The following is a 57,671-nucleotide window of genomic DNA, read 5'->3' on the forward strand; positions in this document are numbered from 1 at the left end:
TGGCTGCCTTGATGGGGTCGAGGGTGATCGTGGAGGCGACGGTGTTGTTGTCGGCGGGTGCGACCGTGACCTCTTGGGTGGTGGTGGATCCGGTGACGCCGTCCCGGCCGGAGAAGGTGGCGGTGATGGTGTGCTTGCCGTCGGTTTGGGCGTACCAGATCCTGGTGGCGGTGCCGTCGGCCTCGACCTTTGTGCTACCGAGGATCTCGTTGCCGTCCTTGAATTCGACGGTGCCGCCCGCTGCTGCGGGAGTGATCTTCGCGGTCAGCGTGTACTCGTTGCTGTTGGGTGCCGCGGTGATGGGGTCGAGGGTGATCGTGGAGGTCGGTTCGGAGGGTTTGGTGGTGGTTGGTTCGGTGGGCTTGGTGGTGGTGGTGGTTGGTTCGGTCGTCTTGGTTGGTTCGGTGGGGCGAGTCGGGTCGGATGAGCCGGATGAGCCGAGTGCCGGTGGTTCGGGGGAGTCGAGTGCCGGTCCCTTCGCCACGCGTACGAAGTTGAGGAAGTCGGGCAGTTGCAGGCCCTGACCCCCGGCGGTGTCCTTGACTTCCAGCGCGATGTCGTTGGCGGCGGGGTCGATCACGGTGCCGTTGACAAGACCGGCCAGCGGTGCGGGGAGCTGCTGGATCCAGGTGTCGAGCTGGTCGTGCAGGTCGGACAGGGTGCGTTCGCTGCGCGTCTGGTCCTTGACGTGGTAGCCGGCGGCCTCGACGGCGGTGCGGGCGGCGGCCTTGTCGGGTCCGTCGGTGAGGCCGACCAGCGGGGTGCCGGCCTCGTCGAGCCAGGCGCCGGAGAAGGCGGCGGGGAACTTGCCGCGCAGCGTCTCGGCGAACGTCGCCAGTTCCTGCCCGGTCTGGGCCCTCTCGAGGTACTGGTCGGGGCTGAGTCCGAGATCGCGCTGGATGGCGGCCACCATGTCCGCGGGCAGCGCGGGTGCCGGCGCGGCGGGTTCGGCCTGCGCGAGGGCCACGCACGGCGCGACCAGAAGCAGTGCCGCAGTACCGATCATCGCGGCACGGCGGGCGCGTGTACTACGCATGGGGACCTTTCGGATTGAGCGTTGCGGGTATGACCAGGCGCTGGGGCCGGGTCAGCGCCAGAGACGGTATTGGTAATGATTGCCATTGACTACCGAAAATTGATGGGATGAATATTGGGCTCGACGGGCGTGCGTCGGCGGCCCGGACCTGCGGGGCTGGCGCTGGCCATCCCCAGGGCCATTGGTGCTGTTCAGCTCTGCTCCGCGCCGACTTGTAGTGGGTAGACCTTTGCTGCCGTCGCGAGGTCACCGCAATGAGGAGGGTGGCCGAACGCAGTCGCTGTTCCGGCAGGTCGGAGCGCAGCGTTCTGGGCCGACCGAGTCGCGGTCGGCGAAGCGGGCCTGATCGCCCGCATATCAGCCGGTGGGGCCGGTGGATGACCGATAAGTGCCAGCAGGGACAATCGCTGCCACCAACAAGCGGCGTGCCATCGACCGCGACCTGGTGAGGAAGGAATCCCTGGTGGGCGCTGTAACCCCCGCACGACGGACCGAGACGGCCCGCGAAGTCGCTGAGCGGCTCGGCATCTCACCGCGCACGGTGCGCAACATCATGGCCGAGCCTCGGGCCGAGTTCGAGGCACGTGCCGCCGAGCGCCGCCGCCGGGTGCTGGAGCTGCGCGCCGAGGGCCTCAAGCTGCGTGAGATCGCGAACGAGGTGGGCATGACGGTCGGCGGTGTGGGCACCATCCTGCACCGCGCCTACAACGCCGAAGCCGCCCGACCCGCCACCTGACCCGACCAAGACACCTCGGCCGCGCCCGTTCGTGGCCGGCGTCGGCACGGTGCGCTGGCCGCCGTTTATGAAGTAGAGGGCCCGCGCACGCTTGATGGCGTGCGGTACCCGGGTCCAACCAAGTACAAGCCCCTTGCCGCGACCAAGAGTTGCGGCAAGGGGCTTGCAGTCCGTTTTCAGTTCACGCGTTGCGACGATCCCTAGAATCCGCCGGTACCGGGGGTGCGGATCTCGGAACTAACTATGGACGACTCAACCGATGTTCCTCGACAGGTCGGGAATCATGCGGTTGACCTGGTCCTCCCAGTTCTTCCAGTTGTGGACTCCCGTTGCTGGGTAGTCGTAGTGGGCGTTGCCTGCGCCGATGGTGCCCATCCGGACCTCGAACGCGCGGGTGTTGGCCAGTGCCAACGCCTCCAACGGGACGGCCTGCACGACGCCGAGGGCATCGCTGACGTCGCCGGGGCCGGGGAGTCCGCTGCCGGAAGCGATCCACAACCGGGTGTTGTTCGCCTTCAGCATCGGCGCGAAGACGAACGGATCCATCCGCAGCCACTGCGGCCCCCACGGCGGCGCCATCGCGTCGATGTTGAAGCCGCCTGCCGAGACCATCGCGACGCGAAGTGCCTCGCGCATGCCGGGCGCCGAGTTGTTGAGGAAGCCGGAGTACGACCCGGCGAAGCTGAACTGCCGCGGGTAGTAGGCGGCGAGCGTCAGTGCGGCGCTGCCACCCATCGACAGGCCGAACACACCGTTGCGGGTGGATCTGAACCCCTCCCGCTCGGCAAGCGCGCGCGGCAGCTGTTGGGTCAGGAAGGTCTCCCACCTATAGGTGTTGGCCTTGCCGTCGACGTCGGCCGCGGCATCCGAGCTGCCCAGCCCCGAAGACCCGTTGGAGCTGCCGGTGGATGACCCGAGATCGCCAGGACCCCAGGTGCTCGGCGCGTTCCAGTCCGCGTAGAAGCTGGACTCCCCGCCGACCGGCATCACGACGTTGATGTTGGCGGCGGTCAGCGCGCGCGCGACGTTGGTCTCGATCTCCCAGCCGTTGAGATCGTTGCGGGCGCGCATCCCGTCGAGCGCGTACACCACACGGTTCCTGTTGCCGTCCGCGGCACGGAAGATGCGCGACTTGATCCCGCCCATGTCGGACTCGACCCAGAAGTCGTACCCGAAGTTCGGGTCGAACGCCGCGTTGGCTGTGCCAACCGGACCTGCTACCGACACCCCGAGCGGTAGCAGCATCGCCAACGACACCAGCATCGAGCGTTTGAGCCTCGAGACGGCCCTCCCACCCCTGAGACGTCTGACTCGCATTCTGTTATTGCCTTTCGTCGGTGCGGCCGAGGATGGCCGCCGTTCACGGGCATCTGACACCATAACGCTGTATCGGTGCAGGAGGCGCCCAAAACGTCGCCGGGGGAGGCACGTGTCCACGCGAAATGGGCGCGACACGGGGGATTCCCGTGCCGCGCCCGCCTCGTGACGTGGTGTTTCTCTGGCTAGACGCTCGCGACGCCCGGCGCGAGGAAGCGCTTGCCGTTGACTGCCTCCGAGGTGCCGGTCCGGTCCAGGTACGGCGTGATGCCGCCGTTCCAGAAGCCGAAGCCGCCACCGAGGATCAGGCAGAGGTCGATGTCCTCGGCCGCCGCGACGACACCCTCGTCGAGCATGATCGCGATCTCCTCGGCGAACGCGCGACGCGTGCGCTCGAGGACCTCTTCGGCGGTGGACGCCTTGTCGCCCTGGGGCCACAGCGCGGCGACCTCGGGATCGACGACCTGGCCCTCGGGGCCGTAGGTCCACACGCCGGGCTTGCGGGCCTCCACCAGCGCCTCGAGCCCGGGCGAGCTCTTGAAGCGCGCCGGGTACGCGGCCTGCAGGGTCTCGCCGGTGTGCAGCGCGACCGCGGGGCCGACGAGCGCCAGCAGCGTGAAGGGGCTCATCGGCATGCCCAGCTCGCCGACCGCGTTGTCCGCGACGTCGAACGGGGTGCCCTCGTCCACGGCGGTCATGACCTCACCGAGGGTGCGGGTGACCAGGCGGTTGAAGACGAACCCGGCCTTGTCACCGCACAGCACTGCCGACTTCTTCAGCGACTTGGCGGTCGCGAAAGCCGTTGCCAGCGTTGCGTCGTCGGTCTTGTCACCCTTGATGATCTCGAGCAGCGGCAGCACCGCGACGGGGTTGAAGAAGTGGAATCCGACGACCCGCTCGGGGTGCTTGAGCTCGGACGCCATGTCGGTGATCGACAGCGACGAGGTGTTGGTCGCGAGGATCGTCTCGGGGGCGATGAACTCCTCGAGCTCGGCGAAGATCTTCTTCTTCAGGTCGAGGTTCTCGAAGACGGCCTCGATGACGAAGTCGGTCTTGGCGAACGCGGACTTGTCCAGCGAGCCGGAGACGAGCGCCTTGAGGCGGTTGGCCGCGTCGGCGGACAGCCGGCCCTTGCCCTGCAGCTTGTCGATCTCGGTGTGGACGTAGCCGACACCCTTGTCGATGCGCTCCTGGTCGATGTCGGTGAGGATCACCGGGACCTTGAGCTGACGCACGAACAGCAGCGCGAGCTGGCTGGCCATCAGGCCTGCGCCGATGATGCCGACGCCGGTCACCTTGCGCGCCAACGACTTGTCCGGCGCGCCCGCGGGACGCTTGGCCCGCTTGTTCACCAGGTCGAAGGCGTACAGGCCCGCGCGCAGCTCGTCGGCCATCAGTAGGTCGGCGAGCGCCTCGTCCTCGGCGGCGAAGCCGGCGTCGAGCGAGGCCGGATCGGTGAGGTCGGTGGTGCGGGCCAGTTCGAGCAGCTCGATGGCCCGGACCGCGCCAGGCGCGTTGTTCTTCGTCTTGCCCGCGACGAGGGCCTTCGCCCTTGCGATGGCGTCGTCCCAGCCCTGGCCGCGGTCGATCTCCGGGCGGGCCGGGGTGATCTCGCCCGCGAGGACCTGCGCGGCCCAGGCGAGGGACTGCTCGATGAAGTCGGCGGAACCGAACACCGCGTCGACGACGCCGAGCTCGAGGGCCTTCTTCGGGTTGATGACCCGGCCGTTGTTGAGCGGGTTCTCGAGGACGAGGGTGACCGCCTTGTCGGCGCCGATCAGGTTCGGCAGCAGCTGCGTGCCGCCCCAACCGGGGACCAGGCCGAGCATGGTCTCGGGCAGGCCGAGCGCGCCCGCGCTCTCGGATGCGGTGCGGTAGTGGCTGTGCAGCGCGACCTCGAGGCCGCCGCCGAGCGCGACGCCGTTGACGAAGGCGAAGGTCGGGACGGTGGACTCACGCAGGCGACGGAACACCTTGTGGCCCAGGCGGCCCAGCTCGATGCCCTGCTCGCGGCTGGTGATGGACGGCACGCCCTTGAGGTCCGCGCCCGCGGCGAAGATGAACGGCTTGCCGGTGATGGCGATCGCCGCGGGGTTCGCGGCGAAGGCCTCGTCGAGCGCGGCGTCGAGCGCGGTGAGTCCGCCGGGGCCGAAGGACGACGGCTTGGTGTGGTCGAAGCCGTTGTCGAGGGTGATCAGGGCGACCTGACCGTCGATCCCGGGCACGGACACGAGCTTGGTGTACGCGTTCGTCACGACCTCGTCGGCGAATGCGGTTGCGATTTCAGACATGGTTACTTGGCTCCGTCGAAGTTCGGGTTCTCCCAGATCACGGTTCCGCCCATGCCGAGACCGATGCACATGCTGGTCAGGCCGTAGCGGACGTCGGGACGCTGGGCGAACTGGCGGGAGAGCTGCGTCATCAGACGCACTCCCGAGGAGGCGAGGGGGTGGCCGCAGGCGATGGCGCCGCCCCACGGGTTGACGCGCGGGTCGTCGTCGGCGATGCCGTAGTGCTCGAGGAAGGCGATGACCTGGACCGCGAATGCCTCGTTGAGCTCGAAGAGGCCGATGTCCTCGATCTTCAATCCGGTACGGGCCAGCAGCTTCTCGGTGGCCGGGACCGGTCCGTAGCCCATCACGGCCGGGTCGACGCCCTGGTACGCGAAGCCGACCATGCGCATGCCGATCGGCAGGCCGAGCTCGATGGCGGTGTCCTCGCCCGCGAGGATCGCGGCAGTGGCGCCGTCGTTCAGGCCGGCCGCGTTGCCCGCGGTGATCCGGCCCGCGGGACGGAACGGGGTCTTGAGGCCCGCGAGGTCCTCGACGGTGGTGCCGGGGCGCGGCGGCTCGTCCTCGGTGGCGAGGCCCCAGCCTGCGGCCGAGCGGGTGGCGACGGGCACCAGGGTGTCGGCGATGTGGCCGGCCTCCTTTGCCGCCTGGTACTTGGCCTGCGACGCGACGGCGTAGGCGTCGGTGCGCTCCTTGGTGATGGTCGGGAACCGGTCGTGCAGGTTCTCGGCGGTGTTGCCCATCACCAGCGCGCTCTGATCGACCAGGCGGTCGGCCAGGAAGCGCGGGTTGGGGTCGGCACCCTCGCCCATCGGGTGACGGCCCATGTGCTCGACGCCGCCCGCGATGACGACGTCGTACTGGCCGAAGCCGATGCCGGACGCGGTGGTGGTCACGGCGGTCATCGCGCCCGCGCACATGCGGTCGATGGCGAAGCCGGGGACGGTCTCCGGCAGGCCGGCGAGGATTCCGGCGGTGCGGCCGATGGTCAGGCCCTGATCGCCGGTCTGCGTGGTCGCGGCGATGGCGACCTCGTCGATACGGGCGGGGTCGAGCTGCGGGTTGCGGCGGAGCAGTTCGCGGATGGCCTTGACGACGAGGTCGTCGGCACGGGTCTCCGCGTACATGCCCTTCGGTCCGGCCTTGCCGAACGGGGTACGGATGCCGTCGACGAAGACGACGCTGCGCTGTGATGCGGGAGCAGCCACGCTGGATTCCTCCTGGCTGGAGTGGACGAACGGCCGGACACGACGTCCGGCCCGTCCACTCTAGCGCGTATTACTCACCGGTAACATGGGTGGGTGCCGTGCGCAGCGCCTCCGCGAGCAGGGGGGCCGTCAGCTCGCGCTGCCACTGCCTTGCGCCGCCTGCCGTCAGGGTCTGGTCGATCTCGGCGGTCACCTGCGCTGGGTCCCCTGGGTGACCGGCGGGATCGAAGTCCCAGCACAGGCGCCGGACGAGCTCGGGGGTGAGCAAGTTCTCCACCGGGACCTTCACCCGCTCCGAGAGTCCGGTGATGGCCGTGCGGGCCGCCGCCAGCCGCTCGGCGGCCTCGGGGTTGCGGCGGGACCAGCGGTTGATCGGCGGCGGACCGGTGAACGGCTGCGTCACAGGGGGCAGTTCCTCGGGCGAGAGTGCCCTCGCCCGTTCGAGTGCCTGCATCCACAGTGCCGAGGACCGGCGTTGACGCGGTCCGCCGAACACCGGCAGCGACCGCAACGCGTCGACGGACCTGGGGTCGGCGGACGCCGCAGCGACGATCGCCGAGTCGGGCAGCACCCGCCCTGGCGCGACGTCACGCTTGCGGGCCAACTCGTCCCGCGCGGTCCACAGTTCGCGGACCGCGGCCAGCTGGCGCGGGGACTTGAGGGAGTGGATCTGCGACGTGCGCCGCCAGCGGTCGGGCTTGGGCTTCGGCGGGCCTGCGAGCCGCACGTGCTCGAATTCCTGCGCGGCCCAATCGGTCTTGCCCTGGGACTCGAGGTCCTCGGCGACGGCGTCGCGCAGTTCGAGGAGCACCTCGACGTCGAGGGCCGCGTAGTTCAGCCAGGTTTCGGGCAGCGGGCGGTTGGACCAGTCGTCGGCGCCGTGCCCCTTCTTCAGCTCGAAGCCGAGCTTGCGCTCGACGATCGCGGCAAGGCCGACCCGCTCGTATCCGGCCAGCCGGCCCGCCAGCTCGGTGTCGTAGAGGGCGGCTGGTCGCATGCCGAGCTCGTCGAGGCCGGGAAGATCCTGATCGGCCGAGTGCAGCACCCACTCGAGCGGGTTGATCACCTCGGCGAGCGGGGCCAGTTCGCCCGCGATCGGGATGGGGTCGACCAGGACGGTGCCCGCCCCCGCCCGCCGGAACTGCAGCAGGTAGGCGCGGTTCGAGTACCGGAAGCCGGAGGCGCGCTCGGCGTCGACCGCGAGCGGGCCGGTGCCCCCGGCGAGCCGGTCGACGGCCGCCGCCAGCAACCGGGTCGAGTCGACGAGCTCGGGGAGCCCGCCTGCGGGGGTCAGGAGCGGCACTGCGGTGCGCTCGGGGGCCTGGTCGCTGGCATCGGACATGAACAATGACCTTACGGCGCGTACCCGGCGGTTCCGCAGATGCCGGTGCGCGTCACGTCCTGGCAGGCGTGGCCTTGCGCTTGCGGGTCTTGGCGCGGGCGGCCTTGACCATCTCCTCGAGGGCGGGCGCGAAGGCGTCGGCAAGGTCCCACAGCTCGGGGGCGAGCTCCGGGCAGGACACCAGGCCGACGTTTAACTTGCCGTCGAGCGACATCACCGTGGCGTTGAGTCCGGCGCCGTGGAAGATCGGGCCGAGCGGGAACATCGCCGCGATGCGCGCGCCGAGGAAGTACAGGGTGACCGGCGGGCCGGGGACGTTGGAGCACACCAGGTTGTGCACCACCGGATGGCGTTCGGCCAGCTTGAGCGAGGAGTAGACCCGCATTGCCGGGCCGAAGGCCGCGGGCGCCGCGAACTGGGACCAGTCCTGGAGCAGGCTGGCGCCGAGCGAGGCGTTGTGCGACTTCACCATCGTGTTGTGCGCGTTGGCCTCGGTGAGCCGGGTGACCGGGTCGCCGATCTGGGTGCCCAGCTGGGTGAACATTCCCGAGATCTGGTTGGTCCCCGGTCGATCGGAGGTCTCGTGCACCGACACCGGGACCATCGCGACCAGCGAGGTCTCGGGCAGCTCGTCGCGGTCGGACAGGTAGCGGCGCAGCGCGCCGCCGACCATCGCGAGCACCACGTCGTTGACCTTGACGTCGAAGGCGTCCTTGACCAGCTTGACCTTCGCGAGGTCGAGCTGCGCGTAGGCGATATTGCGATGGCCCGTCAGCGACCCGTTGAGGGAGGTCCTCGGCGCGGTGAAGGGGGCAGGCATCGCCTCGCCGCGCCTGGCGCGGGTGATCCACTTCGGCAGCAGCGCGATCCCGCTCGGCAGGGCCTTGGCCAGCTGGAGCGGACGGCTGACGAAACCGAGCAGGCCGCTGACCGCGAGATCGAGGGTGTCCGCGTCGCCCGCTGAGCGCTGGTCTGGGTCGACCTCCGGTCGTGGCGCGTCGGGGGTCAGCCCGCACAGCTGCGCCATCATGCTCGCCCCTGTGACCCCGTCCACGTTCGCGTGATGCATCTTCGACATGATCGCGACGGTGCCGTCCGCAGAGCCCTCGATGACCCACATCTCCCACAGCGGGATGGTGCGGTCCATCTGCTGGCCCGCGAGGTGGCCGCACAGCTCGGCGATCTCCTCGCGGCCGCCGGGGCCGGGTACCGCGATCCGGTGCACGTGCCGGTCGATGTCGAATCCGGGGTCGTCGACCCAGACCGGGTGGTCGAGGTTCAGCACGGAGTCGTGCAGCTTTCTGCGGAAGGAGGGTATGCCCGCGACGCGCGCAGCCAGCTCCGTCTTGAAGGTTCCGAAGTCGTATCCGCCCGGGACCGTCGAGACGTCGAGGACGATCAGTCCGCAGACGTGCAGGAGTTGGGTGGGGGTTTCGAGATAGAGGAACGTTGAATCCAGACCGCTCAGTCTCTCCATGTCCCAACTTTAGAGCGCTTCTAATATTGAATCGGGTGAACGGAGAAGCCCGCTCCGGGCACAGGGGTGAAAGAGGTCACATGACACGAGGTTTCCTGATCCGGCAGGCGGTCAATGCGGCGCTGACGGCCAACGCGCTGCGGCCCGTCCCCGGCATGTGGGCATCCGTACCCGCCTTCTTTGCCGGCTGGCTGACATCGGAACTGGCACCGCAGCAACTCGGGGCGACGGTCCTCGACGCGGGTGTCCACCTGGCTCGCCACGGCGCGTCAACGCGCAGCGATCGGCTGGGTCTGGCGCTCGCGGCGGCGTCTGCAGCTGGCCTGACGGCGGCGATGGTCTCGTCCCGCCGCGCGGGCCAGGAGATGGCGGATGCACTGCGCGAGATCGGCGTCGACGATCCCGGTGCGGGCAGTCCCATCGACTGGCGCTCGAGCAGCAGGCCGTTCCGGATGCGCCGCGACGATGTCGCCAGGGTCAGCAACCTCGAGTACGCGCCGGGCGGCGCCCGGTTCCGCGTCGACGTCTATCACCACCGCGACCTGCCGCCGAATGCGCCGATGCTGCTGCAGATCCACGGCGGCGGCTGGGTGATCGGCAGCAAGGACCATCAGGGCCTGCCCCTGATGGTGGAGCTGGCCTCGCGTGGGTGGGTGTGCGCGGCGGTGAACTATCCGCTCTCGCCGCGCGCCAGCTGGCCCGCCCACCTCATCGCGCTCAAGCAGGCCGTCGCCTGGTTGCGGACGAACGGCGAACAATACGGCGGTGACCCCGACTTCCTCGCCGTCACCGGCGGCTCGGCGGGTGGGCACCTGGCCGCGATGGTCGCGCTGACCGCCAACGACCCCGGGCTCCAGCCCGGTTTCGAGGACGTCGACACCTCGGTGTCGGCCTGCGTGCCGATGTACGGGGCGTACGACTTCGCCGCGGAGACGGGGATCAAGCAGGTTCGCGCCCGGGTCGAGTCCAGGATCAGCGAGATGGTGCTCGGCAAGGGTGCACGGTTCCCCGAGGACTACCTGGCCGCGTCGCCGCTGGCGAAGCTGCGCGCCGATGCACCGCCGTTCCTCGTGGTACACGGCACGCACGACTCCCTCCTGCCGGTGACCGAGGCAAGGGAGTTCGTGTCGAGGCTGCGGGCGATCTCGACGAGCCCGGTCGCCTACGCGGAACTGCGCGGCGCGCAGCACGCCTTCGACATCTTCCACTCGATTCGGAGCGATCAGGTGATCCGCGCGATCGCGGCGTTCCTCGAGTCGGTCCGGGCGGGTAAGTCCTCCGGCGAGGAGCCCGCGGAGCGCCCGCACACCGAGCTCAACCCTGCTTCGGACTCCCGAGCTGGGTGATGCCGACCGGCGGAAGGCCTGCCGCATAGGCCAGGACCTCGCAGAAGGCCTCCACGTGGGCCCCGAGTTCGAGGGACGTCGGAGTCCAGGAGGCGCGCAGCTCGAGCTGGTGGGCGTGCGGGGGGCCGGCGATGTCGCCGTACCGCACCGAGCTGGTCGCGGTCACGGTGCCGCCGAGCGCGGTCATCGGTTCGCCGCGGGACTCGAGCGCGTCGACCAGCCAGCTCCAGGCGACCTCCGGCAGCAGCGGGTCCGCGGCGAGGTCGGCGTCGAGGTCGGCCTGGATGTAGGCGACCAGTCGCATGGTGCCGTTCCAGGCCTCGTCGCCCTCGGGGTCGTACAGCAGGATCAGCCGTCCGAAGGCGTCGCCCTCGGACTGTTCGGCCACGATGTCGGATTCGGGATGCCGGACCTCGGCGCCGAGCGCGTAGCTGTACGGCGCCAACCGCTGAGGCGGCCGGATCGGACCGACCTCGATCTGCGGGTGAACCGAGGCCTTCTGCATCGCGGCTATCGCGCTGCGAAACTGAGCAGGCTCGGCAGGGGATCCCGACGTGGTCACACCGCGGACGTTAGACCTGCCCCGATCGTCGCCGGTGGAGGCGCGCCGGTTCTAGCGGCATCGGCTCCCGGCGCCCCGCTTCGTGCGTCGGCCTCGCTGCGGGCATCATGAAGAGTGTGGATCAGGTCCTCGGGTTTCTGTCGCACTCCTGGTGGCTGCTCTTCGTCTTCGGCGGGAGTATCGGCGGGGCGGTTAAGGCGGTCGGCGCGGCCAATCAGCGACGCGCCGAGCGGCGGCAGGAGCGCTACCGCCTGAAGCAGCAGACCAAGATCGAGATCGCTCGGGCCAAGGCGCAGAACCAGACCGACGAGCAGACCCAGCGACGCGAGATCGCCAAGATCGTCGACGAGCACGACCAGACCGATGCTCGCTGGTTCGGATACGAGATGAGTCTCGTGACGTTGCTCGACTTCCCGATGATGACCGACATGCGCGAACCCCTGACGGTCGAGTTCCACAAGGCGAAGCGGCAGGCGGACCTGCTGCGGCCGGAGGACCAGGAGTCGATGGTGGGTAACCACGAGGCGCAGGTCGAGTACCGCGCCGCCGTGCATGCCTACGCGATTGCCTTCGATGTCTGCGAATCGGAGGCGAAGCGACGGCGTCGCACCGGATTCACCGCCCGCGAGCAAGAGCGCCTGGTGCGCGCCCAGAGTCTCCTGCGGCTGGCCATGGACGAGGCGGCCACGCCGGAGGAGCGGCAGAGCGCGTACGTGAAGGCGCGTAAGGACCTCGAGGGGCTGATCGTGCTCCCGGCCGGTGCCCGAGCACAGCTCGAGCACCGGATCGCCGGCCAGATCGGCGCGTGAGTCGCCGGAGGCCGCATCGGGAGTCGGGTTCCCGGTCGCGGATCTGGCAGCATGGCCGGGGAAGGAACTTGGCTGGCGACGAGCGTTGGGACATATGAGCGACCTGGAAGACACGAATGCGGCCATGACGACCGGCGCGCAGTACCCGTACCGGCGGCTGCTGCCCCAGGCGCCGCTGCTGGCGGCCGCGACCGGACGCACGCCGGCACACCGGCCGGTGTGGTTCATGCGGCAGGCCGGCCGGTCGCTGCCCGAGTACCGCGAGATCCGGGCCGGCATCGGGATGCTCGAATCCTGCTTCAACCCCGAACTGGTCTGCGAGATCACCATGCAACCGGTGCGCAGGCACGGGGTGGACGCGGCGATCCTGTTCTCCGACATCGTCGTCCCGCTCAAGGCCGCGGGCATCGACCTCGACATCGTGGCAGGCACCGGACCCGTCGTCGCCTCGCCCATCCGCTCGGCTGCCGACGTCGCGGTGCTGCCGCGGCTGCGCACCGAGGAGGTCGGCGCGGTGACCGCGGCGATCTCGCTGCTCACCAGGGAACTGGGCGACACCCCACTGATCGGTTTCGCGGGGGCGCCGTTCACGCTGGCCTCCTACCTGGTCGAGGGTGGCCCCAGCCGCAACCACGAACGCACCAAGGCGCTGATGCACTCGGATCCGCACACCTGGCACGCGCTGCTCGGGTCGCTCGCGGACACCACCATCACCTTCCTCAAGGCGCAGCTGCACGCAGGCGTCGACGCCGTGCAGCTGTTCGATTCCTGGGCGGGCGCGCTCTCGCTCGCCGAGTACCGCAAGTTCGTGCTGCCGCATTCGGAGCGGGTGTTCGCGGAGGTGGCCGAGGCCGGTGTGCCGCGGATCCACTTCGGTGTCGGCACCGGCGAACTGCTCGGCGCCATGGGCGAGGCGGGCGCCGACGTGGTCGGCGTCGACTGGCGGATCCCGCTCGACGAGGCCGCCCGCCGCGTCGGTCCAGGCAAGGCGCTGCAGGGCAACCTCGACCCGGCGGTGCTCTTCGCCGGCTGGGACGCCGTCGAACGCGAGGTCCGCCGGGTGGCGGGCGAGGCGGATCGGGCCGTCGCTGCGGGTGCGATCGGCCACATCTTCAACCTCGGACACGGGGTGCTCCCCGACACCGATCCGGGCGTGCTGACCGCGGCGGTGGAGCTGGTGCACTCGCTGTGACATCGGTCGCCGTCATCGGTGGGGGCATCTCCGGTCTGGTCGCCGCGTATCGACTGCGGCAAGGGCTCGGGCCCGACGCCGTCATCACGATGGTCGAGCCGTCCGGGCGCCTCGGCGGCAAGCTGCGCACCACGGAGCTGGCGGGCGACGGCGTCGACGTCGGCGCGGAGGCCTTCATCGCCCGACGCCCCGAGGTGCCCGCGCTGCTCGCCGAACTCGGCCTGTCCGAGCAGATCGTCGCCCCAGCCGGGGTGCGTCCGCTGATCTGGTCCGAGGGCGCGCTGCACCCGCTGCCCGGGGGCACGCTGATGGGCATCCCGGCGAACTCGGCCTCGGTCGCCGGCCTCGTCGACGACGCGACGCTGGCCCGGATCGACGCGGAGCCGGGCGTGCCGCTGGAGTGGCGGCCCGGCTCGGACACCGATGTCGCGACGCTGGTCGGATCCCGCTTCGGCGAGCAGGTGGTGCGCCGCTCGGTGGACCCGCTGCTCGGCGGTGTGTACTCGGGACTGTCGGATTCGATCGGTGTGCGCGCCGCACTCCCGACCCTGGCCGCGGCGCTGGACCGCGGCGCGGCCAGCCTGTCCGCTGCGGTCGCCGAGGCCCTGCCCGAGCCGAGCCCCGGCCCGGTGTTCGGCGGACTTCGCGACGGCTACGGCGTGCTGCTCGACGCGCTGACGGAGCGGGCGGCGGCGACCGTGGTGCGTGCGGACGCGTCGGGTCTCTCACGCTCGCCCGACGGGCGGGGCTGGTGGATCGATCCGGTCGGCCGGGTCGACGGCGTTGTCCTGGCCGTGCCGGCACCGTCGCTGGCCGCGCTGCTGTCCGGCGTCGCGCCCGTTGCGAGTTCGGCCGCCGCCCAGATCCCGCTGGCCTCGTCGGTCGTCGTCGCGCTCGCACTGGCCGAGGGGACGCCGCTGCCGCAGAACTCGGGCATCCTGGTGGCCACAGGTGAAGCCGTGCGCGCCAAGGCCTTCACGCTGTCCAGCCGCAAATGGCCGCACCTGGCCGAGCGCGGCGGGGCCCTGGTGCGGGCCTCGTTCGGGCGGTTCGGGGACGCGGACATCGTCGACGCCCCCGACGCCGAACTCGTCGCGGCCGCCCGCGCGGACCTCGAGACGGTCACCGGCCTGCGGGTCGATCCGGTCGACGCGGTCGTGCAGCGTTGGCACGGTGGGCTGCCCCAGTACGGGCCCGGCCACCTCGAGCGGGTGCAGGTCATCGAGGACGCGATCGGCGCGCTGCCGGGGCTCGCCGTCGCGGGGGCGCTGCTGCACGGCGTCGGTGTGCCGGCGTGCATGGCGGCCGCGACCACGGCGGCGACCACGGTCGCGGAGCAGATGGCACGATAGAGCCATGGCACGCCTCGATTACGACAAGCTCAACTCCACGCTCCGCTACGCGATGTTCTCGGTGTTCCAGGTGCAGCCGGGAGTCCTCGAAGAGGACCGCACCAAGGCGATCGACGACGCGAAGGCGTTCTTCGGTTCCTACGAGGACACCGACGCGACCGTCCGCGGCGTCTACGACATCGCCGGGATGCGCGCCGACGCGGACTTCCTGATCTGGACGCACGCGGAGCGGCTGGAGGATCTGCAGAAGCTCTACGCCGATTTCCGGCGCACCACGATCCTCGGTCGCGCGAGCGACCCGGTGTGGAGCAACGTCGCGTTGCACCGTCCCGCGGAGTTCAACAAGAGCCACCTGCCCGCCTTCGTCGCGGGTGAGGAGCCGGGCGCCTACATCTGCGTGTACCCGTTCGTGCGGTCCTACGAGTGGTACCTGCTGCCGGACGACGAGCGTCGCAAGATGCTCGCCGATCACGGCAAGGCCGGTCGCGGTTACCCGGACGTGCGCGCGAACACCATCCCCGCCTTCGCGCTCGGTGACTACGAGTGGATCCTGGCGTTCGAGGCACCCGAGCTCGATCGCATCGTCGACCTCATGCGTGACCTGCGTGCCACCGAGGCGCGGATGCACGTGCGCGAAGAGGTCCCGTTCTTCACCGGCCCGCGGGTGGACGTCGAGAAGCTCATCGCGTCGCTGCCCTGACGCGGGCTCACGCCCCGAGCAACCGCCGCAACTCCTCGAGCGCGGTCCGGTACTGCGGGGTGCGGACGTAGCCGCTGTGACCGGCGACGGTCGGCAGGTACCCGGACCTGTCGACCTCGTCGGCCCGCACGTCGATCCGGTTCGTCAGTCGTGAGTACGCCGGGAAACCCAGGTGATCGGTCTCGCGCCACAGGTTGATCCACCGTGGCCGCCCGTCCGCACCGCCGAGCAGGCCGGTCACTGTTCCCGGGCGCGGCCGTGGCGCAGGGCCGCAGTCGTCGCGCAGGAACTCGTCGGGCGCAAACGGACGCGCGCCTGACGCCGGCGCGTTCGCGATGGCATCGGGGCCGAACAGTTCCGGAAAGATGCGGCCGAAATAGGCACGCAGTTGGGACCCGTAGGTGAGGAGCGCACCGCGCGCGGCCAGTTCCTCGGACCGCGGGTCGAGGAGCACCGCGACGGCCAGCACGGACCCCAACGAGTGGGCCGAGAGCACCACCCGGTTCCGGCTGTCCTCACCGAGCCAGGCATCGCACCGCGCGACGAGTTCCGGAACCGCCCGCTCCGAGTAGCTCGGCGGACCGAACGGGTGAGCGGCGCGCGGGACCATACACAGCAGATCCCACACCATGCCGAGCGGCCTGGCGCTGTGCGGTCGCAGGACCAGAGCGCCAACCAGCGCCGCCGCGAGCGCAGCGGCTGACAGCGTGCCCAACGCGGTGACGACGTGCAGATGCGTGGTTGCCTCGGGGTCCTGTCGGGGCCGCAGCGGCAGGATCACGCAGGGGAGCAGGGCGAGGAAGGCGAGCGTGGCGAGGACGCCGATCGCTGGTTCGGCGCGGTGGGCGGCGTTGGCGAGCCGCTCGGCTGGGACGGTGTCCGGTTCCGCGAGCACGATCGACTCCTCGGATGTCGAGGCATCTCGGCTGCGGGCCCGGACGAAGGCCGTCCACCGAATTGCGCAGCACCCCGCCACCACGACCACGACCACCAGTGCGGCGGCGGACGCGACCAGTCCGACGCCGAACCAGGCGAAGATCGCCGGGATACGGATCGCGGTCTGGCAGTAGACGGGCTCGTCCGATACCAGCTCGGCGGCCCCCTTCGAGCGGTTGAGCCAGTTGCCGACACCGACCACCACGAGGTTCGACAGCAGCATGGCGCCGCCGAGCGCCAACAGCAGGAAAACACCGACCGCTCGTCCCGACCAGGCCTGAAAATCGCTCCGCGGCAGCGCGAGAGCGAGCAACACGAGGTAGACGGACACACCCGCGATGACCGCAGGAACCCGTTGCCCGCACAGGTACGCCACCGCCGCCGCGCCCAGTGCCGTCGCCAGTACGACCGCCCACCACGGCGACATCCGCCGAATCGACAGTCCGGCCAGCGCCAGCGCCAGCAACATGAGGACGAGGACGCCGGGAACCGCGATCAGGCCGTCCAGCCGCGGCACCACCCCCTCGGCGGGACGATCCGTGGCTCCTGGGCCGAAGGCGAGCAGCAGGGACTGCGACACGAAGGTGGCCGCGCTGACCGCGACGACCGCCCACGTCGCCACGGGCATCGTCTGCTCCGTGCGCAGGGCGGGCACGTCCGCGCCGCGCTCGCTCGTGAGGACCAGCCGAACCGCGCCCGCGACCATCGCCAGCACCGCGACGATCGCGATCATCGAGAAGATCCAGCCGAACGGCTTGTCGTGGGGAGGGGCGAACAGTGCGGTCATGGCCACCGTGCCCGCCACGCCCGCGGCGAGGTGGATTGCTGTCGTCTCGGCGGCATGGCCGCTGTTGTTCCAGAATCCGTGTCGACGCAGAATCGGTGTGACGCCTGCGGATTCCTCGGTCTGCTTCGAGTTGTCCACGTCGTAGCGGGTGCGCGACCTCGACGCGACGAACCACAGCACCGCCAGTGCGGCCACGGGTACGAGCAGGGACACCGCCAGTCGCCGTTGCGGGGACAGCGCGGCCACGGCCTGGAACTGTGCGGGCAGGGTCCCGTTTCCGAAGTTCAGATACTGCAGCGCGATCAGGTCCGACGAGACCGAAACCACAGTGCTGACGAACAGCAGGGTGAGGCCGAGCCCGAACAATCGGACCAGGGTCGCGGTCCGGCGCACCTGCGGTTCGATCGTGCAGAGATTCCGCGCCCAGTAGGCCAGGTTCGTCAGCCCGTACGGCAGCACCAGGCACCAGGCCGCCCTGATGACCGCGGCGAGCACCGTCTGCCCGATGGGCGGTGTGCCGCTCGGTGTCGTGCGCGCCAGCGCGCCCCACGAGTAGGCCTCACGCCGCACCCCCGGCGGGATGTGGCCGCGCTGCCCGGGCGTGAGCGCGGCCGCGGCGGCACCGTCGACCGTCCAGAAGCCGGCGAGCTCGTCGCCGATCACCCGATGCACCTGGTCCGCCTGCACGTCGAGCATGGCGTGCGGCGGAGTGTTGCTCACGCCGTGGATGCGAAGCTCCAGGACATGTGATGCCGGTCCGTCGCCGGGACTCATGAATCAGGCATACACCCAATTCCGGGCGCCCGAGGGCGTTCCGGGCGGTGCTTGCCCTGGTGGCAGACTGGCCGCCATGAGTTCGGGAACCACGCGCCGCCAGCACATGGCGCATTGGGGCATGTTCGAGGCGGAATCCGACGGCGCCGAGGTGACCGCCGTGCACCCGTACCCCGGCGACGGCGACCCCTCTCCGATCCTGGCCAACGCGGTCGGTTCGGTGCGGCACCGCTCGCGGATCGCCGGTCCGGCGGTCCGGCGCGGCTGGCTCGAGAACGGTCCAGGGCCATCGGATCGGCGCGGCAGCGACGAGTTCGTCGCGGTGTCCTGGGACGAACTGGCCGACCTGCTCGCCGGTGAGCTGCGTCGCGTGGTGGACACCCACGGCAATCGCGCGATCTTCGGCGGCTCCTACGGTTGGTCCTCGCCGGGCCGCTTCCACCACGCGCAGAGCCAGGTCCACCGATTCCTCAAGATGCTCGGCGGCTACACCCGCTCCGAGCACAGTTACTCCCTCGGCGCGACCGGCGTGATCATGCCGCGCGTGGTCGGAACGCACTGGAAGATGTTCGCCCGCTCCACGAACTGGGAGGTCATCGCCCGCGAGACCGACCTGATGGTGTGCTTCGGGGGAGTGCCGCTCAAGAACACCGCCGTCAACGACGGCGGCACCAGCCACCACCCGACCCGCGGCGCACTCGATGCGATGCGGGCGCGGGGCGGCCGGATCGTGTCCCTCAGCCCGTTGCGCGACGACCTGCACGGCGAGGCGGAGTGGCTCGCGCCGCGTCCGGGCACCGACGTGGCGATCATGCTCGCCTGCGCCTATGTGCTCGCCGACGAGGGGCTCGCGGATCTGGCCTTCCTCGATCGCTACTGCACCGGCTACGAGGTGTTCGAGCAGTACCTGCTGGGCAAGGCGGACGGCGTCGCGAAGACTCCCGAGTGGGCGGCCGCCCTGTCGGGCCTGCCCGCGGACACCATCGCGGATCTGGCCCGCCGAATGGCGAAGGGCCGCACCATGATCTCGGTCACCTGGTCGCTGCAACGGGTGCGGCACGGTGAGCAGGCGCCGTGGGCGGGCATCACCCTGGCGGCGATGCTCGGCCAGATCGGTTTGCCGGGCGGCGGTTTCGGGCACGGATACGGCTCGATGAACGAGCCGGGGCTGGCGCCGGTGCCGTACCCGCTGCCGACCCTGTTCCAGGGGCAGAACCCGGTGTCGGACTCCATCCCGGTGGCGGCGATCTCGGACCTGCTCCTGAACCCGGGGCAGGAGTACGACTTCGACGGTCAGCGCCGCACCTTTCCCGATATCCGGCTGGTGTACTGGGCCGGGGGCAACCCCTTCCATCACCACCAGGACCTCGGCCGGTTGCGCCGCGCGTTGGCCCGGCCGGACACGATCGTCGTGCACGACCCGTACTGGACGCAGATGGCCAAGCATGCCGACATCGTCGTCCCGTCCACGACCTCCCTCGAACGCGAGGACCTGTCCTGCACGCGCAACGATCCGCTGATGGTCGCGATGCACGCGGCCACACCGCGATTCGCCGACGCCCGCGACGACTACGACACCTTCGCCGCGCTCGCGCGCCGGCTCGGGTTCGGGGAGCGGTTCACCGAGGGCCGCACCGCGGGGCAATGGATCGAGCACCTGTACGGACAGTGGCGCGGGTACGTCCTCGCGGACGGAGGGGAGGCGCCGGAGTTCGACGAGTTCTGGCTTCGCGGGCACGTTCGGATGCGCACCGAGGACGAGTTGACGCTCTTCGAGGAGTTCCGCGCCGATCCCGAGGCGAATGCGTTGCGGACCCCGAGCGGCAAGATCGAGATCTTCTCCGCCGACATCGACGGCTTCGGCTACGACGACTGCGCAGGCCATCCGAGGTGGTACGAGCCGGAGGAATGGCTCGGTGGGCGCCGGGCCGAGGCCTTCCCGCTGCATCTGATCGCGAATCAGCCGAAGACCCGGCTGCACAGCCAGCTCGACCACGGAGCAACCAGCCAGGGATCGAAAGTGCAGGGGCGCGAACCGATCCGGTTGCACCCCGACGACGCGGCCGCCCGCGGTATCGCGGACGGGGACGTGGTCCGGGTGTTCAACGACCGAGGCGCCTGCCTGGCGGGGGCGGTGCTCGACGAGGGCGTGCGCGAGCGCGTCGTCCAGCTCGCGACGGGCGCCTGGTTCGACCCGTTGGACCCCGCCGACCCGAGTTCGATGTGCGTGCACGGCAATCCGAACGTCCTCACCGCCGACGTCGGCACGTCGAGCCTGTCGCGAGGGTGCACCGGCCAACATGTCCTCGTGCAGGTCGAGCGGTTCGACGGCGAGCTGCCGCCGATCCGTGCCTACGACCCGCCCACGGTCCGGCCGCGATGAACGGTCAGATCTTGCCGGGGTCGTTCTTGGATTCCAGCTCGAGGATCCGTTCGGTGGCCTCCTGGAGACGCTTCTTTCGTGACTTGGCTTCCGCGTCCTTCAGCTCCCCGTAGATCTCCTCGTCGGCGTCGCTGAACCTGAGGATCATTCGAGGGAGGCTGAGAGTGATGAGCAGTGACGGCCAGACCACCCAGGCGTAGTCCCAGTCGACGACCACCTGCAGGACGAGGAAGGTCACGAGGGTGACGCCGAAGATCACCCCGTCGAGCGAATCGATCAATCCGCCGCGTCGGCGGAGGGACGACAGCTCCGCGTCGGCTCCGGTGGACGTGGTTCGGGAAGCGATGGCGGCCGGGTTGTCCTCGCCGACCGGGATCTTCCGAAGGCGCCCGTCGACCTGCTCGAGCGGCACTCCGCCGGGAAGCCCCCGGAAGGCGCCGCGCATCACGTCGAGCGTGCGTGCCGAGGCGATCACCTCCGAGCGGTCATAGAACTCGGTGGTGTCCAACCGTCCTGCGGCATAGTGCTCGCTGACGACGTTCAGGGCGTGCATGCGCTCGTCATCGCTGAGCAGTAGATCCTCGCGGCCGGGTTCCTCTGTCACGTAACGACTCTCTCCGTGTGTGATTGTCTGACCTCAACCGACGATCTTAATGAGCTTCCCGCCCTGCGCTCGGAGCCGCGGGAATGCGACTGCGGCAAGGACACGTCGCCGCATTCGCCGGTGTGTGGCACCGCGGCGGCGTACGGTCGTCAGGCATGGACCGTCGTGCGGTGACCTGTCGACCACGCCATCTCCGAGCGGCCGGCGCCGCATTTGCCCTGACCCTGCTGCTCGGTGCCTGTTCGTCGGACACCGGATCGGACTCGGGCACCGCCACCGAAACCACAACGGTCGGCGCGCCAGCCCCCTCGATCGACGACGCGACCCTGCAGTCGACCGTGCAGGAGGCCGCCAAGGAGTTCCTACTGCCCGGCGCCGTGGTGCTGCTGCGCACCCCGGAGGGTGAGCAGACCGTCACCTATGGCACGACCGAACGCGGCGGCGGTGCGCCGGTGACCCTCGACGACCACGTCCGGGTCGGCTCGAACACCAAGACCTGGACGGGGACGGTGATCCTGCAGCTGGTGCAGGAGGGCAAGCTCGCCCTCGAGGACCCGGTGTCGCGGTATCGCCCCGAGGTCCCCGGCGGTGATGGCATCACGATCGAGCAGCTGCTGAACATGCGCAGCGGGCTGTTCAACTACAGCGAGACGCTCGAGCTGAACGAGGCGCTCGATCGGGATCCGCAGAAGGTGTGGACCCCGGAAGAACTGCTCGCGTTGGCCTTCGCGCATCCGCCGTACTTCCCGCCAGGGCAGGGCTACCACTACTCGAACACCAATTTCGTCCTGCTGGGTCTGATCGCCGAGCAGCTCGACGGCAAGCCGCTCCAGGACATCTTCCGGGACAGGCTGTTCACCCCGGTCGGCCTGGAGCACACCGAGTTTCCCGCCCTGACCTCGAATGCGATCCCCGCCCCGTACTCGCGCGGCTACATGTTCGGGGACAACGTCATGACCATGACCGACCCCGCGATCCCGCCGGACATGCAGGCCGCGGCGACCGCGGGCACCCTCGCGCCGAACGACGTCACCGACGGCAACCCGTCATGGGCGTGGTCCGCCGGGTCGGGCATCTCCACCGCCCATGACCTCGCGACGTGGGTGGATGCGCTGGCCGACGGCAAGGCCCTCGACGCCGACATGCAGGCACGCCGCCTCGCGAGCGTGCAGCCGGTCGACCCGAGCAAGCCCGACGGCCCCGGCTACGGCTGGGCGATCGCCAAGCTGGGTCCGCTCTACGGCCACACCGGCGAGCTGCCCGGCTACAACTCGTTCATGGGCTCCGACGCCGAGAGCGGTGTGACGCTGGTCGTCTGGGCCAACCTCGCTCCCGGTGCCAACGGTCAGGACCCGGCCAGCACCATCGCCAAGACGATCATCGAGAAGATGTTCGCCCCCAAGTGAGATCAGCTCTGTCCGTTCTCATTCCACGGACGGAGTTTCTCCGGGTTGCGGACCGCCCATATGCGAGTGATGCGGCCGCCTGCGAGGTCGAACGCTGCCACGGTCATGGTGACGCCGGCGTGCTGGGCAACCAGGCCGGGCCTGCCGTTGACGGTGCGCTCCAGGAGCGCCAGCCCAGGGGCCTTGTCGGCGATGTGGATCAGGTACCGGGCGATGTGCTTGCCGCCCTCGACCGGGCGAAGGACCGTGCCGACCAGGCCGCCGCCGTCGGCGACCATGGTGGCGTCGGGGTCGAGGAGGTCGACGAGGGCCTCGATGTCCCTGGCTTCCCATGCCTCCTTGAAATGCCGCACCAGACCAGCCTGTCCGGCTGTCGGAACCGCGGGAACCTGCGCGGCGCGAATCCTCCGACGGGCCGAGGACGCCAGCTGCCTGCAGGCCGCGGGCGTCCGGCCGGCGATCTCCGCGATCTCGGCGAAGGGGTACCGGAAGACGTCGTGCAGGATGAACGCCACGCGTTCGGCAGGCATCATCGACTCCAGCACGACGAGGAAGGCCATGTTCACCGACTCGTCCAGGGTGACCCGGTCGGCGGGGTCGGTCGGCTCCGCCCCGCCGCTGCCCGTTCTCCCGCTGAACCACTCCGTACGGTCGGGGAGCGGCTCCGGTATCCATGCGCCGACGTAGCACTCACGCCGGACCCGCGCCGAGCCGAGCACGTCCAGGCAGATGCGACCGGCCACGGTCGTCAGCCAGGCACCGGGCGACTCGACAGCCTCCTGCCGTTGCCGCGACATCGCATACCAGCGGGCGTAGGTCTCCTGCACCGCGTCCTCCGCTTCGGATAGCGAACCCAGTAGCCGGTAGGCGAGATTGGTCAGATGGCGCCGCTCGGCGAAGATCGCACTCGGGCCCGGTTCGGACCGGTCATGCCCTGCCTCGGATGGGGTGCTCAATGGTCGCGACCGCTCCCTGATTCTTCTCGTCCGCTTCGCCTCGCCTCACATTTCGCGGGCCCGTGTCGTCGGAGTATCGAGACACTACCGATCCACCGCCGCGAGGCAGAAGAGGGGACCGCACCATGGCGACACAGACGACGGCAGTACGGGGCAGACTCACGTTCCTGCGGTTAGCGACAGCCCTGCAGACCTTGACCATCTTCTTCCAGGCGGTCACCGCCGGAATGCTGCTGTCCTCGTCGCCCGGCGAGGTACTGCACGGCGTCGGAGCGCGCGTGATGTACGGCGCGTCGATGCTGTACGTGCTCGCCGCGATCCTGGCGTGGCGACCGGGCGGTGGCTCGCCCCGCCCGATCCTGTACGCGTCGGGCTTCCTCGTACTCGCTTCGGTGCAGGTGGTGCTGGGGATCGCGCATGTGCCGACGCTCCATGTTCCCCTTGGCGTCCTGATGTTCGGCCTGAGCGTGCTGGCGCTGGGCCAGAGCGGGTCTCAGTCCTTCGGCGCCAGGCGGAGCGAGATCGAGTTGATGCAGTACCGCTGATCGGTGGGTGTCGGGTAGCCCTCGCCCTCGAAGACGTGGCCGAGGTGGCTGTGGCAGTTCGCGCACAGCACCTCGACCCGGCGCATGCCGAGGGTGGTGTCCGCACGCAGGATCACCGCGTCGGAGTCGGCCGGATCGAAGAACGACGGCCACCCGCAATGCGATTCGAACTTCTCCGTGCTGGTGAACAGCAGCGCGTCGCAGGCCCGGCAGTGGTACTCGCCGACGGTCTTCGTGTCGGTGTACTCGCCGACGAACGGGCGCTCGGTGCCCGCCTCGCGGAGTACCGCGTACTCCTCGGGGCTCAGGCGCTCGCGCCACTGCGCCTCGGTGAACTGGACGGGTGCCGGATCTGCCGCGGAACTCATGGCACCACGGTACTCAGGCGGTCCACATTTGTCGGCTCAGCCGACGGCCGCATTTGTCGGCTCACCGACGGCCACCTTCGGCCGCTCCTCGAGCAGGAATGCCGGGTCGATGCCGCCGTCCAGCCTGTCCTCGCGCTTCGCGACGAGATATCGGCCGAGCAGGACCGCGAAGATCACGATGAGGAGCAGGCTCCAGCCGAGGGTGGTCTTCATGTACTCGGCGGCTCGGCCCGCGGCCGGGAACCGTACCGACAGCCAGCTGTCGTAGCTCATGAACCCGTAGACGGCCAGCCAGGCCGGCCAGTTCCGCATCACCGAGTTCCGCAGCACCACGCTCATCAGCAGCGGGAACAGCATCATCGAGTAGTACATCTGGCCGAGCGAGCCCAGCAGGAACGACGCGGTCAGCAGCACGCCGGAGGCGGTGGTGACGAAGAAGAGCTGATCGTCGCGGTAGTAGCGGTACAGCAGCCACAGCGACACCAGGACCATCACGCCGAACAGGGCCCGCAGCGCCAGGATCAGCAGGTCGGGCAGTCCGTAGTAGGCGCCGTTGCCGACGATCGCGCTGTTGAAGTAGTCGCGGGACTCCATCAGGTACGGCGCGGTGCGGCGCACGAAGTCCATCGGGTCGGCCGACAGCGGCCAGGCGATCGCGGTGAGGATCAGCGGGATGCCGACCGCGGTCACGAAGACCTTCCACTGCTTGCTCACCAGCGGCAGCAGCAGGAGTGGCCATAGGACGGGTTTGACCGCGAACGTCAATCCGAGGGCGACGCCCGACCACGCGTCCTTCTTGCGCAGCAGCAGGTACATGAACGCCACCTCGCCCAGCAGGACGAGGCCGTTGATGTTGGTGAAGACCAGGGTGTTGGTGACCGTCTCGGACGCGAACATCGCGAACAGCAGGATCGGCGCCGCGATGGAGTCGAGCGCCAGGTTGAACATCTTCAGCATCAGGTAGCCGGCGATGATGACGGCCGCCGCGTTGGCCAGGATGAACAGCCAGCGCGAGCGCTCCGGGTCGATGAGCGCGATCGGGGCGATCAGCAGGGTTCCGCTGGGCGGGTACAGGTAGTGCGGGTCCACCCAGTTGAAGTTCGCGGTGTACACGGGCTTGTGGTTGAGGAAGGCCAGTGCCGCCCGGTAGACCGGTGCGAAGTCGTCCGTCCTGAACCCGTTCACCGCCTTGACGAGCACTCGATGCAGCACCGTCATGATGGCGAGCGGCCACAGCGCGAACTTGACCACCTCTGCGGTCGTCCGGCCGGTGCGTGGTTCGAGATGTCGAAGGAACACCGTGGAACGGTACACCGAGCGGGCACCCGGGCGTTCGGTTGACACTCCGCGCGGCCGCCTCAGCCCGGGCAGGCGCCGCCGTCCGGGGGCAGCGCACCGGTGCGGGCGTACTCGGCGATCGCGAGCTGTCCGCAGCCGGAATGCGTCGACACCGGATGCCCGCTGCCGAGCCAGGCGACGGTCGCGTTGGCGGCGCCCGCGGCGGCGACCGCGCCGGTGACGGACCCCGCCCCCGCGCTGCCGACGATCGGGTCGGCGGCCCCGCTGAGGGTGAGCACCGTGGCGTCGAGTCGAGAGGGCAGCTCGGGAGGCGGTGTGGTGGGCCACGCCGTGCACAGCAGCAGCGACAGCGCGGCGTCGGGCCCGAACACCGGGTACTGCTCGGCCCATGCGGTGCGCAGCTCGCGGGCACGGCCGGGCGTCGGCCACTGATTCCCGTCGGAGCAGCGCGCGATGAATTGTCCGTCCGAGTCGGTGGCGGCGGCGGTGTGCCCGATGAGGGAGTCGAGCGGGCCGATGTCGCCACGGCCTGCCGCGGCCAGCACGTCGGAGAACTCGCGGACGCGCGCCTGCTGATCGCCACGGGGGGCGCCGAGGAATCCGGTGAGGGCCGTCAGCAATCCGTTGGAGGAGACCGGGGCCAGCTCACCCGCCGAGGCGCGGCGCACCAGGTCGGCAACGGCCGAGCGGGGATCGGGGCCGAGTGAGCAGGCGAGCGCGGCGCACTGGCGGGCGAAGGCGGCCAGCGCCGCCTCCTGACCCGCGACGCGGGACTCGGCGGCCGTCACGGCGTCGGCGCGGACCGAGCCGGGGGCGTCGAGGACGAGCCGGGAGAGCCGATCGGGATGCTGCGCCGCGTACGAGAGCCCGACCGCCGCGCCGTTTCCTGTGGTGAGCAGGCCCAACCGGTCCACGCCCCACGCCATCCGCAACTGCTCGAGGTCGTCGGCGGCGTGCGCGGCGTCGAAGGCCAGCTCCTGCGGCTGCAGGAAGTCGGTGCAGCCGACCGTGGCGTCGCGGCTGAGTGTCATCACCTTGTCCGCGGCGTCGCCGCCGTCGGGGTCGGGAGGGGAGAACTGTCCGAGGTCGAGCATGGCCCGGCGCAGGCCGGGGGTGTCGATGCACTCGATGGTGGTCGAGGTACCGATGCCGCGACGGTCCACTGCCACCACCGGGCGGGCCGCCAGCAGGTCGGTGATGGGGCCCGCGGCCAGTGCCGCGAGGGTTGCGGTCGAGGCCCGGTCCGCACCGGAGGTGAGCACGAGCGGGCCCGCGTCGGCCGGGGTCTGCGGGAGCCTGGCCCGGGACACCCCGAGGCTGAAGGTGCCTGGGATCGAGGAGGACGGGTCGATCGGCGCCGCGAGTTGGGCGCACTCGATGATCAGCCCGGCCGGTCCTGGTCCGAGGCCGAGCGTGTCGAGGGTGGTGCGGGTGCAGTCGCTCCAGTCGAGGTCCGTGCGGGGCACCTCGACCGGGGGCGGCTCCTGCTCGGCGTCGGCGGCCGGGCTCGTCGTCTCTCCCGGTCGCTGCGCGACGGCGACGTCGGGGCGCACGCTCGGCCCGGCGCTGCAGGCGCAGCAGAGGGCGAGCACCACGGCGAGCGGCCACGTCCTGCGCAGTGGGGATGTCACGCTGCACAGCCTGCCAGGTCGCTCAGCCGTTCCGCTCGCGTACCCAGCGTGTGAGCAGCGTGCCGTCCTCGTCCCCGAGCAGGTGCGCCCGACGCATCGCCTTCGGCGCGGCGTCGGGGGAGGACGCGATCCGCGGTGCTCGACCGGCCACCAGCAGCGGGGCCGTGGTCAGGCACAGCTCGTCGACCGCGTCGGCCGCCAGCAACTGGCCGAACAGCGCGGGGCCGCCCTCGCAGAGCACCCGCGCGAGGCCGAGCCCGTGGAGGGTGTCGAGGATCGCCGACGGCGGCACTGTGGACTCGCCGAGTTCGAGGACCCGCGCGCCCGCCGCCTCGAGCCCGGCCTTCCTGTCGTCGGGTGCGGCGGCGGTGGTGAGGACCAGGGGTGCCACGGTGGTGTCGGTGAGCAACCGGGACGTCGGGTCGATGTCGGCGCTCGCGGTGACCACCGCGACGGGCGGCGCGTCCGCCTGGCCGCGCTCGCGCCTGCGTGCGCTGCGCTCCGCCGTGACCCGGGCGCCGCCGTAGTTCTCCGCCCGCACGGTTCCCGCGCCGACCAGGATCACGTCGGCCAGTTCGCGCAGGACACCGAACAGGCGTTTGTCGGCGGGGGTGCCAAGTCCCGCGGAGGTCCCGTCCGCGCTCACCGCGCCGTCGATGCTGGAGACGAAGTTGACCCGGACCCATGGCGCGGACGTCGCGTCCGGATAGACGTGCAGGTCGCGCAACTCATCGTCGTCGAGCGGTGTGAGGTGGGTCGCAATATCGAGGCGGTGCATATGTGAGATAACAGCACGTAGATAACCTCCTTGCATGCACGAGCGTCTTGTTGATCGCAGTCCGGTGGTTCAGGCGGACCAGCTGATCGCGCAAATGGTCCCGCCGGCGATGTTCGACGAGGTCAGTTTCGCCTCGTACATCCCCGACCCGAACGAGCCGAGCCAGGCCGCTGCCGTGCGCACGGCCGAGGAGTTCGCCGGCAAGGTGACGAAGATCCGCTCCGGCGGACGGCGCGGGTTGTTCGGCAAGAAGGCCCAGGCCAGCGGTGCGGGCCTGTACCTCGACGGCGGATTCGGCGTCGGCAAGACCCACCTGCTGGCATCGATCTTCCACAGCGTGCCCTCGCCGAAGGCGTTCGGGACGTTCGTCGAGCTGACCCACGTGGTCGGCGCGCTCGGCTTCAACAACGCGGTCGAGCAGCTCTCCGGCCACAGCGTGCTCTGCATCGACGAGTTCGAGCTCGACGATCCGGGCGACACCATGCTCGTCTCGCGCCTGCTCACCGAGCTGTCCGCGCGTGGCGTCTCGATCGTGGCCACCTCGAACACCCTGCCCGGTCAGCTGGGCGAGGGCCGGTTCGCCGCCCAGGACTTCCTGCGCGAGATCAAGAAGCTCGGGTCGATCTTCGAGACGATCCGGGTCGACGGCCCCGACTACCGTCACCGCGACCTGCCGCCCGCGCCTGAGCCGATCTCGGACGCCGAGCTCGCCGACCGCGCCGACGGTATCCCCGGCGCCACACTCGACGACTTCGACGCCCTGTGCGCGCACCTGAGCACCCTGCACCCCTCGCGCTACAACAAGCTGATCGCGGATGTGCCCGCGGTGTTCCTGCGGGGCGTGCACCCGGCCCAGGATCAGTCCGTGGCGCTGCGACTGGTCGTGCTCGCCGACCGCCTGTACGACGCGAGCATCCCGGTCACCGTGTCCGGCGCCAAGCTGGACGAGATCTTCACCCCGGAGATGCTCGCGGGCGGCTACCGGAAGAAGTACCTGCGCGCGACCTCGCGGTTGCTCGCGCTGTCCCGCTTCGAGGTCGCCGCCTAGACCGCTCGCTGCATGACGAAATCGTGATGTAGCTGCTCGCCGACCAGGAATGTCTTCGTGCCGACCCGCTCGAAGCCGTGCTTGGCGTAGAAACGCTGAGCCCGGGTGTTCTCCTGGTTGACCCCGAGCCAGACGCCCGCCGCGCCGAGGGCTCGCGCGTGGTCGAGGGCCGCGGTCATCAGCGCAACCGACACCCCGTCCCCGTGCCGGTCCGGCAGCACGTACAGCTTGCTGATCTCCAGCGTCGGCAACAGCGAAACCGCCGCGCGCACATCGGGATCGTCGGGGGTGCCGTCGACGAGCATCGCGTAGCCGATGATCCCGTCCGCGCCGACGGCCTTGAACACCGTCCGGTCCGGCGCGGCCAGGTACTCGGTGAAGCGGGCCTCCGACAGGACGGTGGTGACGAAGTCCGCGACGTCGGCCTCCGTCACGGACGGTGGGCAGGCCAGCGGGAAGGTCTCGGCGGCAACGGCGGCGAGCTCGGCCGCATCGGATGCGGTCGCGCGGATGACGGCGAACTCAGTCGACATCGGTCTAGTCGACCACACGGCTCAGGTCGGCGGAATCCGCCCCCGCGACGACACGGTTCGGCCGGAACGCGGGGGCGAGCAGGAACAGCGCAACCGCGAACAGCAGCGGCAGGACGAAGCCGATCCGCAGATCGGAGACCGCCGCGACCGCGCCGACGATGGCACCGCCGACCAATGTGCCCGCGTAGTTGAACAGGTTGAGTCGGGCGATCACGGCGTCCGTCTGGTCCGGCGGGGCGAGCCTGCCCGCGGCACTGAAGCACAGCGGCGCGATGACGGGGGCGCCGAGTCCGACGATGAGGAAGCCGATGATCGCGACGGTCGGGCTCTGCGCAGCGATCACGACGACCAGCCCGAGCGCGGCGATCGCCGCGCCGACCCGGACGACAGCAACCTCGCCGTGGCGCCGCACCCAGAAGTCGCCGGTCAGACGGGAGACGAGGCCGGCGGCCTGATAGGCGGCGACCGCGAGCGCCGCCGTACTCGCGCTGGCGAGCAACAGCTCCTTGAGGTACAGCGCGGACCAGTTGCCGACGCTGAAGTCGATGGCGAAGAACAGTGCCATCGCGGCGCCGAGGGCCAGGAAGGGGCGCATCGGGATCGCCAGCGGCGCGGCGGAGGTGGTCGCCTCGGCCTCCGGCCCGGCCTCGAGCAGCCTCGGCCCCATGAGCAAGGTTCCCGCGGCGACCGCGACCGCGGCACCGAAGATCGACACCGGCAGGCTCACCTCGAGCGCAGAGCACGCCGAGACGTAAAGCGCACCCACGATCGCGCCGACGCTCCACGCGCCGTGGAACGAGGAGAGGATCGACCGGCCGTAGCGGTGCTGGATCGCCACTGCCTGCATGTTGGTGGCCGCATCGACCATGCCGAGGCCGATGCCGTACACGGCGAACCCGGTGAAGAACGCGGCAGGCGAGGGCGCGAAGGCGATCCCGGTGCCTGCGCCCGCGATGACGAAGAGTCCCGCGCGCAGGGTGGTCTTGCTGGAGGTCCTGGTCGCCACGTATTCGGCGAGCACGCTCCCGAGGGCCGCCACCAGCGAGACCAACACGACGGCGATGACGATGGTGGAGTCGTCGAAGCCGTACCGGTCCTTGAACTGGGGGAGCTGGGTCAGGAGTGCGGCGAGGAACATGCCCTGCAGGCCGAAGCCAACGGCGGTCGACACGCGAGCGGCCCGCAGCGCGGGGGTGGGGAGCGTCATGAGGCCAGTGTGCTTTCGCCGGGCCCGTTCGGGCGGTGTGTTGATGAATTCAAGCATCGCACTGGACGCGCGTCCAACATTTCGGCAAACTCGGCTCATGACTGCGACTGAAACCAATCCTATGTTCCCTCAGGGCTTTTTGTGGGGCGTGGCCACGGCCGCGTACCAGATCGAGGGAGCGGTGGATGAGGGTGGCCGAGGCCGCTCCATCTGGGACGAGTACTGCGAGCGGCCCGGGGTGATCGTCGGGGGCGAGACGGGCGTGGTCGCCATCGACCACTACCACCGCTACCGCGAGGACGTCGGGCTGATGCGCGAGCTGGGCGTCGACGCCTACCGGCTGTCCGTGTCCTGGTCCCGGGTGCAGCCCACCGGTAGCGGTCCGGTCAACGAGGAGGGTCTGGACTTCTACGACCGCCTCGTCGACGAGCTCGTCGCGGCCGGGATCGATCCGGCCGTCACCCTGTTCCACTGGGACCTGCCGGTCGAGCTGCAGGAGGCGGGCGGTTGGCTCAACCGCGAGACATCCTATCGGCTCGCCGAGTACGCCGACATCGTCGGTCGCAGGCTGGGTGATCGCGTGCGCATGTGGATGCCGCTGAACGAGCCGGTCGTGCACACCCTCTACGGGCACGCGCTCGGTGTGCATGCCCCCGGCCAGGAACTGGGCTTCGGTGCGCTGCAGGCCGCTCACCACCAGCTGCTCGGCCACGGGCTGTCGGTGCAGGCGCTGCGCGCGGCCGGGTGCGACAACATCGGCATCGCCTCCAACCACGCGCCCGTGCACGCGGCCAGCGAATCGGAGGCCGACGTCGCCGCTGCCGAGATCTACGACCACATCGTGAACTGGACGTTCGCCGACCCGATCCTGCGGGGCAGCTACCCGGCGGAGGAGTTGGCCGCAGTGCTGCAGGGGCCGGTCGCCGAGGACCTCGAGGTGATCTCGCAGCCGATCGACTGGTTCGGCATCAACTACTACGAGCCGACACTGATCGCCGCGCCCACCTCCGACGAGGGCAGCAGCGGGGTCCTCGAGGTGGACCTGCCGCCGGGGATGCCGTTCCAGCCGGTGGCGCTGGAGGGCTACGAGCGGACGGACTTCGGCTGGCCGATCGTCCCCGCGGGCCTGCGCGAGATCCTCGGGATCTTCGCGGACCGGTACGGCGACGCGCTGCCGCCGATCTACATCACCGAGAGCGGGGCGTCGTTCCACGACGACGACCCCGACGAGAACGGCCGGGTCGACGACCGTCGGCGGATCGACTACCACCGCGAACACCTGCACGCGGTGCGGGAGGCGATCGAGGACGGCGTCGACGTCCGGGGCTACTTCGCCTGGTCGATCTTCGACAACTTCGAGTGGGCGGCCGGGTACAAGGAGCGGTTCGGCCTCGTCCACGTCGACTACGAGACGCTGGTCCGCACGCCGAAGGACTCCTACTTCTGGTACCGCGACCTGATCGCCGGACACGCGAGCGCGAACTGATGACCAGCCTGGCGAACCGATTGATGCCCGCGGCGCTCGCGCTGCGGGGCAGCAGGCGGGTGGGCGCCGAGGCCACCCGCCGGGAGATCGCGGGCCGGGCGTTGCGACCCCGTTCGTTCAGCCCGCCGCGTGGGCTCGATCGGCGGGTCGACATCCGCTTGGAGCGCACCGCGGCGGGCTGGCCGGTGTACTCGCTGGCCGCGCACGGCGCATCGCGGCGGGATCTGGAGAGCGCGCTTTACCTGCACGGTGGCTCGTACTTCCGCGAGATCAACCGTCAGCACTGGCAGCTGGTCGCGGGCCTGGCCCGGTCGTTGCCGGTGGAGGTGGTGGTCCCGATCTACCCGCTGGCGCCGGTGGCGACGGCGGACGTCGTGGTGCCCGCCGCCGCCGACCTCGCCGAATGCCTGATGGGGGAGCGGGGCGCCGAGCGGTTCACCCTGCTCGGCGACTCCGCGGGAGGGGGCATGGCGCTGGCCGTCGCGGTGGCATTGCGGGAACGCACCCTCACGCCGCCGCGGCGGACGGTGCTGATCTCGCCGTGGCTCGACATCACCGCCGACGACCCGGCCGTCGCGGAGCTCGCGGCGCACGACCCGTGGCTGAGTCCGGACGGGCTGCGGGTGGCAGGCGAGGCCTACCGCGGCGCCCTCGCGCCTGAGGACGTCCGCGTCAGCCCGATCAACGCCGACCTCGACGGCCTGGGACACATCACGGTGTTCACCGGCACCCGCGACATCCTCAACGCGGATGCGCGGCGGCTGCGTGAGCGAATCGCGTTCAGCAACACCGAGTTCGAGTACCACGAGGAGCCGGGCCTGCTACACGACTACCCGCTGCTGCCGACGCCGGAGGGCAGGGTGGCGCGCAGGACGCTGCGCGGCGTCCTCGACCCGAGGGGAGCGATCAGTTCGGCGCTGTGACCCGGGCCGGTGCCGGGCGCCTGCGACGGACGAGGAAGCCGGCCCAGGACACGAGGACCACGAGCCCGGCGAGCATCTGCAGCAGCGTGGTGTACCGCTCCGGATAGACGACACCGGTCAAATAGGTGTCGATGAAGCCGGTGCGCAGTCCCTGCTCGCCCGCCTCGTGCCTGGCCCAGTTCTCCAGATGGGTCAGCGGGCAGTCGAACCCGAACACGATGGTCGAGAAACCCCAGCCGGCGAGCACGAGATGCGGCCAGATCGCCCACGGCCACCGCCAGGCCAGGAACCCGCCGGCGACGACGTACACCAGGAACGCGAAGTGCACGGTCATCGTCGCCTCGGCGAGCACCCGAAAGACCATGTGGACATTGTCCCTCCGGGTCGAACCGGAGGGGTACACATCGGTTGTTACAGGCGGCGGTTGAACACTTCCTTCGCCTTCGAGGTGGTGATGTCGACCGTGTACACGCGGAGCGTGGCGGCCGTCGGCGAGAGGTCCATCACCATGAATCCGACGTCGGCGAAGTTCTGGAAGAGGTTCTTGTTCACCCCGCCGGAGCCGGCCTTGCCGCTGCTGGTCTTGCCTGCGGCACCGGAGACGATCTGACGGGTGCCCTTGGACTCGATGGTCGGCTCGAGGACCTGCAGCGAGTGATCGTGTCCCGCAAGGAGGAACTGGCAACGTCCGAGGACATGCTCCTCGTAGAACTTCTTCGCGTCGGCGCCGTTCATGGGCGGGACCGGCATCCCGTCGTACACGCCCGCGTTGCCGTGGGATCCGTTGCTCAGGTAGGGGTGGTGGGCGCACGCGATCTTCCACTTCGCCGGTGACGCGGCGATCGCCGCGTCCAGCCACGCGCGCTGCTCGTTCATGAACTGCCCGTCCGCGGCCCAGTAGGGCGCCAGGATCGGGGGCAGCATGGCGGCGACCGGGTTCATGTCGAGGACGAAGAACTCGACGACCGGGTTCTTCTCGGGCACCCGGACCGAGTAGTAGCGGCTGGGCATCCACCACCGCCGGGAGAGCCGGTGGTAGTCGACCTCCTCGTCGCCGCGCAACAGCCAGCCGCCGTCGCCGGGGAAGATCGCGCTGTTGTCGTGGTTGCCGAGGGCCATCACCCAGGGGAAGTCGAGGCCGTGGTTGGGGTCCTCGAACTTCGCGGCGAACTGGGTGTCGTTCTCGTTGGTCGGCCCCATTTCGTAGATGTTGTCGCCGAGACCGAGCGCCATCGACATGGGCTCGCGGCTGTGCAGGTCGCGAATCGCGTCGGCCACCGCCCACTGGGCCTTGGTGCCGGTGCCCGCGTCCCCGGTGATCAGCACCCGGAGGTTGGTGCCGGTGGGGAAGGGGAACTTGCCGGTGCCCGCGGAGGGCTTGGCGTCGGCCGCGGCCGCGGTCCCGGGCACCATGGTGGCCAGCGGCAGGACCGCGCCAGCCGCTGCGGCGCCTGCCAGGAATCGGCGGCGGTCGATCTGGTTGAACTCCATCACAGTCCTCGGGTCGCATCGGTTCGGTATCCGGACGAGCAAACCTTAATGTGAACGACCGTTCAACTCGATACGCCAGGCCGACGTCGGTGTTCACTCGTCGTTCAGTCGGCGTACACCTGAAGTCGCCCGGATACGACGAAAGCCCCGGCCACTGGCCGGGGCTTTCGATGATGGTGCGCGATACTGGGATTGAACCAGTGACCTCTTCCGTGTCAGGGAAGCGCTCTCCCGCTGAGCTAATCGCGCGGAACGCCGGAACCAGTCCGGACCAAACGAGCGGATGACGGGATTCGAACCCGCGACCCTCACCTTGGCAAGGTGATGCGCTACCACTGCGCTACATCCGCATTGTGCACTACCGGACCCATTGTGTAGGTCCGAAAGTGCGAATAGAAAAGGCACCCGACCGGGTGCCTATTCCTTCGTGCGCGATACTGGGATTGAACCAGTGACCTCTTCCGTGTCAGGGAAGCGCTCTCCCGCTGAGCTAATCGCGCGAGGTGGAGACGGGAATCGAACCCGTGTGCACGGCTTTGCAGGCCGTTGCCTCACCACTCGGCCACTCCACCGTCAAGGTCGAGTCCAACCTCGAGAGCGGATGACGGGATTCGAACCCGCGACCCTCACCTTGGCAAGGTGATGCGCTACCACTGCGCTACATCCGCATTGCACTTCCGGGGGCGGCGTTGCTGCCTCCGTGGTGCGAGATGAAACATTAGCCCACGGGGTGTGTAGTCACAAATCGCCAGTTCAGTGGCCGAAACGGGGATCGGGTGGAGTGCAATGGCCGCGCATGGAAGGCGCATAGAACGCGCATTCACGGGGATCAGGACGCCCGTTCCCGGCAACTGCCGGGTCGGAGGGGTTGGGCGCGGGAGTGGGGTTCGATGGGATGCGGACGGGGATTCCGAGAGGGCCGTACTGCGGTTTTTCACTTCCGCGGAAGTCGTGTTAATGTTCCATCCCGTCCGGCCGCGAGAGTTCAACGCGCGGCTCGGTCCCGTGGCTCAGTGGGAGAGCGTCCGCTTCACACGCGGAAGGTCGCTGGTTCGATCCCAGCCGGGACCACAACGAAAAGCCCCCCTCGTACGAGGGGGGCTTTTTTGTGCCCTCTTGGTGTCGGGGGACGTTCGTGACCGGCAGACCGCTGCCTCCGGGAGGTGGTGGCGGATACAATCGATGTTCCGCGCTGGAGGTCGGGGCCTCTCAGATTGGAGCTGATCTCTGATGGCCGATCAGGCGACGCTCCTCGACTATCTGAAGCGAGTGACCGCGGAGCTCTATCAGACGCGGGAGAAGCTTCGCGAGGCCGAGGGAGTCAGCCGCGAGCCCATCGCCGTGATCGGGATGGGCTGCAGGTATCCGGGCGGCGTGCGGTCGCCCGAGGACCTGTGGCGCCTGGTGGAATCGGGTTCGGAAACCGTCACCGGGTTCCCCGAGGACAGGGGCTGGCTGCTCGCGGACCTCTACGACCCGAAGGCCGAGCAGTCCGGCAAGACCTACACCGTGCAGGGCAGCTTCCTCGACGACCCGGCGGGGTTCGATCCGGGGGTCTTCGGTATCTCGCCACGCGAGGCGCTGGCCATGGACCCGCAGCAGCGCCTGCTCCTGGAAACGAGCTGGGAGACCCTCGAGCACGCGGGCATCGATCCACGGTCGGTGCATGGTGGCCAGGTCGGCGTGTTCACCGGGCTCTCCGGAATCGACTATGCGGCGCGGGCGGGCGGGGCGCCGCCCGAGGACCTCGAGGGCTACTTCATCACCGGCAACGCCATGAGCGTCGCCTCAGGACGCGTGGCGTACAGCTTCGGACTGTGTGGACCCGCGATCACCGTCGACACCGCGTGCTCCTCGTCCCTGGTGTCCATCCATCTCGCCATGCAGGCGCTGCGAAGCGGGGAGTGCGAGCTGGCACTCGCGGGCGGGGCGACCGTGATGGCAACCCCCGCTGTGTTCGTGGAGTTCAGTCGCCAGCGCGGACTGGCGCGAGACGGGCGGTGCAAGGCCTTCTCCGCCGCGGCGGACGGTACGGCGTGGGGCGAGGGTTCGGGAATGGTCGCGCTGGAACGGCTGTCCGACGCGGAGCGCAACGGTCGCCGGATACTGGCCGTCATCCGTGGCAGCGCGGTGAACCAGGACGGCGCGAGCAACGGCCTGACCGCTCCGAACAAGCAAGCCCAGGAACGGGTGATCCGGCAGGCGCTGGCCAGCGCCGGGCTCGGACCCGCTGATGTCGACGCCGTCGAGGCGCACGGCACGGGGACCACACTGGGCGATCCGATCGAGGCGTCCGCCCTGCTGGCCGGATACGGCCGCGATCGCCCCGCCGACCGCCCCCTGTGGCTCGGCTCGGTGAAGTCGAATCTCGGGCACACCCAGGCGGCCGCGGGCGTGGCGGGCGTGATCAAGATGATCATGGCGATGCGCCACGGGGTCCTGCCGAAGACGCTGCACATAGACCGGCCGACCCCGCACGTCGACTGGTCCGCCGGCTCGGTGTCGCTGCTCACCGAGAATCGCGACTGGCCGGTGGCCGATCGGCCCCGCCGGGCGGCGGTGTCCTCGTTCGGCATCAGCGGCACCAACGCGCACGTCGTGCTGGAGCAGCCCCCGCCCGTCACACCGTTGACTGACGAATCGACAGCCCCCGATGGCGAGGTCGTGGCCTGGTTCGTCTCGGGCCACACCGAGCCGGCGCTGCGCGCCCAGGCCGAGCGGTTGCGCGAGTACGTCGCCGACCATCCCGACCTGACGCCCGCCCAGGTGGCCGGTGCGCTGCTGGGATCGCGCGCCGCCTTCGACCAGCGCGCCGCCGTGATCGGATCGGAGCCCTCGGGCCTGCTGGCAGGCCTCGACGCCCTCGGCCGCGGCGCGCCCGGCCCCGATGTGGTCACCGGGCTTGCCCTCGAAGCCGGCGACCGGCCGGTGTTCGTCTTCCCCGGCCAGGGTGCGCAGTGGGTTGGCATGGCGGCTGAGCTGCTCGAATCGTCGCCACTGTTCGCCGACAGCGTGCGCGAGTGCGCCGAGGCGATGGCCCCGTACACGAAGTTCTCCCTGCTCGATGTGCTGCGCGATCGCGATCCGTCCTCCCTTGACCGGGTCGATGTCGTGCAGCCTGCCCTGTTCGCGGTGATGGTCGGACTCACCCAACTGTGGCGGGCGCACGGCGTGGAACCGGCGGCCGTGGTCGGACATTCGCAGGGTGAGATCGCCGCCGCGTGCGTCGCGGGCGCGCTGAGCCTTTCCGACGCCGCGCTGGTCGTCGCGGCACGGAGCAGTGTGATCGCCGCCTCGGCGCGTCGCGGCGGTGGGATGGCCTCGGTGGCGCTACCCGCGGACGCGGTGCGGGCAAGGATCCAGCCGTGGGCGGGCGCCGTCGAGGTGGCGGCGATGAACGGTCCGTCCGCGACCGTGGTGTCCGGACCCGTCGAGGCACTCGACCTCCTGGTGGGGCAGTTGCAGGGCGAGGGTGTCCAGGCCAGGCGGATCGCCGTGGAGTACGCCTCGCACTGCTCGGATGTGTCGGTCCTGCGGGAACCGATCCTCGACGCCCTCGCCTCGATCACGCCCCGCCGGTCGCGGATTCCGTTCTATTCGACGGTGACCGGTGGCGCGCTGGACGGCACCGCGCTCGACGCGGACTACTGGTACCGGAACCTGCGCCGCCCCGTCCGGTTCGAGCAGGCGACGAGATCGCTGGCCGCGGACGGCTATCGGTTGTTCGTCGAGTCGTGCAGCCATCCCGTCCTGACCGTGCCGTTGCAGGAGACCCTCGACGCGGCTGGTGTCGCGGGCCGGGCCATCGGCACCCTGCGGCGCGAGCGCGCGGGCCTGCGCCAGTTCACCACGGCGCTCGCCGAGGCCCAGGTGTCCGGGGTGCACATCGACTGGGATCGGGTCGGCTGGGCCCGACGCGACGATCGGCAGCGGTGGGTTGAGCTGCCCACGTATGCCTTCCAGCACCGCCGCTACTGGCTCGACAGTCCCGCGCCGCACGGTGACGTCGCGTCGGCGGGCATGGACTCCGGTGGACACCCGATGCTCGCCGCATCGGTCGAGCTCGGTGACGACCGGGGCGTGGTGTTCACGGGCCTGCTCTCCCCGCAACGCCTTCCGTGGCTGCGCGACCACGCGGTGAACGGAACCGTCATCCTGCCGGGCACGGCATTCGTGGAGCTCGCCCTCCACGCGGGCAACCGCATCGCACACGGCGGACTCGAGGACCTCGCCATCGAAGCGCCCCTGCTGATCCCGGCCGAGGGCGAGGTCGCGGTGCAGGTGAGCGTTCTCGCCGACGGCGACGGCGGCCGCTCCTCGGTGTCGGTGCACTCCCGGCCCGCGGACGCCGCGGCGGAGGCGCCGTGGACCAGACACGCTACCGGCACGCTCACTGCGGCCGTGGACACCGCCGACTCCGGCGAACAGCAGTGGCCGCCAGCCGATGTCACGCCGATCGACGTCAGGGGTCTGTACGGAGTGCTGGACGAGGCCGGCTACGGGTACGGCCCGAGCTTCCGTGGCCTGCGGGCGGCGTGGCGCCGCGGCGACGAGCTGTTCGGCGAGGTGAGTCTCGGCGGCGAGGACCCGGCCGAGGCGGTCGCGGGATACGGGATCCACCCGGCCGTGCTCGACGCGGCGCTGCACCTGATCGCGCTCGGTAGTGCGGCGTCGGGCGCGAGCGGCGTCCGTCTGCCCTTTGCATGGGGTGCAGTGCAGTTGTACGCCGTCGGCGCCACTGCTCTGCGTGTGCACGTCACGACGATCGGTCCCGAGCGCTACCGGGTGTCCGCCTACGACGTGACCGGCAAACCGGTCTTGACCGTGGATTCGTTGGCGCTGCGGCCGCTAGGGGACACCCAGCTTCCTGCCGCCGGTGTCGGCGAGAACCTCTACCGCGTGGAGTGGATGCCGGTTGGCGCCGCAGCGGCGGAGGCCGCGGCGGAACTGATGCCGCTCGCGGAGGCACTGGCGGGAGGCGACCACTCCGGTCGCGTGCTGTGGCTGGACTGCGAGCCGGGCGGGGAGCCGGACCTGCCGGCGCGGGCGCAGGCCGCGGCGGAGGCAGCGTTGGATGCGGTGCAGGCCTGGCTCCGCGAGGATCGCCTGGCCGAGACCCGCCTGCTCGTCACGACCCGGCTCGGGGTGGTCGTGCGCGACGGCGAACCGATCGACGACCTGTCCGCCGCACCCGCGTGGGGGCTGATCGGCGCGGTGCAGCACGAGTATCCGGACCGCATCAGCCTGGTGGACCTGGACCTGGCCGCGGGTGAACCCGCCGACCCCGCGCTGCTGGCGATGGCGTTGGCCTGCAACGAACCCCAGCTGGCGATCCGGGACGGCGTGCTGCTGGCGCCCATGCTGGCCGCGCAGACGCCCGGCGCGGCCGCACCCGAGGCGGATCCGGCCACCTTCGGCCCGGATGGCACGGTCCTGATCACGGGTGGCACCGGAACCATCGGCAGGCTGATCGCCCGTCACCTCGTGACGCGGTACGGGGTGCGCAGGCTGGTGTTGACCGGCAGGCACCCGCTCGGCGCCGACAGTGCGGCTGAACTGCGGGCCGATGTCGCCGAGTCGGGCGCCGAGGTCCGCGTGGCGGCCTGCGACGTGGCCGACCGCGCGGCGGTGGCCGCCCTGCTCGCCGACATCCCAGACCTGTCCGGGGTGATCCACGCGGCCGGGGTGCTCGAGGACGCCACCGCCGTCACCGTGACGCGGGACCAGCTGCACGACGTCATGCGCCCGAAGGTGGACGGTGCCTGGCATCTGCACGAACTGACCCGCGACAAGGACTTGTCGGCGTTCGTGCTGTTCTCCTCCGCGGCTGGCGTGCTCGGCGGCGCAGGCCAGGCGAACTATGCGGCCGCGAACGTCTTCCTCGACGCACTCGCGCAGCACCGCCGCGCCCGCGGGCTGCAGGCGATCTCCATGGCCTGGGGGTTGTGGGACCGGCCGAGCGGGATGACCTCCCACCTGAACGCGGCCGACCTCGACCGGTTGCAGCGCTCCGGCATCGACACCATCAGTCCGGAGTCGGGGCTGGCCCTGTTCGATGCGGCGCTGGCGGTGAACCGTGCGCTGATCGTGCCGATACGTCTGTCGACGCGCCCCTCGCGCTCCGACGCCGAGTCGCTGCCGCCGATCCTGCGCAGGGTCCTCGGGATCCGTCGCAGGGTCGCTGCCGCCGAGTCGCCCACCGGCCTGGCCGACGAGCTGCGCGCGCTCGACCCCGGCGAGCGGCACAGCCGGGTCCTCGACCTCGTGACCACCCATGTCGCTGCCGTCCTCGGTCACGACAGCAAGGAAGCGATAGACCCGGAACGTGCCTTCAAGCAGCTCGGCTTCGACTCGTTGACCGCCGTGCAACTGCGCAACCAGCTGGCCACCGCCACCGGTGTCGCACTCGCCGCGACGGTGGTGTTCGACCATCCCACTGCCGACGCGCTCGCCCAGGAGCTCGTGGCTCGCCTGCTCGGCGGCGAAGCGGCACCGCAGTCGACCCGCCCGGCCCGCACCCGCAGGGGCGAGGACCCGATCGCGATCGTCGGGATGGCCTGTAGGTATCCGGGCCGGGTGTACTGCCCGGAGGACCTGTGGCGACTCGTGCGCGAGGGCCACGACACCGTGGGCGCGTATCCCGACAACCGGGGCTGGGATCTCGCCGAGGTCTACCACCCCGACCCGGAGCGAGCGGGCACCACCTACATGAGCCAGGGGGGATTCCTCTACGACGCAGACGAGTTCGACGCCGCCTTCTTCGGCATCAGCCCGCGCGAGGCGATCGCGATGGATCCGCAGCACCGACTGCTCCTCGAGAGTGCATGGGAGGCGTTGGAACGGGCGGGGATCCAACCGAACGGGCCCGGCCTCACCGACACCGGCGTGTACGTGGGGCTGATGGGGGGCGACTACGGCTTCCATCTGATGAGCAGGCGGAACGTCGATGCCGAGGGCTATCTGATGACCGGCACCAGCAACAGTGTTGCCTCCGGCCGGATCTCGTACTCTCTCGGCTTCACCGGGCCCGCGGTCACCGTGGACACCGCCTGCTCGTCGTCGCTGGTGGCAATGCATCTCGCGGCACGGGCCCTGCGCGACGGTGAATGCGCGCTCGCGTTGGCAGGCGGGGCGACGGTGATGTCCACCCCGGGCGTGCTGATCGAGTTCAGCCGCCAGCGCGGGCTCGCCGCGGACGGTCGGTGCAAGCCGTTCTCCGACCGGGCGGACGGCACCGGGCTCAGCGAGGGCGCGGGCATGGTGGTGCTGGAGCGGCTGAGCGACGCGGAGCGCAACGGCCACCGGGTGCTGGCGGTCGTCCGTGGATCGGCGGTCAACCAGGACGGGGCCTCCAACGGACTGACCGCACCCAACGGACCCTCCCAGGAGCGGGTGATCCGCCAGGCGCTGGCCGACGCCGCGCTCGCGCCGACCGACATCGACGCCGTGGAGGCACACGGCACCGGCACGACGCTCGGCGACCCGATCGAGGCGCAGGCGCTGTTGGCCGCCTACGGGCAGGACCGCGAGGGCAGGCCGCTGTGGCTGGGTTCGGTCAAGTCGAACATCGGTCACGCCCAGGCCGCGGCGGGGGTCGCGGGCGTGATCAAGATGGTGATGGCGATGCGTCACGGGGTGCTGCCGCCGAGCCTGCACGGCGACGCGCCGACCCGGCACGTCGACTGGACGGCGGGAGAGGTCTCGCTGCTCGCCGAACCCGTCGCCTGGCCGGAGACCGGGCGGCCAAGGCGCGCGGCCGTCTCGTCGTTCGGCATCAGCGGCACCAACGCGCACCTGATCCTCGAACAGCCGCCTGGCGAGCCGACACCCGTCCCCTCGCCCCCGCAGGCCTCACCGTTGGTCTGGGTGATCTCCGGAAAGACCGGCGATGCGTTGCGCGCGCAGGCAACACGGTTGGCGGAGTTCCTCGAGGGGGCGGACGAGCTCCCCGATCCGGCCGACATCGCGTACTCCCTTGCCACCACCAGATCCGGTTTCGCCCATCGTGCCGCGGTGATCGGCGAGACGTTCGAGGACCTGCGTGACGGACTGGTCCGCATCGCCGAGGGGCGACCGGGCGGCAATGTCGTCACCGGGACCAGCGTCCGCGGCAAGACGGCCTTCATGTTCACCGGCCAGGGCGCCCAACGGATAGGGATGGGTCGTGGCCTCTACGAGGCCAACCCGGTGTTCGCTGAGGCACTGGACGAGGTCTGTGCCGCACTCGACGAGCATGTGGAAATCCCGGTGCGCGAGGTGATCTGGGACGACGCCGAGGGCGGCGCCGCGAAGCTCGACAGCACCGAGTACACCCAGCCGGCCCTGTTCGCCGTCGAGGTCGCGCTCTATCGCCTGCTGCGGGACTGGGGCATCACCCCGGACTACCTGATCGGCCATTCGATCGGAGAGATCACGGCGGCCCACGTCGCGGGGGTGTTCAGCCTGCCCGATGCCGCGGCCCTGGTCGGCGAGCGCGGACGGTTGATGCAGTCGACGAAGCCGGGCGCGATGATCGCCGTCCGGGCGCGGGCGGAGGACGTGCTGGCACGGATCGACGACCGGGTCGATCTGGCCGCTGTCAACGGTGCCGAATCGGTGGTGCTCGCGGGCGGCGAACGCGATCTGGACGCCATCGCCTCCGAGTTGTCCGCCGCAGGCATGAAGACCACGAGCCTGCGGGTCGAGCGGGCCTTCCATTCGACCCTGATGGACCCGATCCTCGACGAGTTCACCGCCGTGGTGTCCAGGCTGGCGGCGCAGCCACCGGGTGTCCCTGTCGTCTCCAACGTCACCGGGCGCGTCGCCACCGCCGATGAACTCACCTCGCCGGACTACTGGACGCGGCACATCCGGCAATCGGTGCGCTTTCACGACGGCATCCGCGCCCTCGACGAGCTCGGTGTCACCCGACTCGTCGAAGTCGGTCCCGGCGCGGCCCTGACCGCGCTCGCCGCGGAGGTCGTCCCGAACGCGATCGCGACCCTGCCAGGACGCGGGGACGAGGCGCACGGGATCATCGCGGCGGTGGCGGCGGCTTACGTACAGGGCGTCCCGATCGACTGGGACCGGGTGCTGCCCGGGCGTCGCCGGGTCGACCTGCCCACCTATGCCTTCCAGCGTCGTTCCTTCTGGCCGTCGACATCGACGCGGAGCACCGGCGATCCGACGGAGCTCGGGCTCGGCCCGGCGGATCACCCGCTGCTCGGCGCGGCGGTCACCCTCGAGGACGACGCGCTGATGTTCACAGGGCAGCTCTCGCTGCAGCGCGATTCGTGGCTCGTACCGCCGGTCGACGACGGTGAGCAGGCGCAGGACGGTCCGCGGGCGGTCTCGCCCGCGGTGCTGGTCGAACTCACGTTGCACGCGGCCCATCACGTCGGTCTCGACCACGTCGACGAACTCACGCTGCACCACCCGGTGACCCTCTCGTCGTCGGGGCAGGCCTCGATCCGGGTGCTCGTGTCGCCGACCGACCCCGCGGATGGTCGCCGCACGGTCACCATCTCGTCGAACGCGACCGAGTCCGACGTCGCCGACGCCTGGGTCAGGAACGCGTCCGCGACGATCGACGACGTCGTCGGCCCCGCCGCCGCTGTGCCGCACCAGGTCCCGGGCGATGTCGAGGCCGAGGTGAGCCTCGAAGAAGGCGCCGACGCGACCGGCTTCGGCATCCATCCGGAGCTGTTGGAGGCCGCACTCGAGCCGATCCTCGGGTGGGACGGCTGGCCGGTGACCTGGTCGGGAATCCGTCTGCACACCGTCGGAGCGGAGGCGGTCTCGGTGCGGTCCGCGGCGCACGAGGACGGGCGCCATCACGTCGTCCTCACCGACCCCGGAGGCGAGCCGGTCCTGACCGTCGACGCGCTGCGGGTCGTGCCGAGGGCGCTCGAGGGGGCAGGCGCCGGCGGCTCGGCGGCCCCGCCGCTGCACAGGCTGACCTGGGTTCCGGTCGAGAGCCCCGCGTCGGAGCCGACACCGGGACCGATGGTCGTCCTCGGCGCCGAGTGGCCGGGCGAGCGGGGTGACGGGTCGACCTTCCCGACACATCCCGACCTGGCGGCGCTGCGAACCGCGATGGAGTCCGCGTCCGACGACGGCGACGCGGTCCCGTGGACGGTGCTGGTCGGATGCGGCACCGGCGGCGAGCACGGTCCGGAGGTGACCCACGAACTGGGCGCCCGGGTGCTGCGACTGCTGCAGGACTGGCTGGACGACGACATCGTCGCCGACAGTCGACTGGTGATCGTGACCCGCAACGCGATGGCCACCGACGACGGTCAGGACCCTGATGCGGGCGCCGACCTCGCGGCCGCGGCGGTGTGGGGACTGGTCGGCTCCGCACAGAACGAGAACCCGGACCGGTTCGTCCTCGTCGACCTCGACGACGCATCCGATGCCGACTCGGTGCTCACGGCTGCATCGGCGAGCGGCGAACCGCAGGTGGCCGTCAGGAACGGCACCCTGCTCGCCCCCCGGCTACGGCGGGCCCGCGCCGCCGAGCCCGAGGGCCCGCCCTTCGATCCCGGCGGCACGGTTCTCGTCACCGGCGGCACCGGCACCGTCGGGTCGCTGGTGGCCCGCCACCTGATCGCCGCGCACGGGGCGCGGCATCTCGTACTGACCAGCAGGCGCGGACCCGATGCCGAGGGTTGCGACCAGCTGCGCCGCGAGCTGACCGAGCTGGGGGCCGAGGTGAGCATCGTCGCCTGCGACGCCTCCGACGAGCCGGCCCTCGCGGCGCTGCTGGCCGGGATATCGCAGGATCACCCGCTGACGGCGGTGATCCACGCGGCGGGCGTCATCGACGACGCCACCCTCGGCTCGCTGACCCCCGAGCGGCTCGACACGGTGCTGCGGCCGAAGGTCGACGCTGCTTGGCACCTGCACCGGCTGACCGCGACATCGGAGGTGCGGGCCTTCGTGCTGTTCTCCTCGCTAGCCGGTGTCCTCGGTGCACCAGGGCAGGCGAACTACGCGGCCGCGAACATGTTCCTCGATGCACTTGCCAGGCACCGCCACACCCTCGGTCTTCCCGCGGTGTCGATCGCGTGGGGCATGTGGGCGCCGCCGAGCACCATGACCGACAACCTCGGCGCGATCGATCTCGCCAGGGCGCGCCGCAGTGGAATGGTGCCGATGGCCGCTTCCGACGGCCTGGCCCTCTTCGACGGCGCGTTGGCCGCCGGGGTCCCGGCCGTGGCGGCCGCCCGGTTCGACCTGTCCGGGTCGGCCGCGCCGTACGTCGCCGCCCCGCTGCGCGGACTCATCCGGGAGCCGCGCAGGCGTGCAGCGGGGTCGGGCTCGGCGGGGGCCGGATCGAGCGGGTCCGGGCCGTCGGATTGGGCGCAGCGCCTGGCCGACCTGTCGATTCCCGAGCAGCGACACCTGATGCTCGACCTGGTCCGGGCCGGGGCCGCCGCGGTCCTCGGCCACGACGCCGCGGACTCCGTCGACCCGGACCAGGCCTTCAAGGAACTCGGCTTCGACTCGCTCGCCGCCGTTGCCCTCCGCAACCAGCTCGGTGCGGCCACCGGGCTGCGGTTGCCGCCCACCATGGTGTTCGACCACCCCAGCTCGCGCGCCGTCGCCGAGTTCCTGCGCGCGGAACTCGTACCGGATCCGGTGTCGGTGGCCTTCGCCGACGTCGACCGGCTTCGCGCGACCATCGCCGAACTCGGTGCGGACAGCGAGGCCAGGTCGGCCCTCGCGCAGCGTCTGGCGCACCTGTTGGCCGAGGTCGGCGCGGGCGACGATGCACGCGCCGATGCTGTCGACAAGATTCACGCGGCGACCAGCGAGGAGATCCTGGACCTGATCGATCGCGGCCTGTGAACCGAGATGTTCGGGTGTAATGGACGCCCATGACCGTCGTCCACAGCTTTCCCGCCGTACTCGACGACCGCGCCGACACCCTGATCCTCGGGTCGATGCCGGGTATCCCGTCGCTGGCCGCGGGCATGTACTACGCGAATCCGCGCAACAGTTTCTGGCCGATCATGGGTGAGCTGTTCGACGCGGGCCCAAGGCAGACCTATGCGCACCGGCTGCGGCGGCTCCAGGACGAGGGCATCGCGCTGTGGGACGTGCTGAAGCTGTGCAGGCGGGAGGGCAGCCTCGACTCGAGCATCGACCCCGATTCCGAGGTGGCCAACGACTTCGCGGACCTGTTCGAGCGTCACCCGCGGATCGGCCGCGTCTTCTTCAACGGGGCCAAGGCCGAACAGGCGTACCGGCGCGCCGTCGTCGCGCGTGGCCTGCACCCGGAGGCGGTCGCCATGGCCCGGTTGCCGTCGACGAGTCCGGCGAACGCGGGCACCCCGGTCGCGGACAAGCTGGCGGCCTGGCGGGCGGTCGCCAGGTAGCTCGGCCGACTCCCGCGGCTGCCGCCCCGTCGGTACTGTTGTCCGGGTGGTGACGACCGAGAACCGATGGATGCGCCTGCGGCGAGATATCGCAGGCAACACCGCAATGAACCTGGCCTACCGCATCTGTGTCGGCGTGGTCGGCGGACTGGTCCTCGTCGCAGGCATCATCGCCATTCCGTACCCAGGTCCCGGCTGGTTGATCGTGTTCGCCGGGCTCGGCATCCTCGCCTCGGAATTCGCGTGGGCGCACCGCCTGCTCCGGTTCGCGAGGGAGCGCTACGACCGGTTCATGGCATGGTTCGGCCGACAGTCAGTCGTGGTGAAGGCGCTGTCCGCGTTGCTGACGTGTGCAATCGTGATCGGAACCCTGTGGGTGCTGGGAACTCTCGGGCTCATCGCCGGTTGGGTGGGCGTAGAGCACCCGATCTTGGAGAGCCCGCTCTAGTCGTGGGGATCGATCAGGAACTCGGCGAGGCCTACGAGCGAGCGATCGCGGCGATCCCGTATCTGCGAGACGCGACCGTCCCCACGCCGACCGCGGCCGAACACCCGGGCAGCGTCCTGGTGGACCGAGACTGGCTGTCGGCACGGATCGTCGACACCGCGCGGCGATGGGCCTGCGACGACGCCCGCGTCTCGGCCACGCTGTGGTGGTACTCGGCGAGTTCGACGCTGCTGTCGGTGCCGGCCTCGATGCTGCTGGCGACGGGCCTCGCGCCCGACCCGTCTCTGGCCGGGCTGACCTGTACGTTGCGGACCGATGGATACCTGGGGACCGTTCGCTCCGTTGCCGGCATCCGCGACGACGAGGTGCTGGCCGATCGGCTCAGGGCCGCGCTCGACCCGATCATCGCGGCACTGAGCGATCTCAGCGGTGCGGGCGTGCGCTCACTGTGGGCGATCGCGACCGACTCGCTCGGCAACCGCGCGCTGGACGCGGGCACCGCGCTCGGCAGTCCGGCGCTCGGCAGTGCGCTGGCGGTGCGGCTGGCCGACCTGATCGGGCCGGACCTGCCGCGGCCCCGGTTCGTCGACGTCGGCCGCGGGGGACCGGCGGACGCGGACCCGCGTGCCGCGCCCGCATCGGGTTCCCGGCGGGTGGTCCGCAGGTCGTCCTGCTGCCTGATCTACGAAACGGAGCCCGATCCGGTGGCCGCCGAGGGGGTCAAGTGCACCAGCTGTCCCCGGCAGCAGCCGTCGGTTCGTGCGGCGCGGCTCGGCGCGCTGCTCGGGTGACAGGCCCGTCCGATCCGCGTGCCGATAGCATGAGGACTCACCGAGCTGCCGTCTTCGAGTCGGCGCCGAACACCGAGGAGCACATAGCCGTGACCACGCCCGCATCCGCAGTCTCAGCCGCCCACGTCCGGGTGCCAGCGGGGACTACCGCCGGTACGGCGGTTCGGGAGGCGGGGCTCACCGGCAAGGGCGCGGACGCCATCGTCGTGGTCCGCGACGCCGAGGGCCAGCTCAAGGACCTGTCCTGGATCCCCGAGCAGGATGCACTGGTCGAGCCCGTCGCGGCCGACTCGGAGGACGGCCGCACCGTGATCCGGCACTCCGCCGCGCACGTGCTCGCCCAGGCCGTGCAGTCGGAGTTCCCGAACGCCAAGCTCGGCATCGGCCCGCCGATCAAGGACGGCTTCTACTACGACTTCCGGGTCGACGAGCCGTTCACCCCCGAGGACCTGGCCCGCCTCGAGAAGAAGATGAAGCAGATCATCAAGGGCTCGCAACGCTTTTCGCGCCGCGTGGTCGAGAACATCGAGGACGCCCGCGTCGAGCTGGCGAACGAGCCGTTCAAGCTCGAACTGATCGACGACAAGTCGGGCATCGACGACCCCGAGGTGATGGAGGTCGGCGGCAACGAGCTGACCATCTACGACAACCTCGACCCGAGGACCGGCGAGAAGGTGTGGGGCGACCTGTGCCGGGGCCCGCACATTCCCACCACCAAGCACATCCCCGCCTTCAAGCTGACCCGCAGCTCGGCCGCGTACTGGCGCGGCGACCAGAACCGCGAGGACCTCCAGCGCATCTACGGCACCGCATGGGAGTCGACCGAGGCGCTCGACAAGCACATGGAGCTGATCGCGGAGGCCGAGCGTCGCGACCACCGCAAGGTCGGCGCGGAGCTGGACCTGTTCAGTTTCCCCGACGAGCTGGGTTCCGGCCTGCCCGTCTTCCACCCCAAGGGCGGCATCATCCGCCAGGAGATGGAGAACTACTCGCGTGCCAGGCACGTCGAGGAGGGCTACGAGTTCGTCTACTCGCCGCACATCACCAAGGGCGATCTGTATCAGGTCTCCGGCCACCTGGACTGGTACAAGGACGGCATGTTCCCGGCGATGCACATCGATGCGGAACTGAACGAGGACGGCACGGTCCGCAAGCCGGGCCAGGACTACTACCTCAAGCCGATGAACTGCCCGATGCACAACCTGGTGTTCCGTTCCCGCGGCCGGTCCTACCGCGAACTCCCGTTGCGGCTGTTCGAGTTCGGCTCCGTCTACCGCTACGAGAAGTCCGGCGTCGTGCACGGCCTGACCCGGGTGCGCGGCATGACGCAGGACGACGCGCACATCTACTGCACCCGCGAGCAGATGCGCGACGAGCTCACCACCACGCTGAACTTCGTGCTCGGCCTGCTCAAGGACTACGGACTCGACGACTTCTACCTCGAACTGTCGACCAAGAACCCGGACAAGTTCGTCGGTGACGACGACGTCTGGGAGGAGGCGACCCGGACCCTGGCGGAGGTCGGGGAGGCCTCCGGGCTGACCCTGGTGCCGGATCCGGGCGGCGCCGCGTTCTACGGCCCCAAGATCTCCGTTCAGGTTCAGGACGCGCTCGGACGCACCTGGCAGATGTCGACCATCCAGCTCGACTTCAACCTGCCGCAGCGTTTCGACCTCGAATACACCGGATCCGACGGTGCCAAGCACCAGCCGGTGATGATCCACCGCGCCCTGTTCGGGTCGATCGAGCGGTTCTTCGGCGTGCTGACCGAGCACTACGCGGGCGCGTTCCCGGCGTGGCTGGCTCCGGTGCAGGTCGTCGGCATCCCCGTCGCCGAGGCCTTCGAGGATCACCTGTTCGACGTGGTGGCCAAGCTCAAGGCTGCCGGTGTCCGGGCCGAGGTGGATGTCAGCGACGACCGGATGCAGAAGAAGATCCGCAACCACACCACGCAGAAGGTGCCGTTCATGCTGCTCGCGGGCGAGCGGGACGTGGAGGCGGGCGCAGTCAGCTTCCGCTTCCGCGACGGCACCCAGATCAACGGCATCGCGGTCGCGGACGCCGTCGAGGCGATCACCGGCTGGATCGCGAGGCGCGAGAACGCCTCGCCCACAGCCGAACTGCTCGGAGGCCTCGGATGAGCGACGAGGGCTCGGTCGTCGACACCGGACCCGGTGACCCGGACCGGCTGCAGCGACTGTGGTCGCCGCACCGGATGTCGTACATCGCCGAGGCACCGAAGGTCACCACCCCGGGCGAGGGACCGTTCACCGACATCCCGAAGATGAGCGACGAGGAAGGGTTGATCGTCGCCCGCGGCGAGCACGTCTATGCGGTGCTCAACCTGTACCCGTACAACCCCGGCCACATGATGGTGGTTCCGTACCGCCGGGTTGCCGCGCTCGAGGACCTCACGCCCGAGGAGTCGGCCGAGCTGATGGCGTTCACGCAGCAGGCGATCCGCGTGATCAAGCGGGTCTCGCGTCCGGACGGCTTCAATGTGGGGCTGAACCTGGGCGCCGCTGCGGGCGGTTCGCTGGCCGAGCACCTGCACCAGCACATCGTTCCGCGCTGGGGCGGCGACGCGAACTTCATCACCGTCGTCGGCGGTGCGAAGGTGATGCCCCAGCTCCTGCGCGAGACCAGGGCGCTGCTCTCGGCAGCCTGGAACGCGTGAGCCGTATCGCCTGCGTCATGGCAGGATCGTTGACGAGATCAACTCGAAATCGGGTCACTTCCAGCTCAGGAACGGGGGTCGACAGGTGCTGAGCGTTCTCGGGCGCGCCGCGGTGTCGAAGGTGATCGCGCCGGTGGGAAGGGCCTTGGTCGCGGCCGGGCTGTCCCCGGACGTCGTGACCGTGTTCGGCACGACGGCCAGTGTGGCGGCGGCGGTCACCTTGTTCCCCTCGGGGCACCTGTTCTGGGGCGCGATCGTGATCGCCGCGTTCGTCCTGTTCGACCTGGTCGACGGCGCGATGGCGCGGGAACGCGGCGGCGGCACCCGGTACGGGGCGGTGCTGGACGCGACCTGTGACCGGATCGCGGACGGTGCCATCTTCGCCGGTCTGGCCTGGTGGGCGGTGTACCACGAGAACAGCCGGTCGCTGCTGGTGGCCACCCTGATCTGCCTGGTCACCTCGCAGGTCATCTCCTACGCCAAGGCTCGGGCCGAGGCGAGCGGACTGTCCGCGGAGGGCGGACTCATCGAGCGATCGGATCGCCTGGTGATCGTCCTCCTCGGCTCCGGTCTGACCGGCCTCGCGGGACACTTCGGCATCGACTGGCTCGAATGGGCTGTCTACGTGGCGATGTGGCTCCTGGCCGTGGCGAGCGTCATCACCGTGTTCCAGCGGCTGCTGCAGGTGCGCAACGCCGAGGGGGCACGGGATCCGCTGCCGAAGAAGAGCGGCATCGCGGAGAGTGGAGAGGCGCCGACGACGTGAGCTGGACCGAACGGGCAAGCGACCTCGGCTACGCCGCCGGGTGGCGGCTGGTCCGCGCGCTGCCGGAAGGGGTGGCGCGGTCGCTGTTCAACCGGGGCGCGGATCATGCTGCCCGCCGTGGCGGTGGCCCGGATCAACTGCGCCGCAACCTGGCACGGGTGCTCGGCGTGCCCGCCGCAGAGGTGCCGGACGAGCTGATCCGGGACTCGATGCGCTCCTATGCCCGCTACTGGCGTGAGGCCTTCCGGCTGCCGTCGATGGATCATGCCGAGCTCGCCAAGCGGCTCAACGCGCACGTGTACGGCCAGGAGCACCTGGACAAGGCCCTCGCGGACGGCCGCGGAGTGATGCTCGCATTGCCGCACAGCGGGAACTGGGACATGGCGGGCGTGTGGGCCGTGCACCGCTTTGGCTCGGTGACGACCGTCGCCGAGCGGCTCAAGCCGGAGTCGCTTTACCAGCGTTTCCTCGCCTACCGGGAGGGACTGGGGTTCGAGATCTTCCCGCTCAGCGGTGGGGAGCGTCCGCCCTTCGAGCAGCTGGCCGAGCGACTCCGTCAGAACCGGGTGGTGTGCCTGCTGGGGGAGCGCGACCTCGCCAAACACGGTGTGCCGGTGACCTTCTTCGGCGAACCCACCAGGATGCCCGCAGGCCCTGCCAAGCTCGCGATCGACACCGGTGCCGCGCTGCTCTCGGTGCACTGCTACTTCGAGGGCGACGGCTGGGGCTTCCAGGTCGATCCGCCGGTGGACACCTCCGGTGGGGTGGCCGCGGCCACCCAGGCCCTCGCCGACCGGTTCGCCGCCAACATCGCGGCCCACCCGGCCGACTGGCACATGCTCCAGCCGCTCTGGCTCGCCGACCTCTCCGAGGGCAGGCTGTCGCGGATGGAAGCGCCATGAGGATCGGGATGGTCTGTCCCTATTCGTTCGACGTGCCGGGTGGCGTGCAGGCCCACGTCGTCGAGTTGGCGTCGGTGCTCATCGAACGGGGACACAAGGTCAGCGTGCTCGCGCCCGCCTCGGACGGCACCGAGCTCCCTGACTTCGTGGTCTCGGCAGGCCGGGCCGTCGCGATCCCGTACAACGGCTCGGTTGCCCGGTTGAGTTTCGGTCCCGTCTCCTATGCGCGGGTCCGACGGTGGATCGTCGACAACGATTTCGACGTGTTGCACATCCACGAGCCGAACGCGCCGAGCCTGTCGATGCTGGCGATGAAGATCGCCGAGGGCCCGATCGTCGCGACCTTTCACACCTCGACCACGAAGTCGTTGGTGCTGAGCACCTTCCAGGGCGTGCTCGCGCCGTATCTCGAGAAGATCAGCGGCCGCATCGCCGTCTCCGAACTGGCGAGGCGGTGGCAGATGGAGTCGCTTGGCTCGGATGCCGTCGAGATCCCCAACGGTGTCGACGTGCCTGCATTCGCGACTGCTGACCCGCTGCCCGGATACCCACGCGAGGGTGGAACCGTGCTGTTCCTCGGTCGCTACGACGAGTCGCGCAAGGGCATGGCGGTGCTGCTCGAGGCGCTGCCGGAGCTCGTCGCGAAACATCCCGACCTGGAGATCCTGGTCGTCGGCCGCGGAGACGAGGACCGGCTGCGCAAGGACGCGGGCCGCTACGCCGGGCACCTGCGCCTGCTGGGCCAGGTCACCGATGCGGAGAAGGCCTCGGCCCTGCGCAGCGCTGACGTCTACTGCGCACCGAACCTCGGCGGCGAGAGCTTCGGCATCGTGCTCGTGGAGGCGATGGCGGCCGGCACCGCGGTGGTGGCCAGCGAGCTGGACGCTTTCCGTCGGGTGCTGCGGGACGGCACCGCAGGGATGCTGGTGCCGGTCGGCGACTCGGGCGCGCTGGCAACGGCGATCGACTCGGTGCTCAGCGACCCGGACCGCCGTCGGGCGCTGGTCGGCACGGCCACCGAGGTGGTGGCCGAGTACGACTGGCCGGTGGTCGCCGAACAGATCCTGCGCGTCTACGAGACGGTGACGGTCGGCGGCAGCGGCGTCGGAGTCGAGGTCCGCTCGTGACCTTCTCCGCGTCCTCGATCCTCCTCCTCGCACTGATCGCCGCGGTGATCATCGCGATCGGCGTGTGGGCCTACGGCACCGCGAACCGGCTCGACCGGCTGCATGTGCGCTCGGACCTGTCCTGGCAGGCCCTGGACGCCTCGCTCGCGCGCCGGTCGGTGGTGGCCCGTGCGGTGGCCGCGGCACTCGCGCCTGGCGGAGCGGCTCCGGTGCCGGACGGAAAAGCGCTGGCGGCCTTGGCGATCAAGGCCGAGCGGGCGGATCGCGGACACCGGGAGACCGAGGAGAACGCGCTGTCGGTCGCGCTGGCGTCGGTGCCCGCGGAGGCCCTGCCGCCCCAGCTCGTGGCTGAGCTGGCCGATGCGGAGGCCCGGGTGCTGATCGCCCGTCGCTTCCACAACGACGCGGTGCGCGACACCCTCGCGCTGCGGACCCGGCGACCGGTGCGCTGGCTGCACCTCGGCGGTACCGCCCCGTTGCCCACCTACTTCGAGATCGCGGAGCGCACCGCCCCTGTGGTGGGCGCCGGCCTGAACGTCGACGAGACGCGGACCTCCTCCCGCGTGGTGCTGCTCGACGAGAAGGGCCGGGTGCTGTTGCTGCGCGGGCACGATCCGCAGGTGCCCGACGTCTACTTCTGGTTCACCATCGGCGGCGCCGTCGAGATGGGGGAGACCCTGCGGGCGGCCGCCATCCGGGAGATCAGCGAGGAGACCGGGCTGTCGGTCGGCGAGTCGGCATTGCGCGGGCCGATGTGGCGCCGGGTCGCGGTGTTCCCCTACGACGGCGAGCTGATCCGGTCCGAGGAGCTGTTCTTCGCGTTGCAGACCACCGAGTTCACCCCGACGCGCAGCGGCTTCACCGACCTCGAACGGCGCGCGATCACCGGTCATCGTTGGTGCAGCCCGAGCGACATCAGGGAGATCGCCGCGACCGGCGAGGTGGTCTACCCGGAGGAGCTGCCGGACCTCCTGGAGGAGGCGAAGGTCGTGGTCGCAAGGCTGGTCGAACCCGAGGTCCGATCGATTCGCTGACCGGGCGATCGGCGGAAAGCCGCATCGTCCTAGAATTGAACGAGTTCCCCTGACAGGTCACTACCGATGGAGTATGCCGTGAGCACCCCTGATACCGCCCCGACCACCGGCACGGCCCGCGTCAAGCGCGGCATGGCCGAGATGCTCAAGGGCGGGGTCATCATGGACGTCGTCACCCCCGACCAGGCCAAGATCGCCGAGGACGCGGGTGCCGTGGCGGTCATGGCCCTCGAGCGTGTGCCCGCGGACATCCGCGCACAGGGCGGCGTGTCCCGGATGAGCGACCCGGACATGATCGACGGCATCATCTCCGCCGTGTCCATCCCGGTGATGGCCAAGGCCCGGATCGGCCACTTCGTGGAGGCCCAGATCCTGCAGTCCCTCGGCGTCGACTACATCGACGAGTCCGAGGTGCTGACCCCCGCCGACTACGCCAACCACATCGACAAGTGGAAGTTCACCGTGCCGTTCGTGTGCGGTGCCACCAACCTGGGTGAGGCGCTGCGCCGGATCACCGAGGGCGCGGCCATGATCCGCTCGAAGGGCGAGGCAGGCACGGGCGATGTCTCCAACGCCACCACGCACATGCGGACCATCCTCGGTGAGATCCGTCGTCTCGGTTCGCTGAGCGAGGACGAGCTCTACGTGGCGGCCAAGGAGCTGCAGGCGCCGTACGACCTGGTGGTCGAGGTGGCCAAGGAGGGCAAGCTCCCCGTCACCATGTTCACCGCCGGCGGCATCGCCACCCCGGCCGATGCGGCGATGATGATGCAGCTCGGCGCGGAGGGTGTGTTCGTCGGTTCGGGCATCTTCAAGTCCGGCAACCCGGCCGAGCGTGCGGCGGCGATCGTCAAGGCCACCACCTTCTTCGACGACCCGGACGTGCTGGCGAAGGTCTCCCGCGGTCTCGGTGAGGCGATGGTCGGCATCAACGTCGACGATCTGCCGGTCTCGCACCGTCTCGCCGAGCGCGGCTGGTGATCGGCGGCGCTTCGATCGCCTGAATACCAGGGCGCGGCCCCGCATCCCTGATGCGGGGCCGCGCCGTTGCTAGCGTGAGCACCGGTCGAAAGGGGTACGCATGTCGTCCATCGAAGAGATCCTGGAACTCGAACGGCTGGAGAAGGACATCTTCCGCGGCATCGTCGCGGACACGATGCTGACCCGGACGTTCGGTGGGCAGGTCGCGGGCCAGGCGCTGGTCTCCGCGGTCCGCACCGTCGAGGATCGGTACCGGGTGCACTCGCTGCACGGCTACTTCCTGCGGCCGGGGAACCCGACCATCCCCACCGTCTTCCTCGTCGACCGGATCAGGGACGGGCGTTCGTTCTGCACCCGCCGGGTGACAGGGGTACAGGACGGTCAGGCGATCTTCACCATGTCCGCCTCGTTCCACGTCGGCGACATCGGGATCGAGCACGAGGACGAGATGCCCCCGGTGCCGAACCCGGAGGACCTGCCCGACACCTCGGAGATGATGAGCGAGGAACTGTCCTGGGAGTTCCGCGAGTGGGCGGACTGGGATCTGCGATTCGTGCCGGAGGACAAGGTGACCCGGCGCAGGGGCGTTCCCGCCCAGCAGCAGGTCTGGTTCCGGTACCGCCGCACGCTCCCCGAGGACCCCGTCTTCCACGTCTGCACCCTCGCCTACATGAGCGACATGACGCTGCTCGGCTCGGCGAAGGTGCCGCATCCGGACGAGGACATCCAGCAGGCCTCGCTCGACCACGCACTGTGGTTCATGCGGCCCTTCCGTGCCGACGAGTGGCTGCTCTACGACCAGTCGTCACCGTCCGCGGGGTTCGGCCGGGCGCTGACCCAGGGCCGGATCTTCGACCGCAGCGGGAACCTGGTCGCGGCGGTCGTCCAGGAGGGTCTGACCCGCTTGCTGCGGGACTGATCGGCCCACCCGCAGTCGGATGCGGCAGACGAGGGCGTCGGTGTCGCGGCGCAGCGCGCGATCCAGCTCGTCGCCCCTGTGGTTCGGCAGGATCCGCTGCCACGCGGAGCCAGGCTCCACCTCGCCGATCACCACGACCACCCGTCGGTCGGCGAGTTTGTCGTTGATGTACCGGACCACGGTCGGCGCGAGTCCGTCGTCGGCCCCGTCGAGCAGGACCAGGCGGACTCCCGGGTGCCACGCCTCCCACGCCTTGGTGAAGGCGCGCGGCGACTCTCCGGTCGGACACACCCGGACCGCGACGACGTCACTGCCCATCGACAGCCCGGCGCAGATCGCCTCGCGGCTCAGCTCGGAGACCTCGGCGACCGGAACGACCACGACGGTGCCCTGTGCGGCGGGCGCGGCGGGCACCTCGCCGAGGTGCAAGCGGTCGCCGATGGCCGCGTAGGCCGCCCGCACCCGCTCCATCAGGAACACGATGATGGGCAGGGCCACCACGATGAGCCACGCGCCCTCGGTGAACTTCATCGCGGTGGTGATGAGTGCCGCGACGGCGGTCAGCGTGGCACCGAATCCGTTCAGGAAGGCGCGCCACCGCCAGCCGGGGGCCCGGGTCAGCATCCAGTGCCGGACCAAACCGACCTGGGCGATGGTGAACCCGACGAAGACTCCGATGGCGAACAGCGGGACAAGGGCGTTCATGCTGCCCCGCGAACCGATCAGCAGCACGGCGGCGAACACCCCGAGTGCGACCACGCCGTACCGGTAGACCTCGCGGGCGGAGCGCAGCGCGAAACGATGCGGCAGACAGTTGTCGTCGGCGAGCAGGCGCATCAGCGTCGGCAAGCCGCCGTAGGAGGTGTTCGCGGCGAGGGCGAGCAGCACCACGGTCGCGAATTGCACCACGTAGTAGCCGATCCCGTGTCCGAGGGACGCTTCGGTGAGCTGCGAGAGCACCGTGGTCCCCTCGACCGGGTGCAGGGCGAACTTGCCGATGAGGATCGCGAGTCCGATCAGCATGGTGCCGAGCAGGATGCCGAGTGCGACCTCGGCGCGCTGCGCGTTCTTGACGCGGGGTTCACGGAAGCTGGGTACCGCGTTCGCGATGGCCTCCACGCCGGTGAGGGCGGCGCATCCG

43 protein-coding genes and 6 tRNA genes (1 of these 49 running past the window's edge) are annotated in these 57,671 nt (G+C 70.1%); 25 read left to right on the top strand and 24 right to left on the bottom strand.

All coding sequences use genetic code 11. From position 1 onward, the window contains the following. Positions 1 to 1,036: Ig-like domain-containing protein (locus RM1_RS27030; RefSeq protein WP_143187329.1), on the bottom strand; the 1,036-nt coding region annotated here is incomplete at its 3' end. A 463-nt stretch (positions 1,037 to 1,499) separates the two neighbouring features. On the opposite strand from RM1_RS27030, the gene RM1_RS10560 reads away from it, so the two are divergent. After that, the gene (locus tag RM1_RS10560) at positions 1,500 to 1,772 is read left to right on the top strand and encodes a sigma factor-like helix-turn-helix DNA-binding protein (protein ID WP_072751357.1); all 273 of its coding nucleotides are present in this window, start codon (positions 1,500 to 1,502) and stop codon (positions 1,770 to 1,772) included. 252 nt (positions 1,773 to 2,024) lie between these two features. Here the strand turns inward: RM1_RS10560 and RM1_RS10565 are convergent, their stop codons facing one another. From RM1_RS10565 to RM1_RS10585, 5 genes are all read right to left on the bottom strand, one after another. Continuing rightward, positions 2,025 to 3,035 (bottom strand): alpha/beta hydrolase, encoded by a 1,011-nt coding sequence (locus RM1_RS10565; RefSeq protein ID WP_083576651.1) that lies wholly within the window; start codon positions 3,033 to 3,035, stop codon positions 2,025 to 2,027. Between the two features lie 239 nt (positions 3,036 to 3,274). Further along, entirely contained in the window at positions 3,275 to 5,380 is a 2,106-nt protein-coding gene (locus RM1_RS10570) for a 3-hydroxyacyl-CoA dehydrogenase NAD-binding domain-containing protein (protein WP_072751262.1), read from the bottom strand. 2 nt (positions 5,381 to 5,382) lie between these two features. After that, positions 5,383 to 6,588 (bottom strand): thiolase family protein, encoded by a 1,206-nt coding sequence (locus tag RM1_RS10575; protein ID WP_072751263.1) that lies wholly within the window; start codon positions 6,586 to 6,588, stop codon positions 5,383 to 5,385. Positions 6,589 to 6,658: 70 nt separating this feature from the next. Then, positions 6,659 to 7,930: a ribonuclease D gene (locus RM1_RS10580; protein ID WP_072751264.1), complete on the bottom strand. Its 1,272-nt coding sequence runs from the start codon at positions 7,928 to 7,930 to the stop codon at positions 6,659 to 6,661. A gap of 52 nt (positions 7,931 to 7,982) precedes the next feature. Then, a complete protein-coding gene (locus tag RM1_RS10585; RefSeq protein ID WP_072751265.1) occupies positions 7,983 to 9,407 on the bottom strand; it encodes a WS/DGAT/MGAT family O-acyltransferase in 1,425 nt (474 codons plus the stop codon). A gap of 80 nt (positions 9,408 to 9,487) precedes the next feature. Here RM1_RS10585 and RM1_RS10590 point away from each other — a divergent pair, with 80 nt between their 5' ends. Then, positions 9,488 to 10,753, top strand: a complete 1,266-nt coding sequence (locus RM1_RS10590) for an alpha/beta hydrolase (RefSeq protein WP_083576652.1) — start codon at positions 9,488 to 9,490, stop codon at positions 10,751 to 10,753. Here the strand turns inward: RM1_RS10590 and RM1_RS10595 are convergent. Continuing rightward, complete coding sequence (locus RM1_RS10595; RefSeq protein WP_072751266.1) at positions 10,722 to 11,315, bottom strand: DUF3000 domain-containing protein; 594 nt, start codon at positions 11,313 to 11,315, stop codon at positions 10,722 to 10,724. The two genes, RM1_RS10590 and RM1_RS10595, sit on opposite strands and share 32 nt — an antisense overlap. Positions 11,316 to 11,422: 107 nt before the next feature. Between RM1_RS10595 and RM1_RS10600 the strand changes: the two genes are divergently transcribed. The 4 genes from RM1_RS10600 (at position 11,423) to hemQ (ending at position 15,368) form a co-directional block, all read left to right on the top strand. Continuing rightward, positions 11,423 to 12,124, top strand: a complete 702-nt coding sequence (locus RM1_RS10600) for a hypothetical protein (protein WP_072751267.1) — start codon at positions 11,423 to 11,425, stop codon at positions 12,122 to 12,124. Positions 12,125 to 12,218: 94 nt separating this feature from the next. Next, positions 12,219 to 13,316 carry a uroporphyrinogen decarboxylase gene (gene hemE, locus RM1_RS26770; protein WP_072751268.1) on the top strand — a complete coding sequence of 366 codons (1,098 nt, stop codon included), beginning with the start codon at positions 12,219 to 12,221 and terminating at the stop codon, positions 13,314 to 13,316. Beyond that, the gene (locus RM1_RS26775; protein ID WP_072751269.1) at positions 13,313 to 14,668 is read left to right on the top strand and encodes a protoporphyrinogen oxidase; all 1,356 of its coding nucleotides are present in this window, start codon (positions 13,313 to 13,315) and stop codon (positions 14,666 to 14,668) included. Before hemE ends, RM1_RS26775 begins: the two co-directional genes overlap by 4 nt. Positions 14,669 to 14,672: 4 nt before the next feature. Continuing rightward, positions 14,673 to 15,368, top strand: a complete 696-nt coding sequence (hemQ, locus tag RM1_RS10615; RefSeq protein WP_072751270.1) for a hydrogen peroxide-dependent heme synthase — start codon at positions 14,673 to 14,675, stop codon at positions 15,366 to 15,368. A 7-nt stretch (positions 15,369 to 15,375) separates the two neighbouring features. On the opposite strand, the gene RM1_RS10620 is transcribed toward hemQ, so the two are convergent. After that, positions 15,376 to 17,811 (bottom strand): hypothetical protein, encoded by a 2,436-nt coding sequence (locus RM1_RS10620; RefSeq protein ID WP_092667822.1) that lies wholly within the window; start codon positions 17,809 to 17,811, stop codon positions 15,376 to 15,378. A gap of 130 nt (positions 17,812 to 17,941) precedes the next feature. Between RM1_RS10620 and RM1_RS10625 the strand changes: the two genes are divergently transcribed. After that, complete coding sequence (locus RM1_RS10625) at positions 17,942 to 20,248, top strand: molybdopterin-dependent oxidoreductase (protein WP_425528697.1); 2,307 nt, start codon at positions 17,942 to 17,944, stop codon at positions 20,246 to 20,248. 4 nt (positions 20,249 to 20,252) lie between these two features. Here RM1_RS10625 and RM1_RS10630 read toward each other — a convergent pair whose 3' ends face one another. Next, entirely contained in the window at positions 20,253 to 20,801 is a 549-nt protein-coding gene (locus RM1_RS10630; protein WP_072751358.1) for a DUF1707 SHOCT-like domain-containing protein, read from the bottom strand. A gap of 206 nt (positions 20,802 to 21,007) precedes the next feature. Here RM1_RS10630 and RM1_RS10635 point away from each other — a divergent pair, with 206 nt between their 5' ends. Then, positions 21,008 to 22,258 carry a serine hydrolase domain-containing protein gene (locus RM1_RS10635; RefSeq protein ID WP_072751359.1) on the top strand — a complete coding sequence of 417 codons (1,251 nt, stop codon included), beginning with the start codon at positions 21,008 to 21,010 and terminating at the stop codon, positions 22,256 to 22,258. Between the two features lie 2 nt (positions 22,259 to 22,260). Here the strand turns inward: RM1_RS10635 and sigJ are convergent, their stop codons facing one another. After that, on the bottom strand, positions 22,261 to 23,214 hold the full coding sequence (gene sigJ, locus RM1_RS10640) for an RNA polymerase sigma factor SigJ (protein WP_072751273.1): 954 nt from the start codon (positions 23,212 to 23,214) through the stop codon (positions 22,261 to 22,263). Between the two features lie 125 nt (positions 23,215 to 23,339). Here sigJ and RM1_RS10645 point away from each other — a divergent pair, with 125 nt between their 5' ends. Then, positions 23,340 to 23,759, top strand: coding sequence for a hypothetical protein (locus RM1_RS10645; protein ID WP_072751274.1), 420 nt, complete (start codon positions 23,340 to 23,342; stop codon positions 23,757 to 23,759). On the opposite strand, the gene msrB is transcribed toward RM1_RS10645, so the two are convergent. The 4 genes from msrB to RM1_RS10665 are packed head-to-tail and all read right to left on the bottom strand — an operon-like array spanning position 23,708 to position 27,835. Then, a complete protein-coding gene (gene msrB, locus RM1_RS10650; protein ID WP_072751275.1) occupies positions 23,708 to 24,127 on the bottom strand; it encodes a peptide-methionine (R)-S-oxide reductase MsrB in 420 nt (139 codons plus the stop codon). The two genes, RM1_RS10645 and msrB, sit on opposite strands and share 52 nt — an antisense overlap. A gap of 36 nt (positions 24,128 to 24,163) precedes the next feature. Then, positions 24,164 to 25,426 carry a glycosyltransferase family 87 protein gene (locus RM1_RS10655; RefSeq protein ID WP_245816208.1) on the bottom strand — a complete coding sequence of 421 codons (1,263 nt, stop codon included), beginning with the start codon at positions 25,424 to 25,426 and terminating at the stop codon, positions 24,164 to 24,166. 59 nt (positions 25,427 to 25,485) lie between these two features. Further along, on the bottom strand, positions 25,486 to 27,057 hold the full coding sequence (locus tag RM1_RS10660; protein WP_245816210.1) for an alpha/beta hydrolase: 1,572 nt from the start codon (positions 27,055 to 27,057) through the stop codon (positions 25,486 to 25,488). Positions 27,058 to 27,079: 22 nt separating this feature from the next. Continuing rightward, positions 27,080 to 27,835 (bottom strand): pyrimidine reductase family protein, encoded by a 756-nt coding sequence (locus tag RM1_RS10665; RefSeq protein WP_072751277.1) that lies wholly within the window; start codon positions 27,833 to 27,835, stop codon positions 27,080 to 27,082. A gap of 34 nt (positions 27,836 to 27,869) precedes the next feature. Between RM1_RS10665 and zapE the strand changes: the two genes are divergently transcribed. After that, positions 27,870 to 28,883, top strand: a complete 1,014-nt coding sequence (zapE, locus tag RM1_RS10670; RefSeq protein WP_072751278.1) for a cell division protein ZapE — start codon at positions 27,870 to 27,872, stop codon at positions 28,881 to 28,883. Here the strand turns inward: zapE and RM1_RS10675 are convergent. Continuing rightward, positions 28,880 to 29,416, bottom strand: a complete 537-nt coding sequence (locus tag RM1_RS10675; RefSeq protein WP_072751279.1) for a GNAT family N-acetyltransferase — start codon at positions 29,414 to 29,416, stop codon at positions 28,880 to 28,882. The genes zapE and RM1_RS10675 overlap by 4 nt on opposite strands. A gap of 4 nt (positions 29,417 to 29,420) precedes the next feature. Continuing rightward, on the bottom strand, positions 29,421 to 30,680 hold the full coding sequence (locus RM1_RS10680) for an MFS transporter (protein WP_072751280.1): 1,260 nt from the start codon (positions 30,678 to 30,680) through the stop codon (positions 29,421 to 29,423). 40 nt (positions 30,681 to 30,720) lie between these two features. On the opposite strand from RM1_RS10680, the gene RM1_RS10685 reads away from it, so the two are divergent. Beyond that, positions 30,721 to 32,109: a GH1 family beta-glucosidase gene (locus RM1_RS10685; protein WP_072751281.1), complete on the top strand. Its 1,389-nt coding sequence runs from the start codon at positions 30,721 to 30,723 to the stop codon at positions 32,107 to 32,109. Then, the gene (locus tag RM1_RS10690; protein WP_072751282.1) at positions 32,109 to 33,032 is read left to right on the top strand and encodes an alpha/beta hydrolase fold domain-containing protein; all 924 of its coding nucleotides are present in this window, start codon (positions 32,109 to 32,111) and stop codon (positions 33,030 to 33,032) included. The genes RM1_RS10685 and RM1_RS10690 overlap by 1 nt, the downstream gene beginning before the upstream one ends. Here the strand turns inward: RM1_RS10690 and RM1_RS10695 are convergent. The 7 genes from RM1_RS10695 to RM1_RS10725 all read right to left on the bottom strand — a co-directional run bounded on the left by RM1_RS10695 (position 33,016) and on the right by RM1_RS10725 (position 35,191). Next, entirely contained in the window at positions 33,016 to 33,396 is a 381-nt protein-coding gene (locus RM1_RS10695) for a DUF2784 domain-containing protein (RefSeq protein WP_072751283.1), read from the bottom strand. The genes RM1_RS10690 and RM1_RS10695 overlap by 17 nt on opposite strands. A 47-nt stretch (positions 33,397 to 33,443) precedes the next feature. Then, positions 33,444 to 34,526 (bottom strand): metallophosphoesterase, encoded by a 1,083-nt coding sequence (locus RM1_RS10700; RefSeq protein WP_072751284.1) that lies wholly within the window; start codon positions 34,524 to 34,526, stop codon positions 33,444 to 33,446. Positions 34,527 to 34,697: 171 nt separating this feature from the next. Continuing rightward, a tRNA-Val gene (locus RM1_RS10705) sits at positions 34,698 to 34,772 on the bottom strand. A 29-nt stretch (positions 34,773 to 34,801) separates the two neighbouring features. After that, positions 34,802 to 34,873, bottom strand: a tRNA-Gly gene (locus RM1_RS10710). A 78-nt stretch (positions 34,874 to 34,951) separates the two neighbouring features. Further along, positions 34,952 to 35,023: transfer RNA gene (locus tag RM1_RS10715), tRNA-Val, on the bottom strand. 1 nt (position 35,024) lies between these two features. After that, a tRNA-Cys gene (locus tag RM1_RS10720) sits at positions 35,025 to 35,095 on the bottom strand. 24 nt (positions 35,096 to 35,119) lie between these two features. Further along, positions 35,120 to 35,191, bottom strand: a tRNA-Gly gene (locus tag RM1_RS10725). 331 nt (positions 35,192 to 35,522) lie between these two features. Between RM1_RS10725 and RM1_RS10730 the strand changes: the two genes are divergently transcribed. The 13 genes from RM1_RS10730 (at position 35,523) to RM1_RS10790 (ending at position 56,530) form a co-directional block, all read left to right on the top strand. After that, positions 35,523 to 35,594: transfer RNA gene (locus tag RM1_RS10730), tRNA-Val, on the top strand. Between the two features lie 159 nt (positions 35,595 to 35,753). Beyond that, positions 35,754 to 46,355 carry a type I polyketide synthase gene (locus RM1_RS10735; protein ID WP_072751285.1) on the top strand — a complete coding sequence of 3,534 codons (10,602 nt, stop codon included), beginning with the start codon at positions 35,754 to 35,756 and terminating at the stop codon, positions 46,353 to 46,355. A gap of 29 nt (positions 46,356 to 46,384) precedes the next feature. After that, complete coding sequence (locus RM1_RS10740; RefSeq protein ID WP_072751286.1) at positions 46,385 to 46,885, top strand: DNA-deoxyinosine glycosylase; 501 nt, start codon at positions 46,385 to 46,387, stop codon at positions 46,883 to 46,885. Positions 46,886 to 46,955: 70 nt separating this feature from the next. Continuing rightward, positions 46,956 to 47,333: a TIGR02611 family protein gene (locus RM1_RS10745; RefSeq protein WP_072751416.1), complete on the top strand. Its 378-nt coding sequence runs from the start codon at positions 46,956 to 46,958 to the stop codon at positions 47,331 to 47,333. Positions 47,334 to 47,335: 2 nt separating this feature from the next. Next, positions 47,336 to 48,124, top strand: coding sequence for a (2Fe-2S)-binding protein (locus RM1_RS10750; RefSeq protein WP_083576653.1), 789 nt, complete (start codon positions 47,336 to 47,338; stop codon positions 48,122 to 48,124). A gap of 89 nt (positions 48,125 to 48,213) precedes the next feature. Continuing rightward, the gene (gene thrS / locus RM1_RS10755; RefSeq protein WP_072751287.1) at positions 48,214 to 50,265 is read left to right on the top strand and encodes a threonine--tRNA ligase; all 2,052 of its coding nucleotides are present in this window, start codon (positions 48,214 to 48,216) and stop codon (positions 50,263 to 50,265) included. After that, positions 50,262 to 50,801 (top strand): ATP adenylyltransferase, encoded by a 540-nt coding sequence (locus tag RM1_RS10760; RefSeq protein WP_027499599.1) that lies wholly within the window; start codon positions 50,262 to 50,264, stop codon positions 50,799 to 50,801. Before thrS ends, RM1_RS10760 begins: the two co-directional genes overlap by 4 nt. An 85-nt stretch (positions 50,802 to 50,886) precedes the next feature. Beyond that, complete coding sequence (gene pgsA / locus RM1_RS10765; protein ID WP_072751288.1) at positions 50,887 to 51,567, top strand: phosphatidylinositol phosphate synthase; 681 nt, start codon at positions 50,887 to 50,889, stop codon at positions 51,565 to 51,567. After that, complete coding sequence (locus tag RM1_RS10770; RefSeq protein ID WP_072751289.1) at positions 51,564 to 52,469, top strand: phosphatidylinositol mannoside acyltransferase; 906 nt, start codon at positions 51,564 to 51,566, stop codon at positions 52,467 to 52,469. Before pgsA ends, RM1_RS10770 begins: the two co-directional genes overlap by 4 nt. Next, positions 52,466 to 53,596 (top strand): glycosyltransferase family 4 protein, encoded by a 1,131-nt coding sequence (locus RM1_RS10775; protein ID WP_072751290.1) that lies wholly within the window; start codon positions 52,466 to 52,468, stop codon positions 53,594 to 53,596. The genes RM1_RS10770 and RM1_RS10775 overlap by 4 nt, the downstream gene beginning before the upstream one ends. Continuing rightward, complete coding sequence (locus RM1_RS10780; RefSeq protein ID WP_072751291.1) at positions 53,593 to 54,630, top strand: NUDIX hydrolase; 1,038 nt, start codon at positions 53,593 to 53,595, stop codon at positions 54,628 to 54,630. The genes RM1_RS10775 and RM1_RS10780 overlap by 4 nt, the downstream gene beginning before the upstream one ends. A 78-nt stretch (positions 54,631 to 54,708) precedes the next feature. Further along, positions 54,709 to 55,611 carry a pyridoxal 5'-phosphate synthase lyase subunit PdxS gene (pdxS, locus tag RM1_RS10785; RefSeq protein WP_027499604.1) on the top strand — a complete coding sequence of 301 codons (903 nt, stop codon included), beginning with the start codon at positions 54,709 to 54,711 and terminating at the stop codon, positions 55,609 to 55,611. 100 nt (positions 55,612 to 55,711) lie between these two features. Further along, positions 55,712 to 56,530 carry an acyl-CoA thioesterase gene (locus RM1_RS10790; RefSeq protein ID WP_072751292.1) on the top strand — a complete coding sequence of 273 codons (819 nt, stop codon included), beginning with the start codon at positions 55,712 to 55,714 and terminating at the stop codon, positions 56,528 to 56,530. Here the strand turns inward: RM1_RS10790 and RM1_RS10795 are convergent. Beyond that, positions 56,417 to 57,671 carry the 3' portion of an APC family permease gene (locus RM1_RS10795; RefSeq protein ID WP_083576661.1) on the bottom strand. It continues 551 nt past the right edge of the window, so 1,255 of the gene's 1,806 nt are visible here — the last part of the coding sequence; its start codon lies beyond the right edge, outside the window — the gene reads right to left on this strand; it ends in the stop codon at positions 56,417 to 56,419. The two genes, RM1_RS10790 and RM1_RS10795, sit on opposite strands and share 114 nt — an antisense overlap.

The organism is Rhodococcus maanshanensis NBRC 100610, assembly GCF_001894865.1.
Lineage (GTDB): Bacteria > Actinomycetota > Actinomycetes > Mycobacteriales > Mycobacteriaceae > Rhodococcus_G > Rhodococcus_G maanshanensis.

What these genes read in the sequence shown, in the direction of transcription:
- RM1_RS10565 (WP_083576651.1), bottom strand. Translation starts at nt 3,035, where the DNA reads ATGCTGGTGTCGTTGGCGATGCTGCTACCGCTCGGGGTGTCGGTAGCA.
- RM1_RS10570 (WP_072751262.1), bottom strand. Translation starts at nt 5,380, where the DNA reads ATGTCTGAAATCGCAACCGCATTCGCCGACGAGGTCGTGACGAACGCG.
- RM1_RS10580 (WP_072751264.1), bottom strand. Translation starts at nt 7,930, where the DNA reads ATGTCCGATGCCAGCGACCAGGCCCCCGAGCGCACCGCAGTGCCGCTC.
- RM1_RS10585 (WP_072751265.1), bottom strand. Translation starts at nt 9,407, where the DNA reads ATGGAGAGACTGAGCGGTCTGGATTCAACGTTCCTCTATCTCGAAACC.
- RM1_RS10590 (WP_083576652.1), top strand. Translation starts at nt 9,488, where the DNA reads ATGACACGAGGTTTCCTGATCCGGCAGGCGGTCAATGCGGCGCTGACG.
- RM1_RS10600 (WP_072751267.1), top strand. Translation starts at nt 11,423, where the DNA reads ATGAAGAGTGTGGATCAGGTCCTCGGGTTTCTGTCGCACTCCTGGTGG.
- hemE (WP_072751268.1), top strand. Translation starts at nt 12,219, where the DNA reads ATGAGCGACCTGGAAGACACGAATGCGGCCATGACGACCGGCGCGCAG.
- hemQ (WP_072751270.1), top strand. Translation starts at nt 14,673, where the DNA reads ATGGCACGCCTCGATTACGACAAGCTCAACTCCACGCTCCGCTACGCG.
- RM1_RS10625 (WP_425528697.1), top strand. Translation starts at nt 17,942, where the DNA reads ATGAGTTCGGGAACCACGCGCCGCCAGCACATGGCGCATTGGGGCATG.
- RM1_RS10630 (WP_072751358.1), bottom strand. Translation starts at nt 20,801, where the DNA reads ATGCACGCCCTGAACGTCGTCAGCGAGCACTATGCCGCAGGACGGTTG.
- RM1_RS10635 (WP_072751359.1), top strand. Translation starts at nt 21,008, where the DNA reads ATGGACCGTCGTGCGGTGACCTGTCGACCACGCCATCTCCGAGCGGCC.
- RM1_RS10645 (WP_072751274.1), top strand. Translation starts at nt 23,340, where the DNA reads ATGGCGACACAGACGACGGCAGTACGGGGCAGACTCACGTTCCTGCGG.
- msrB (WP_072751275.1), bottom strand. Translation starts at nt 24,127, where the DNA reads ATGAGTTCCGCGGCAGATCCGGCACCCGTCCAGTTCACCGAGGCGCAG.
- RM1_RS10665 (WP_072751277.1), bottom strand. Translation starts at nt 27,835, where the DNA reads ATGCACCGCCTCGATATTGCGACCCACCTCACACCGCTCGACGACGAT.
- zapE (WP_072751278.1), top strand. Translation starts at nt 27,870, where the DNA reads ATGCACGAGCGTCTTGTTGATCGCAGTCCGGTGGTTCAGGCGGACCAG.
- RM1_RS10675 (WP_072751279.1), bottom strand. Translation starts at nt 29,416, where the DNA reads ATGTCGACTGAGTTCGCCGTCATCCGCGCGACCGCATCCGATGCGGCC.
- RM1_RS10680 (WP_072751280.1), bottom strand. Translation starts at nt 30,680, where the DNA reads ATGCTTGAATTCATCAACACACCGCCCGAACGGGCCCGGCGAAAGCAC.
- RM1_RS10685 (WP_072751281.1), top strand. Translation starts at nt 30,721, where the DNA reads ATGACTGCGACTGAAACCAATCCTATGTTCCCTCAGGGCTTTTTGTGG.
- RM1_RS10690 (WP_072751282.1), top strand. Translation starts at nt 32,109, where the DNA reads ATGACCAGCCTGGCGAACCGATTGATGCCCGCGGCGCTCGCGCTGCGG.
- RM1_RS10695 (WP_072751283.1), bottom strand. Translation starts at nt 33,396, where the DNA reads ATGGTCTTTCGGGTGCTCGCCGAGGCGACGATGACCGTGCACTTCGCG.
- RM1_RS10735 (WP_072751285.1), top strand. Translation starts at nt 35,754, where the DNA reads ATGGCCGATCAGGCGACGCTCCTCGACTATCTGAAGCGAGTGACCGCG.
- RM1_RS10740 (WP_072751286.1), top strand. Translation starts at nt 46,385, where the DNA reads ATGACCGTCGTCCACAGCTTTCCCGCCGTACTCGACGACCGCGCCGAC.
- RM1_RS10745 (WP_072751416.1), top strand. Translation starts at nt 46,956, where the DNA reads ATGCGCCTGCGGCGAGATATCGCAGGCAACACCGCAATGAACCTGGCC.
- RM1_RS10760 (WP_027499599.1), top strand. Translation starts at nt 50,262, where the DNA reads ATGAGCGACGAGGGCTCGGTCGTCGACACCGGACCCGGTGACCCGGAC.
- RM1_RS10775 (WP_072751290.1), top strand. Translation starts at nt 52,466, where the DNA reads ATGAGGATCGGGATGGTCTGTCCCTATTCGTTCGACGTGCCGGGTGGC.
- RM1_RS10790 (WP_072751292.1), top strand. Translation starts at nt 55,712, where the DNA reads ATGTCGTCCATCGAAGAGATCCTGGAACTCGAACGGCTGGAGAAGGAC.